The sequence below is a fragment of the Streptomyces sp. NPDC031479 genome (assembly GCF_055581065.1).
This window is the reverse complement of sequence record NZ_JBVIKC010000018.1, coordinates 82,462-139,373: the sequence shown is the minus strand read 5'-3', so window position 1 is coordinate 139,373 and position 56,912 is coordinate 82,462. Positions and strand designations below refer to the sequence as shown.

Here is a 56,912-nt window from a genome sequence, read left to right as displayed (position 1 = left end):
GAGCACCTTCACGCCCGGCGGGACCACCACGTCCACGACGGCCGCCGGGGTGGTGGAGCGGGGGTCGAAGACCCAGGCCGGGCCCTGGTTGCGCACGGCGACCGCGGCCTTGACGGTGGCGCCGGCCTTGCCCTTGACGACGAGGGGCTCGGCCGCGAGGTCGGCGGTGTTCGGGACGGCGAAGTCGAACTCGCGCCGGTTGTCGGCCGGGTTGAGGTCGGGACCCCGCAGCGCCGGGGTGAGGGCCGCGGCCCTCTTCTTGGCGGTGAGCTTGCGGCCGGCGCCCTGACCGGTGCCCGTTGCGGTCCCGGGGGTCTTGCCCGCGGGGTCCTTCGCGCTCTGGTCACCGGGCTTCGCGTCCGCGCCCGTCTGCGCCTGCTCCGTCTTCACCGGGGCCGCGGCCGGGTAGATCCCGTAGCCGAGCAGCTCGGCGCGGGCGTGACCGGTGGCCTTCAGGTGCAGGGGGCTGTCGCCCGCCAGCTCGTAGCTCGCATCGGCCTCGAACTCCCCGTCGACCGTGCAGATCGCGGTGGTGGAGGTGCGCGTGGTGCGGTACTCGCAGTTGTCGTACCGCTCGGCCAGCTCCATCCCGCGGCTGGCCTCCAGCTCCAGGACGACGCCCTTCGCGGACTGCGTGCCCCGGTTGGAGAAGGCCAGGGGCAGCGGCTGGCTCTCGCCCGGCTTCGGGTCCCGCTTGAGCGCCATCTCCCCCATGACCAGGTCGGGACCGCCGACCGTGACGGCGGTGACGGCGGAGCGCACCGTGGCCCCGGAGACCGCGCCGGTGACCCGGATCTCGCCGGAGTCCTTGTTCTTGGCGTCCTTCGCGGCGGTGACCTCCAGGACGACGCCGGGACGGGAGCCGGGGCGCACCCCCTGCTCGGTGCAGACGAGGGTGCTCGCGACGGGCTTGCACTTGGCGGCCCGGCCGGTCCCGCCGGCGGCCGCCTCCCGGACCGAGGCCACGCCCGCGACCTTGGTCAGGTCGACGGTGAAGGTGACCTCGGTGCCGATGCCCTCGGCGGTGCCCGGATAGTCCAGGCGCACGTCCAGGGCGACCGGCTTCGGGGAGCCCGCGGCCGGGTGGAGCGGGAGGGCGAGGGCGGCCGGAGCCGTCAGCGTGAGGACGGGTTCCGCGGCGTACGCGGGGGTGATGGCGGTGGCCAGCCCCGCGGCGACCAGGCCGCAGGCGGCCGGCAGGGAGATGCGCTGTCTCATGCCCCCTGTGACCGCCGGACCCCGGCGACAGTTGCACTCCTGGGCATGTGACCGACACCACACCCCTGCCGGAAGGATTCCGGTACAACCTTCTCCGGCAACCGCCTGTCCACTCTTGTACCGCGGTGAGTACCGCGCTCGGAGGGGGAGCGCGGTACTCATCGCGGTCAGTGCTCGGGTTCCGGTTGCCTCGGGGGCACTGCGGGGACCGCCAGGAAGGGCAGCCGCAACGCACCGAAGGCCTCCTTCGGGACGGCCGGCCGGGCCGGCTCCACCGCCGCGAGACGCACGTACGCCGCGCCCTGCTCGGGCCGCGGGTCCTCCTCGCCGTTGTTCGGCCAGTACGACATCGCCCGCTCGGCCTGCGCCGTGATCGTCAGGGACGGGTTGACCCCGAGGTTCGCGGAGACCGCCGCACCGTCGACGACGGAGATGCCCGGGTGCCCGTAGAGCCGGTGGTACGGGTCCACCACGCCCTCCTCGGGCGAGGCGCCGATCGGGCAGCCGCCGAGGAAGTGCGCGGTGAGCGGGGTGCCCATCAGTTCGCCGACGTTGCTGCCCGGGAAGCCGTTGATCTCCTCGGCCAGCAGGGTCGCGGCCCGGGTGGCCTCCTCGATCTGCACCGGGTTGGGGGCGCCGTGCCCCTGGCGGGCCGTCAGCAGGCCCTTCCCGATGCCGCCGGGCTTGCGGTAGGTCGTCAGCGAGTTGTCGAGGGACTGCATGACCAGACCGATGATGGTCCGCTCCGACCAGCGGCGGTTGGACAGCGAGCGGGCCAGCTGCACGGGGTGCTTCGCGGTGCGGGCGAACCAGGCCCGGACCCGGTGGCGGCCGTAGGGCACCTGGAGGATGGTCAGGAACCCCATGGCGTTGGAGCCCTTGCCGTAGCGGACGGGCTCGATGTGGGTGTCGGCGTCGGGGTGCACGGAGGAGGTGATGGCCACGCCCCGGGTGAAGTCCGCCGTCCGGTCGGCCCCGTGCCGCCTGCGGTAGCGGCGGTCGTCGGTCTGGGCGCCGACCAGGCCCTCGGAGTTGGTGCGGGTGAGGTCGCCGAGCCGGTCCGACAGCCGGGGCAGTTCGCCCCGGTCCTTCATGGTGTGCAGCAGGGTCTGGGTTCCGTAGGTGCCCGCCGCGACGACGACGTAGCGCGCCCGGAGCACCTTGGCCCGGCCCGTGCGGCGGTGGTCGGTGGGCACGGTGCGGACCCGGTAGCCGCCGTCCGGGTGCTCGGCGAGCGCGGTGACGGTGGTCATGGGGTGGATGACGGCCCCCGCCCGCTCGGCCAGGTGCAGGTAGTTCTCGTTCAGGGTGTTCTTGGCCCCGTGCCGGCAGCCCGTCATGCACTCCCCGCACTCGGTGCAGGAGGTGCGGGAAGGCCCGGCGCCGCCGAAGTAGGGGTCGGGCACCCGCTCCCCGGGCCGCACCCGCGCCCCGCCGTCGGCGTCCCGGCCGTCGCCGAAGAACACCCCGACCGGCGCCATGTGGAAGGAGTCCCCCACGCCCATCTTCTCGGCGGCGGCCTTGAGGTGGACGTCGGAGGGGGTGAGCGTCGGGTTGAGGCGCACGCCGAGCATCCGCTTGGCCTGCTCGTAGTACGGGGCGAGCTCCTCGCGCCAGTCGGTGATGGACGCCCACTGCCGGTCCTCGAAGAAGGCGGTGGGCGGCACGTACAGGGTGTTGGCGTAGTTGAGCGAGCCGCCGCCCACCCCGGCGCCCGCGAGCACCATCACGTTGCCGAGGAGGTGGATGCGCTGGATCCCGTACAGCCCGAGGGCCGGCGCCCACAGGTAGTTGCGCAGGTCCCAGCTGTTGCGGGGCAGGCTCTCGCGGGTGAAGCGGCGTCCGGCCTCCAGGACGCCGACCCGGTAGCCCTTCTCGGTGAGCCGCAGCGCCGAGACCGACCCTCCGAAGCCCGATCCGATGACGATGACGTCGTAGTCGTACGACACTGCGTGTGCCTCCCGGGCGATCGTGTCTGAATCGGAGGGTCGGGCGCCGGCGGGCCGGGCGCCGGCGGGCCGGGCCTAGCGGAAGCGGAGGGCCTTCATCACCTTGAGGCTGCGGGTCATGAACTCCGCGTACTTCGCGTCGTCCATGCCCAGCGAGGGCGCCATCGGCAGCAGCCGCTGGTGGGCCACGGTCTGCGCCTCGGTGTACTTGAGGATCCCCTCGGAGCCGTGGCGGCGGCCGAGGCCGGACTCCTTCATGCCGCCCATGGGGGACTGGGCGCTGCCGTAGGCGGGGGCGTAGCCGTCGTTGATGTTGACGGTGCCGGTGCGCAGGCGGGCGGCGACGGCGTGACCGCGGCGGGCGTCCTTGGTCCAGACGCTGGAGTTGAGGCCGTAGGGGGTGGCGTTGGCCTGGGCGACGGCCTCGTCCTCGTCGGTGAACCGGTAGATCGAGACGACCGGGCCGAAGGTCTCCTCGGCGCAGACCGCCATGGGGGCCTCGACCCCGTCGAGGATGGTGGGTTCGTAGAAGAGGGGGCCGATGTCGGGACGGGCGGTACCGCCGGCGACGAGGGCGGCGCCCTTGGCGACGGCCTCGTCCACGTGCCGCTGCACGGTCTCCAGCTGACGCGTCCCGACGAGGGATCCCATGTCGGCCCCGTACGCGAGGGCGTGGCCGAGCCGCATGGCCTTGGTGCGGGCGGCGAAGCGCTCGACGAACGCGTCGGCGATCGAGGCGTGTACGTAGAGCCGCTCGATGGAGATGCAGAGCTGGCCGGCCGAGGAGAAGCAGGCGCGGACGGCTCCCGCGGCGGCCTTCTCCACGTCGGCGTCGGCCAGGACGAGCATGGCGTTCTTGCCGCCGAGCTCCAAGGAGACCCCGACCAGGCGGGCGGCCGCGCCCTGGGCGACCTCGCGGCCGGTACGGGTGGAGCCGGTGAAGGAGACGTAGTCGGCGTGCCGGACCACCTCGGGGCCGACGACCGGGCCCTCGCCGAGGACGACCTGGAAGACCTCGGCGGGCAGCCCGGCCTCGATCAGCAGGTCACGGGCCCACAGGGCGGTCAGCGCGGTCTCGGTGTCCGGCTTCATGACGACGGCGTTGCCCGAGACGAAGGCGGGCAGGGCGTCGCCGACGGACAGTTCGAGGGGGTAGTTCCAGGGGGCGATCTGCCCGACGACCCCGCGCGGCTGGCGCAGCTCGGTGACCTTGGTGAGGGTCGGCATGGCACCCGTGTGGCCCTTGGGGCGCAGGTAGGCGGGCGCCTTGCGGCCGTAGTGGCGGGCGGCGACGGCGACGGCCTGCACCTCCTCGTGGGCGTGCAGGCGCGCCTTGCCGGTCTCCAGCTGGATGAGGTCGAGGACCTCGCTCTGGCGGGCGAGGACCAGGTCGTGGAAGCGCAGCAGCACGGCCGCCCGCCGCCGGACGGGCACCGCGGCCCAGGCGCTCTGGGCGGCGCGGGCCTTCGTGAAGGCGGTGGCCACGTCCTCGGGGGTCGCTTCGGGGAGGTCCGCCAGCTTGTCCCCGGTGAAGGGGGTGTGGTTGGCGGTCCGCCCGGAGCCGATCACTCCGCGGGTCAGCCGGGTGACCAGTTCGGGGGTCACCACGTCGGCGGCGGTGCGGGCGCCGGCCGGGACCGGGGCGACCGGGTTGGTGGGCTGCGGTGCGGTGCGGAGGGGGGCGGCGGGGGCCTGCGAGTCCGTCATGGCGGTGAGCGTATGCCGCCCGCGGGCCTTTGGGTACCCGTGGGTAACCGTATTTTGCCAAGTCTGCCAGTGATCGCTGGCGCGATCGGCGGGGAGTGGCGCGATCACTGCGCCGGGCGGCCCCGCGGGCGGTCCGCCGCCCCCTCGGGCGCGCCCTCCGGCGCACCCTTCGCGGACACCTCCGCCCGGCCCGCCTCAGCCCTTCTTCGCCGGGGGCTGCCAGCCGGTGAGCACCGTGTCGAACTGCTGGCGGATCTTGGCCCACTCGTTCGCCGGACCGGACATGTACACCGCGTACTCGGTGTTGTCCGGGCTGACGTACATCTGCTCGATGGCCCGGCGCGGGCCCGCGTGGGGCGCCTTCTCGGTCCAGGAGAAGTCCCACAGCCCGGCCCGGGTGGTGTCCCGGAAGCTGTTCTGGTCCAGCACCTCGCGCTTGTAGTCCATGCGCTCCTTGAGCTGCTTCTCCATGTCGAGGAGGTGCATGTACGGGTTCGCGTAGTCGGGGGTGGTGTCGATGGCGATCCGGATGAGGTGACGGCCGTTGTCGGGGGTGTAGTCGATCTGGTTGCCGTCCATCTGGCGCTTCCAGCCCACCGGGACGAACAGCGAGAAGCCCGCCGGGTCCTCCACCTTGACGAAACCGGCCGGCGGGGTCGCCACCGCGGCGCCCGCCTTGCCGTCGTCGCCCGGTCCCGAACGGTCCGGGGCGCTCACCGCCTTGTCGGCGGAGCCTTCGTCCTGGACCCCCTCGCCCTGGCCGTCGAGGTACTTGAGCACCCCGAACACCCCGCCGCCGCCGAGCAGCGCCGCCACCAGGGCCACGGCGGCGGCCCGCTTGAGCCGCCCGGACGGACGCCCGGCGGGGGCCCCGGGGGACTCCCGGAGCGCGGTGGTCTGGGCGGGAACGGCCGGCTCCGGCCGCGCGGGCTCGGCGGACCGGGCGGGCGCCCGCTCCTCGGCGGTGACCGCGCGCGTGGGCACGTACGCCTGCGCCGCCTTCGGCTCGCGGCCCTCCATCGCCTCGATCAGCATCCGCTCTGCCTCGGCGGCCGAGGGCCGCTGGGCCGGGTCCTTGCGCAGGAGCGCGGTGATGACCGGGCCGAGGGGGCCGGACTGGCGCGGGACGGGCGGCTCGTCGTTGACGACCGCCTGGAGGCTGGAGATGGGCGAGGTCCGCCGGAACGGCGAGCGGGCCTCGACCGCCGTGTACAGGGTCGCGCCCAGCGACCACAGGTCGGAGGAGGGGTCGGGGGCACCGCCGGTGACCCGCTCCGGAGCCAGGTAGTCGATGGAGCCGACGAGCTCGCCGGTGCGCGTGATCGACGAGTCGCCCTCGATCGCGGCGATCCCGAAGTCGGTCAGCAGCACCCGGCCGTCCTTGGCCAGCAGCACGTTGCCCGGCTTCACGTCGCGGTGCAGCACGCCGACCGCGTGCGCGGCGCGCAGGGCGCCCAGCACGTGCAGGCCGATCCGGGCCGCCTCGCGGGGCTCGATGCGCCCGGCCGCCTTGGCGGCCTCCGCGAGGGAGGGGCCGTCGATGTACTCCATGACGATCCACGGCCGGTCGTCGTGTTCCAGCACGTCGTGGACGGTGACGACCGCCGGGTGCTGGATCCGGGCCGCGGCCCGGGCCTCTTTCTGCGTGCGGGCGTGCAGGACTTCCCGATCGGCCTGGGCCACGTACAGACCCGCCGTCAGTTCCTTGACCGCCACGGTCCTGTGCAGCAGCTCGTCGTGCGCGCGCCACACCTTGCCCATGCCGCCGCTGCCGATGGGATCGACGAGCCTGTACCGGCCCGCGAGCACCGCACCCGCGCCTGTCTGCTGTTCCACGAATTCCCGCCGCTCTGTACTCTCCGGGCCAGATTACGGAGCCTGCGGGCGCTGCCGGAACCGCGCGGGGCCGGTGAGACAGCACTGTGACGCAATCGCCGTACTGACATCCAGTCAGCCACCCGCCTGGTAACTCGCCGTGGCCTTCTCGAAGACGTCGGTGACCTTGTCCTCCTCGTCCTTCGGGCCGGTCACCATGACGACGTGGTAGCTGCCCCCGAGGGCGACGACGAAGTTGCGGGCCAGGACGGACCGGCCCGTCGAGTCGATCCAGGTGTAGCGGCCGGTGACGCGCAACTGACCGGCGACCGTGGTGCTCTTGACGTCCCCCGACTCCGCCCAGGTGGAGTTGCGGTACGGGGACAGCTCCGGCTCCTTGTCCTGCTGGTAGGCCTTCGGGTCCGGGTTGCCCTCGACCCGGTCCCGGCCCGGGACCACGACCAGGGTGAACGCGCCCTGCGTGTAGCGCACCTGGCCGGCCTCGTTGATGCTCCGGCGGGTCCAGCCCTGGGGGACGGCGACCGTGAAGTGCTCCGGGTCCCGCTCCAGGGTGTAGCCCTCGGGGGCGTTCGGCTGCTGGGCGGGCTTGGACTGCGGGGTTCCGGCGGGGGTCCCGGAGGGGCTGCGGCCCGGGGTCGCCGCGCCGGGGGCGGAGCCGGACGGGCTCGGGCGGGCGGGGCTCTGCGCGGCCGTGGGCTGCCGGCCCCGCTGCTCACCGGTACCGGCGGAACGCGGCATGAACAGCATCGCGTAGGCGACGGCGGCGGCCAGCAGGGCCAGTACGCCGACCAGCAGGGTCCGGCCGAGGGAACGCGGCCCCCGGGGGGCGACGGGGTTGCGGTGGCGGCCGTGCAGGTCGCCGCGCCGGCGGACGACGGGCAGCCGGGTGGGATCCGGCTCCGGTACCGGCAGCACCGCCAGGTCCCCGTCGGGCTCCGGGGCGGAGCGCACGAGGGAGCGCAGCCAGCCGCGCAGCTCCTCGAAATCGGGCCGCTCGGTGGGGTCCTGGCGCAGCAGCGACTCCACGACGGGGCGCAGCGGGCCGCACTCCTCGGCGAAGGCGGGCGGCTCCGCGCAGACCATCTCGACCAGTTCGGCGACGCTGTCCTCGGGGTACGGGGCGTGTCCCTGCACCGCGCGGTAGAGCAGGGCGCCGAGGGCCCACAGGTCGGTGGCGGGGCCGACGGGCGCGGCCAGCTGCCAGTGGCCGTGGACGGGACCGGCCTGCTCCGGCGCCCAGCGCTCGGTGACGGGGCCGACGACGGCCATCCGGGTCTGGCGGGCCCGCTCGGCGTCGAGGCCGGTGCGCGGGCCGCCGCCCCAGGCGCCGGCGGCCGCTCCGGCCGGGACGGCCCGCGGGGACGGGAGCGGACGGGGCCGGTCCGGGGTGGCCGGGGGTGGGCCGGGGACGGCGGGCGGTGCGGCGGGGGCGGGGGTAGGGGCTGCGGGCGCGTCGGCCTGGTGGTAGCCCTGCGGGAGGGCGAGCCGGGCGGGCAGGGCGGGGCGGGCCGGCTCGGGCAGCGCGCCGGCCCGTGCTCCGGGCCCCGCGGGCCACTCCGACTGCGGCCGGCCCGCCCACTCCGGCCGCGGCTCCTGATCCGGCTGCGACCCGTACGCCTCCGGCTCGTACGGCTCCTGCCCGTACGGCTCCTGCCCGTACGGCTCCGGCTCATACGGCTCCTGCCCGTACGCCTCCGGCTCGTGCTCCGCCTCCGGCCCGAGCTCCTGCTGCGGCTCCGGTTCGGCGGGGCGGCGGGGGGTGGCGCCGTGCCAGGGCGCCGGGGCGGCGGTGTCCGGCCCGCCGTACGGATACGCGTACTCCTGCGGCAGGTTGGCCCCGGTCGGCGGCAGTTGCGGCACCACCACCGGCCCGCGCTCGCCGCGGTCCCGCTCCACCTTGGCGGCGGCGGCCCGGGTCCCGGCCCGGTAGGCCGCGATGGTTCCGGCGCGGGCGTCGGCTTCCGCGGCGGCCCGGTCCTGCGGGGGCCGCACGGGCTCCGTGACGATGTGGTCGGAGTAGCGCGGTCCGGTGTCGTACCCGGGCGCCACGAGGGGCGCGTACACCGGCTCCCCGGCCGGGGGCGCGGCGGGCGGGGGGCCGTGGGCCGGCGGGGGCGGTAAGGGCGGCGGGGCTCCGCCCCATCCGGGGCCGGTACCGGCGTCCCCGACGTCCCCGGCGTCCGATGCGGGCTCGGGCGCCGGGACCGGGTCGTACCCGCACAGGGCCTCCTCGGCCGCGCCCGCCGCCAGGCCCGTCAGGACGACCCGTCCGTCCTCGCATATCAGCACGGTCCGGACGGTGATGTTGCGGTGCGTCCAGCCGTGCGCGTGCAGCACGCGCAGTGCGGTCAGTACGTCGGAGGCCACTTCGGCCGCCCTGTAGGGACTCAGCGGTTCATCGGCGATCAGCGCGGCCAGCGGCCTGGCGGGGACGAGTTCGCTCACTATCCACAGCGACTCGCCCTCCGCGAACACGTCGAAGACCTGGTCCAGCCGGGGGTGGTCCGGTACGGAGGCGGCGGCCTGGGCGGCGGCGATCGCCCTGCGCACCGCGGGGAGTTCCCCGGCCGCCCCCGGCCGGGCAGGGGTCCCGTCGAGCAGCTCCGCGTCGACGACCTCCGGCAACGGCACCTGGTGTACGAGGACTTCCTGGCCGCTGCGCGTGTCGAAGGCGCGGGTCTCTATCAGCTCGTACTCGTCGGAGGGCGGCAGCGGCAGGCGGTAGCGCTCGGCCAGGATCCGGCCCGCGTACTCCTCCACATCGCCTCCCCCGAGTGCGGGGGCACCTGCCGGCGGCAGCCGGACGAGGGGTCCCCCATGGCCCCGCTGAACACGATACGTCGCCCGGGGCGCCCGCGTCCCGGGCTTGCGGGGCCCGTCAGCCCAAGGACTGGAAGGTCTGGAACGCCGTGTTGCGCAGCTGCGTGCATTCCGGGCCGTCCCACTGGTCGGCGGCGCAGGTGATCATGATCGCGTAGCCGTGCTTCGCGTCCATCCGGAAGCCCCGGTCGAGGACCCGGACCTTGACGCCCTTCTGCTCCCGCTCGAACTCCCAGTCGGCGACGGTCGGATAGCCCCGGTAGTCCACCGTCTCCAGGCGTACGAGGTGGTAGCCCTTGCTGCTGCCGGCCACGCCGGGGGCTATCTCCAGCCAGGCGGCGCGGGCGTCGGAGCCCGGACTGTCGGTGTAGTCGACCTGGATGCGCGGGAACCCGCCGTCGCGGCTGTAGATCGCGCCGGAGTCCTGGCCCGCGGTGTCGGTCTGGTGGAAGCCCTCGGGCATCCCCATCGAGAAGTGGTACCGCAGGTCCGTCACCGTGCCGAAACCGGCCGGGAGGGCGCCGCCGTTGTTGCCGGGACTGGCGCCCTGGCCCTGGCTGCTCTGCGCCTGGCCGGTGTCCTGGCCCTGCCCCTGGCCCTGCCCCTGGCCCGGGTCGCCGCTCGGGCTGCCGCTGGGCGCGGCCGGGCTCGGGCCTGCGGACGGGGAGGAACCGGCCGAGGCTGCGGGGGAAGCCGCGGGCGAGGCGGCGGGGGCCTGGGCGCCCGGGGACTTGGCCCCGGACGCGGCGGGGGTGGGCCCGCCCTTGCCCTCGTTCTTGCGGCCTGAGTCCTTGTCGCCGCCGCTGAGGAGGTAACCGATCAGCGTGCCGAGCACGGCCAGGACGACGACCACGCCGGCCACCGCGAGGACGATGGTGCGGCGCGACATCACGTCGGTGAGCGGCGCCTTCACCGGTGCGGGCCTGGCCGGCGGGGCCGCGGCAGCGGCGGCGGCCGCCTTGCGGGCCGACTTCAGCGCGGCGCGGGTGCGTTCGCGCTGTTCGCGGTCCCGCCGCTCGCGTTCCTTCTTCGCCGCCTTCTCGGCTGCCTTCTCCGCCTCGACGTCCGCCTTGGTGAGGGATATCGCCCGGGTCTCCTCGACCGCCGGGACCGGCTCGGCCACCGGCTCGGGCTCGGGGTCGGGGGCGTTGAGCACCGCCGTGAGCATCGCCCTGGCCGCGTCGTCGTCCAGCCGCCCGGCCGGGTCCTTGACCAGCAGCCCGTAGATGATCTCGGTCAGCGGACCGGCGTTCTTCGGCGGGTCCACCGGCTCGGTCATCACGGCGGTGAGGGTGGCGAGCGCGGAGCCCTTGTCGTACGGGGGCACGCCCTCCACGGCCGCGTACAGGAGTCCTCCGAGGGACCACATGTCGGCGGGCGGGCCGGGCTTCTGGCCGCGGGCGCGTTCCGGGGAGATGTAGGAGGGGGCGCCGACGAGCATGCCGGTGGAGGTGATCGAGGGGTCGCCCTCGACCTGTGCGATGCCGAAGTCGGTGAGCACGACGCGACCGCTCGCGGCGATGAGCACGTTGGACGGCTTCACGTCGCGGTGCAGGATGCCCTGGCCGTGCGCGGCGCGGAGCACGTCGAGGACCGCGAGGCCGACCTCGGCGGCGCGGCGCGGGGTCAGGGGCCCGTTCTCCCGGATGAACTCGGCGAGGGAGGCGCCCTCGACGAGCTCCATGACGATCCAGGGACGGCCGTCCTCGTCGACGACGTCGAAGACGGTGACGGCGCCCTCGCTGCGGATCCGCGCGATCGCCTTGGCCTCGCGGAGGGTACGGGTGATGAGGCGGCGCTTCTCGTCCTCGTCCACGCCGGTGCTGAAGCGGAGTTCCTTGACGGCGACGGTGCGTCCGAGGACCTCGTCCTCGGCCCGCCACACGGTGCCCATGCCGCCCTTGCCGAGCACGGCCCCGAGCCGGTACCGCCGGGCGAGCAGCCGTCCCCGGTCCTTGCCGTCGTCGGCCTTGCCGTCGTCGGCCTTGCCGTCGTCGGCCTTGGCGGCCTCCGGGCCCTCGTCGTCGGCCTTGCCCGCGACGCCGGGAGCACCCGTCCCGGTGCCGTCGGCGGGGGCCGCGCCGGAGGTGGCCTTCGGGCCCGCGGGCTTCGACCCGCCGGGGGCACCGCCCTTCGCGGCCGCGGACTGCGCGTCCGCCTTCGCGGGCTCCGCACGGTCGTCGGCGGCGTCGGCGGCGGGCTCCTCGGTGGCGGGGGCGTCCGCCTTCGGGTCGGCCGCCCCGGAGCCGGACTTCACGAGGGAGGGCTTCACGAGGGGGGCCTTCGCGCCGTCCTCGGCATCCGCCGGCCCGGCATCGGCGGCGGGCTCCGTCTCCGCCGCACCACCCCGGCCGGATCCGGCCTTGACGTCCGCCGCGGCGGACCCGGCGTCAGCCGCGGGGGCGTCGTCCGCCGCGGACTTCGATCCGTCAGCGGTGGTGCCCGGCCCGCGGGAAGCGGCGCGCCCGGCCGGCTCCGCGTCCGGCTCCGCCCCGCCGTCGGCGGGATCCGCGGACTCCCCGGGCCCGTCCGCCGCAACGGCGGCGGACTTACCCGCGGCGGGCTTCCCCGCGGCGGACTTCGCGGCAACGGGCTTCCCGGCAGCGGAGGTCCCGCCGGCGGAACGCGCCTTCGGCACCTTCACGGACCCGGCGCCGGCGCCCCCGGACGCGGTCGCCGCGTCACCGTCCAGCTCCGCCGCAGGCGACCCGGCTGGCGCCCCGGCAGGCGATTCGGTGTGCTCCGGCTTCGACATGCGTCCCCTCTGCGTTCGTGCAGCCTGCCCCGGCTGCCCCGGCAGCCGCCGGGGGGCACGGTAACCCACCCCGGCAGAAACCTCATTGTTGCTCACTCCGCATCGGACGGAAGCCCCGGGTCCGACGGTTCCCCCCGCCGCATCGCGGAGTTACAACGGAACGATGTCCGGCGCCCCCAGCCGCGCCGCGTCCGCCGTCTGGTCGTCCGGCTGGCGCTGGGACTCGCGCTCCGCCTGGACCCTCTTCTCGTAGTGTTCGACCTCCTTCTCGATCTGCTGCTTGTCCCACCCCAGCACCGGAGCCATCAATTCCGCGCACTCGCGGGCCGATCGGGTCCCCCGGTCGAAGGTCTCGATCGAGATCCGGGTGCGCCGCGTCAGGACGTCGTCCAGGTGCCGGGCCCCCTCGTGCGAGGCGGCGTAGACGACCTCGGCCCGCAGGTAGTCGTCCGCCCCGGTCAGCGCCTCGCCCAGCGACGGGTCGGCCGCGATCAGTTCGAGGATCTCCTCCGTCAGGGATCCGTACCGGTTCAACAGGTGTTCCACCCGCACCACATGGAGCCCCGTTCGCGCCGCCGTCCCCGCGCGGGCGTTCCACAGGGCCCGGTACCCCTCGGCCCCCACCAGGGGGACGTCCTCCGTGACGCACTCCGCCACCCGCCGGTCGAGCCCGTGCACCGCCTCGTCGACCGCGTCCTTGGCCATCACCCGGTACGTCGTGTACTTGCCGCCGGCCACCACCACCAGGCCCGGCACCGGATGGGCCACGGTGTGCTCGCGCGAGAGCTTGCTCGTCGCGTCCGACTCCCCGGCCAGCAGTGGCCGCAGGCCCGCGTAGACCCCTTGGACGTCGTCCCGGGTCAGCGGCACCGCCAGCACCGAGTTCACGTGCTCCAGCAGGTAGTCGATGTCCGCGCTCGAAGCGGCCGGGTGGGCCTTGTCCAGGTCCCAGTCGGTGTCGGTGGTGCCCACGATCCAGTGGCGGCCCCACGGGATGACGAACAGCACCGACTTCTCCGTCCGCAGGATCAGCCCGGTGCTCGAATGGATCCGGTCCTTCGGGACGACCAGGTGGATCCCCTTCGACGCCCGTACGTGGAACTGCCCCCGCTCCCCGATGAGCGCCTGGGTGTCGTCGGTCCACACCCCGGTCGCGTTGACCACCTGCTGGGCGCGGATCTCGTACTCCCCGCCACCCTCCACGTCCCGGACCCGGGCCCCCACCACCCGTTCGCCCTCGCGCAGGAAGCCGACCACCCTCGCCCGGTTGGCGCAGTGCGCCCCGTAGGCGGCGGCCGTCCGCACGAGGGTGGCGACGTAGCGGGCGTCGTCCATCTGGGCGTCGTAGTACTGCAGGGCGCCCACCAGCGCGTCCCTGCGCAGGGCCGGCGCGATCCGCAGCGCCCTGCGGCGCGAGAGGTGCCGGTGGGTGGGCAGGCCGCGCCCGTGCCCGCTGGAGAACGACATGGCGTCGTAGAGGGCCACGCCCGAACCGGCGTAGAAACGCTCCCAGGCCTTGTGCTGGAGCGGGTACAGGAACGGCACGGGCTTCACCAGGTGCGGGGCGAGGCGCTCCAACAGCAGGCCGCGCTCCTTCAGCGCCTCCCGTACGAGAGCGAAGTCGAGCATCTCCAGGTACCTGAGCCCGCCGTGGATGAGCTTGCTCGACCGGCTCGACGTGCCCGACGCCCAGTCCCGGGCCTCCACCAGACCCGTCGAAAGGCCCCGGGTGACCGCGTCCAGCGCCGTTCCGGCACCGACCACCCCCGCGCCGACGACCAGCACGTCCAGTTCCCGCTCGGCCATCCGGGCGAGCGCCTCCGCCCGCTGCGCCGGCCCCAGTGTCGCTGTCCTCACGGCTGCCTCCCGTTGGTGCGGGCAGAACCCGCTCGATGCGGGTGATCCCGCTCACATCTCCCGTTTCACGATTCTGACCGGCCGCACCGACATCAGCCACCGGCTGTGGACAACACAACGGTAGCCACCGCCCCGCAATGCGACATATCTGTCATATATACGCCTAGTCTGACATTGCGCCAGCTCCAGGCGGCCTCCGGACCCGTCCGGACCCCCCGCCCCGGGACGCGCGCGCACCGCCCCCTCATGCCAGGGAAGGGAAGGGACGGCCACCCATGCCCGCAGATCTCGCCGTCATCGGACTCGGCCACCTCGGCCTCCCCCTCGCGCAGGCGGCCGTCGCCGCCGGGATCGAGACCATCGGCTACGACAGCGGCCCCGCCACGGACAGCAGCCTCACCGCGGCCGAGGTCCGCCGCATGTCGGCGGCCGGCTTCCGGGTCACCACCAACCCCGCCGACCTCGGCCGGGTCCGCACCGCCGTCGTCTGCGCCCCCACCCAGCTCGGCGCCGACCGGGCGCTGGACCTCTCCGCCGTCGGCGAGGCGGGCCGCGCGCTCGCCGCCAGGCTGCGCCCGCACACCACGGTGATCCTCGAATCCGCCGTCCACCCGGGCGTCACCGAGGACTACCTGCGCCCCATCCTGGAGAGCGGCTCCGGACTGCGCGCCGGGCGCGACTTCCACCTGGCCTACTCCCCCGCCCGCCACGACCCCGGCAACCGCACCCACGGCATCGCCAACACCCCCAAGGTCATCGGCGGCCTCACCCCCGCCTGCACCGAATCCGCGCACGCCTTCTACGCCCGCCTCACCGAGAAGGTGGTGCGCGCCCGCGGCCTGCGCGAGGCCGAGACGGTCCAGCTCCTGGAGACCAACTACCGGCACGTGAACATCGCCCTCATGAACGAGATGGCGGTCCTCTGCCACGACCTCGGCGTCGACCTCTGGGACGTCGTCCGGTGCGCCGAGACGAAGCCGTACGGGTTCCAGGCCTTCCGTCCGGGCCCGGGCGTCGGCGGACACGGCGTCCCCCTCGACCCCAACTACCTCCCGCACACCACCCGCACCCCCGGGCACCCGCTGCGCATGGTCGGCCTGGCGCAGGAGATCAACAACCGGATGCCGCAATACGTCATCCAGCGTTCGGCCACCCTGCTGAACGAGCACGGCAAATCCGCCCGCGGCGCCCGCGTCCTGCTGCTCGGCGTCACCTACAAGCAGGACCTCGCCGACCAGGAGGGCTCCCCGGCCCGCGAGATCGCCAGCCGCCTCCTCGACCTCGGGGCCCTGGTCAGCTACCACGACCCGTACGTCGCGGGCTGGCGGGTGCGCGACCGGCCGGTGCCGCGCGCCGATTCGCTCTACGAGGCCGCCGCGAACGCCGACCTGACGATCCTGCTCCAGCACCACCGCACGTACGACCTCCAGGGGCTCGCGGTGAAGGCCCAGCTGCTCCTCGACACCCGGGGCGCCAGCCCGGCCGGCGCGGCCCACCGCCTCTGACCCCGGGCGGCACCCGGGCGGGGGGGTCCGCGCTCCCGCCCGGGTCACACCCCGGTTCCGGCGCCCGAAAATCCCCCCGCCGGATGTCGGCGCCCCCTGCTAGCCTGCGGCGTCACTTATCTCGTACTTACGACTGACCAACGTACGTACGTGCGTGTTTCGCGATCCCTGGGGGGGATTTCCGATGAGCCAGCACTTCCAGCCGCCCGCGCCCTCGTCCTACACCGAGGCCACGGCTCCCGCGCCCGCCTACAGCAGCCCGGGCATCGGCATCCTCGCCTCCGTCGTCGCCGCGGTCGTGGCGGCCGGCGTCTACGGCGGGATCATCGGCGGCACCCACCACCAGATCGGCTACGCGGCCGTGGGCGTCGGCGCCCTGGTCGGCTTCGCCGCCGGCAAGGCCGGCGGCCGCAGCCCCGCCCTGCCGGCCATCGCCGCACTGCTCGCGCTGGCCGCCGTCCTCGCAGGCCAGATGTTCGGCATCGTCCTGATCTACGCCGACGAGCTCCAGGTCAGCGCCATGGACATCGTCGGCCAGGGCACCTCCCCGCTCATGGAGGCCTGGAAGGCCGAAGCGAACCCGCTGACGTTCCTCTTCCTGGCCATCAGCGCGTACGCCGCGTTCCAGATCTCCCGCAAGGCCGCCGCCTAGACCGTCCGGACGCCGTCGCCGCGGGCCGCTCCGGCGGCCCGCCGCTCGTCCGCGCCGGCCAGCCAGAAGTACAGCGGCGGCAGACCGAGCTCCAGCGCCGCCAGCGGGATCTGGAACCAGTGCGGCCATCCGTGGACCGCCACGGACAGCACCCGCCCCACGCCACCGAGCAGGAAGACCGCCGACAGCCACCGGACGGCACGCGCCGGGATCGGTGTACGCCGGGCGGTCTCGATCCAGGCCAGCCCGAACCCGACGAAGACCGCGTTGTAGAAGCGCTCCCGGCTGTCCACGGTCGCCGTCGCCGGCCCCGCACCCTCGGCGCCGGGCACCGAGACGACGCCCAGCACCAGGTGGTAGAGCCCGATCGCCACGCAGGCCACGCCCATGGCCCAGGCGAGCCCCTTCAGAAGTCCGTGCCTGCTCACGACCCCACCCCCGCTTAGTAGACACACGTCGACTAAGCGGGGAGCGTAGGAGCGTAGTAGACACGCGTCAAGTAACTTGGACGGATGACCACGCGCCGCCGCCTCTCCCCGGACGACCGCCGCGCCCAGCTGCGCGCCGTCGGAGCCGCCCTCTTCGCCGCGAAGCCGTACGAGGACGTCCTCATGGAGGAGGTCGCCGAGCGGGCCGGGGTCTCCCGCGCCCTGCTCTACCGCTACTTCCCCGGCAAGCGCGAGCTGTTCGCCGCCGTCTACCGGGAGGCCTCGGACCGCCTCCTGTCCTCGACCGCGCTCGACCCGGACGTCCCCGCCTCGGCCTGGCTCCGGGCCGGACTCGACACGCACATCGACTACTTCGCCGCGAACCGCAACACCGTCCTCGCCGCCAACCGCACGCTCGCCGGCGACCCGGTGGTGCAGGCGATCATCGACGACGAACTCTCCGGCCTGCGCGCCCACCTGCTGACCGTCACCGCCCCCGCCGAGGAGCAGTACGCCACGGTCGCGGCCGTGGTGACGAGCTGGCTGGTCTTCGTCCGCACGCTGTGCGTGGACTGGCTCCTCGACGGCGCCTACTCCCGCACCGCGCTGGCCGACATCTGCGTCGGCGCCCTCACCGGCGCCCTCGCGACCGTCCCCGGACTGCGTCCGCTGCCGCCCGCCGCGGCCTGCGCCCCCGCACCGGGGCACTGACCGGGCGGAGAACGCCGGAGGGCCGGTACCCCCCACGGGGTACCGGCCCTCCGGCGTACGTACGGCGACCCGGGACCGGGTCAGCGGCGGTGCTGCGAGTCCGCGACCGTGACCTCGACCCGCTGGAACTCCTTGAGCTCGCTGTAGCCCGTGGTGGCCATCGAGCGGCGCAGCGCGCCGAAGATGTTCATCGAGCCGTCGGGGGTGTGCGACGGGCCGGTGAGGATCTCCTCGGTGGTGCCGACCGTACCGAGGTCGACCTTCTTGCCCCGCGGCACGTCCTCGTGGACGGCCTCCATGCCCCAGTGGTTGCCCTTGCCGGGCGCGTCGGTGGCACGGGCCAGCGGGGAGCCCATCATCACGGCGTCGGCGCCGCAGGCGACGGCCTTCGGGATGTCGCCGGACCAGCCCACGCCGCCGTCGGCGATGACATGCACGTAGCGGCCGCCGGACTCGTCCATGTAGTCGCGGCGCGCCGCGGCCACGTCCGCGACGGCGGTGGCCATCGGGACCTGGATGCCCAGCACGTTGCGGGTGGTGTGCGCGGCGCCGCCGCCGAAGCCGACCAGCACGCCCGCCGCGCCGGTGCGCATCAGGTGCAGGGCGGCCGTGTAGGTGGCGCAGCCGCCCACGATGACAGGGACGTCGAGCTCGTAGATGAACTGCTTGAGGTTCAGCGGCTCGGCGGCGCCGGAGACGTGCTCCGCCGACACGGTGGTGCCGCGGATGACGAAGATGTCCACGCCCGCGTCGACGACGGCCTTGGAGAACTCGGCCGTGCGCTGCGGGGAGAGCGCTGCGGCGGTGACGACACCGGAGTCGCGCACCTCCTTGATCCGCTGACGGATCAGGTCCGCCTGGATCGGCGCGGAGTAGATCTCCTGGAGACGGCGGGTCGCGGTCTCCTCGTCCAGCTCCGCGATCTCGTCCAGCAGCGGCTGCGGGTCCTCGTAGCGGGTCCACAGACCTTCGAGGTTCAGCACGCCGAGGCCGCCGAGCTCACCGATGCGGATCGCGGTCTGCGGGGAGACCACCGAGTCCATGGGGGCGGCCAGGAAGGGAAGCTCGAAGCGGTACGCGTCGATCTGCCAGGCGATCGAGACCTCCTTCGGGTCCCGCGTGCGCCGGCTCGGGACGATGGCGATGTCGTCGAAGGCGTACGCCCGGCGGCCGCGCTTGCCGCGCCCGATCTCGATCTCAGTCACGTGTGGTGGCCTTTCCTCTGGGTCTGCCCGTCCAGTATCCCCGACGGGCGGAGGACTGCGTTTCGGTGACCGCTGTACGGACGTACGCGCGCACGGCGAAGGGGCGGACCCGGCGCTTCCGCCGGGTCCGCCCCTCACCTCACGCGCTTCAGCCCTTGCGGCTGTAGTTCGGTGCCTCGACCGTCATCTGGATGTCGTGCGGGTGGCTCTCCTTGAGGCCCGCCGAGGTGATCCGGACGAAGCGGCCCCGGTCCTGCAGCTCGGGAACGGTGCGGCCGCCGACGTAGAACATCGACTGGCGCAGACCGCCGACGAGCTGGTGCACGACCGCGGAGAGCGGGCCGCGGTAGGGGACCTGGCCCTCGATGCCCTCGGGGATCAGCTTGTCGTCACCGCCGACGCCCTCCTGGAAGTAGCGGTCCTTGGAGAAGGACTTGCGGTCGCCGCGGGTCTGCATCGCGCCGAGCGAGCCCATGCCGCGGTACGACTTGAACTGCTTGCCGTTGATGAAGAGCAGCTCGCCCGGGGACTCCTCGCAGCCCGCGAGCAGCGAGCCGAGCATCACCGTGTCGGCGCCCGCGACCAGGGCCTTGGCGATGTCGCCGGAGTACTGCAGGCCGCCGTCGCCGATGACCGGGACGCCCGCGGCCTTGGCGGCCAGCGAGGCCTCGTAGATCGCGGTGACCTGCGGGACGCCGATGCCGGCGACGACGCGGGTGGTGCAGATGGAACCGGGGCCGACGCCGACCTTGATGCCGTCGCAGCCGGCGTCGATCAGCGCCTGGGCGCCGTCGCGGGTGGCCACGTTGCCGCCGATGACGTCCACGCCGGCGTTCGACTTGATCTTGGCGACCATGTCGCCGACCAGGCGGGAGTGGCCGTGGGCGGTGTCGACGACGATGAAGTCGGCGCCCGCCTCGATCAGCGCCTGGGCGCGCTCGTACGCGTCGCCCGCGACACCGACGGCCGCGCCGACGAGCAGCCGGCCGTCCTTGTCCTTGGCGGCGTTCGGGTACTTCTCGGCCTTGACGAAGTCCTTGACCGTGATCAGGCCCTTGAGGATGCCCGCCTCGTCGACCAGCGGAAGCTTCTCGATCTTGTGGCGGCGCAGCAGCTCCATGGCGTCCACGCCGGAGATGCCGACCTTGCCCGTGACCAGCGGCATCGGGGTCATGACCTCGCGCACCTGGCGGCTGCGGTCCGACTCGAAGGCCATGTCGCGGTTGGTGACGATCCCGAGGAGCTTGCCGGCGGGGTCGGTCACCGGGACGCCGGAGATGCGGAACTTCGCGCACAGCTCGTCGGCCTCGCGCAGCGTCGCGTCCGGGTGCACCGTGATCGGGTCGGTGACCATGCCGGACTCGGAACGCTTGACCAGGTCGACCTGATTGGCCTGGTCGGCGATGGAGAGGTTGCGGTGCAGCACGCCGACGCCGCCCTGGCGGGCCATCGCGATGGCCATGCGGGACTCGGTGACCTTGTCCATGGCGGCCGACAGCAGCGGAACGTTCACGCGGACGTTGCGCGAGATGAGGGAAGAGGTGTCGATCGCGTCAGGCGACATGTCCGACGCGCCCGGCAGCAGCAGCACGTCGTCGTAGGTCAGTCCGAGCGTGGCGAATTTGTCGGGCACTCCGTCGGCGGTCATGACACCTTCCCAAATGGTCTTGCTCAGCGCGGATGTCCATGCTAACGGGATACCGACGCGTCTCATTCCACGACCAAGGTCAAGCAGAAGTTTCGTCGTTTCCTACGATGGATCGCGCGGGGAGACCGCGCGGCCCGTCACTGTTCCGCGAGCGCCCGCAGCCGGCTCAGCGCCCGGTGCTGCGCGACCCGCACCGCGCCCGGGGACATCCCGAGCATCTGGCCGGTCTCCTCCGCGGTCAGGCCGACGGCCACCCGCAGCACCAGCAGCTCGCGCTGGTTCTCGGGCAGGTTGGCCAGCAGCTTCTTGGCCCAGGCGGCGTCACTGCTGAGCAGCGCCCGCTCCTCGGGGCCCAGCGAGTCGTCGGGCCGTTCCGGCATCTCGTCGGACGGCACGGCCGTGCTCCCCGGGTGCCGCATGGCGGCCCGCTGCAGGTCGGCGACCTTGTGCGCGGCGATGGCGAAGACGAAGGCCTCGAAGGGCCGACCGGTGTCCCGGTAGCGCGGCAGCGCCATCAGGACGGCGACGCAGACCTCCTGCGCCAGGTCCTCCACGAAGTGACGAGCGTCACCGGGGAGCCGTGAGAGCCGGGTGCGGCAGTAGCGGATGGCGAGGGGGTGCACGAAGGCGAGCAGATCGTGCGTGGCCTGCTCGTCGCCCTCCACCGCACGGCGCACGAGAGCGCTGACGGCCCCGGCACCGCCGCCCTTGGCGGCGCCGGTGGGTGCTGTGGCCGTGGGGGACCCCAGGGCCTCGTCGTCGCGCATCAATCCATGGTGCCTTGGCGCCGGAGCATTCGCGGCACCGTGGTCCGTGTTGTGCATCGAAGCGTTATGAGCGGGTGCGCCGGAACTCATCATGTGCGCCCTCCCCTCCGCTCGGCCCGAATCGTCGCCCCCGGGGCCCCGGGGACTCGACCTCTCCAAGAATGCGGCACACCACCAAGGATGCGGCATCGCGCCCGAAGCGACACGTCCCCCGGATTGTGCACCGCCAATCCCCGGCGGGTCACCGGGTACGACGCGACGTACGGCGGTGTCCGCGCGGCGCCGCCGACGGGGCGGCGGGCGCCTCCCCGCGGGGCCCGGGGCGCGTGCCGCCCCGTCCGCCGACGGCGGACGGGACCGCTCGGGACGGCCGGTCGGGGATCCCGCAGGTCAGCGGACGAGGCCCCAGCGGAAGCCGAGTGCCACGGCGTGCGCCCGGTCCGAGGCGCCGAGCTTCTTGAACAGCCTGCGGGCGTGGGTCTTGACCGTGTCCTCGGAGAGGAAGAGCTCGCGCCCGATCTCCGCGTTGGAACGGCCGTGGCTCATGCCCTCCAGCACCTGGATCTCGCGCGCGGTGAGCGTGGGCGCGGCGCCCATCTCGGCCGAGCGCAGCCGGCGCGGTGCCAGTCGCCAGGTCGGGTCGGCGAGGGCCTGGGTGACCGTGGCCCGCAGTTCGGCGCGCGAGGCGTCCTTGTGCAGGTACCCGCGGGCGCCGGCGGCGACCGCGAGGGCCACCCCGTCCAGGTCCTCGGCGACCGTCAGCATGATGATGCGGGCGCCCGGGTCGGCGGACAGGAGCCGGCGGACCGTCTCGACACCGCCCAGCCCCGGCATCCGTACATCCATCAGAATCAGGTCGGAGCGGTCGGCACCCCAGCGGCGGAGGACTTCCTCGCCGTTGGCAGCCGTCGTCACACGCTCGACGCCGGGCACGGTGGCAACCGCGCGACGGAGCGCCTCTCGGGCAAGCGGGGAGTCGTCGCAGACGAGGACGGAAGTCATGACCGCCCTCCGCAGCTGCTGATGCGCGTCACCTTGAGCCTCCAGGCTGGTACGTATCGTCACCTGTGCGATCGATGCCCTCGGACACCTGTCCGGGAACTTCTCGGTTCAACCGCACTCGCTCTCTCAACGATGGTCACTCGAAAGAGTTACGGGTCGGACGGACACCTTCGGCACTCTACGTGAGGAAGCGATCACGACGCCGGAGCCACGAGCGAGCTGTCCTCCATCTGGAGCTATGCCCTATTTGGCGGCTTTTCTTCCGTTTGGCATGTGTCTGAGGCTAGATTCCCAATGAGTCATATTTACATCTACTACGACAGTAGGTGTGGAGACATGGACCGTATCCGCCTCAGTACCGGCACCAAGAGGGACTACCCATGGCAGATTTCTCCCGCCTCCCCGGACCGAACGCCGACCTCTGGGACTGGCAGCTGCTGGCTGCCTGCCGCGGGGTCGACAGCTCCCTGTTCTTCCACCCGGAGGGCGAGCGGGGCGCGGCCAGGAGTGCGCGCGAGGCCTCCGCTAAAGAGGTCTGCATGAGATGCCCGGTGCGTTCGGAATGCGCCGCGCACGCACTGGCCGTCCGCGAGCCCTACGGGGTGTGGGGCGGCCTCACCGAGGACGAACGCGAGGAGCTGATGGGCCGCGCGCGGCACCGCCTGATCCCCGCGTCGAGCACGATCGGCCCCATCGCCCCCCACTGACCCCCGAGCGGCGGCAGCGACCCCCGAAGGAACGTTTCGCCTGACCTCCCGCCCTCCCCGGCGCCGCGCCGGACGGGGCGGGGGTCAGCGCGCGGCGGCCCGCACCAGTTCGCCCAGGGTCGCCGCCACCGCGGGTACGCGCGCCAGGTCGGGCAGCGTCAGCGCCACGACCTCCCGCTCCACCGCCGGCTCCACGGCCAGGGTGCTCACGCCCTTGGCCCGTACGGACTCCACCGCCAGCTCCGGCAGCACCGCGACCCCGAGCCCCGCCCCGACCAGCCCGACCACGGCGGGGTAGTCGTCGGTGGCGAAGTCGATGCGCGGGGTGAAGCCCGCGCCCTCGCACACCTCCACCAGATGGCGGCGGCAGCGCGGGCAGCCCGCGATCCAGGGCTCCTCGGCCAGTTCGGCCATGCCCACCCGCTCGGCGCCGGCCAGCCGGTGCCCGTCGGGAACCAGCCCGACGAGCCGGTCGGTGAGCAGCGGCGTGACCACCAGGTCCTCCCACTCGGCCGCCGCCCCCGCCGCCCCGCCCCCGTAGCGGAAGGCCAGGGCCAGGTCGCAGTCGCCCTCGCGCAGCATCTCCACCGACCGCGGCGGCTCCGCCTCGACCAGCGAGATGCGGGTGCCGGGGTGCGCGGCGCGCATCGCCGCGAGCGCGGTCGGCACCAGGGTGGAGCTCCCGCTCGGGAAGGAGACGAGCCGGACCCGCCCGGCGCGCAGCCCGGCAATGGCCGCGACCTCCTCCTCGGCCGCGGTCAGCCCGGCCAGGATCCCGGCCGCGTGGCGCACCAGGGCCTCGCCGGCCTGGGTCAGCCGCATCTCGCGGCCCGTGCGGATCAGCAGCGGGGTACCGGCCGACTGTTCGAGGGCCTTCATCTGCTGGGAGACGGCGGGCTGGGTGCAGCCGAGCTCACGGGCGGCGGCGGAGAAGGACCCGGTCCCGGCGACAGCGCGCAGGACCCGGAGATGGCGTGCCTCAATCACGGTTCGATCATAAGCCCGACTTTGACCGCGACGCCAATGCCCTCCCTGACCCTTTGAGCTCGGGGCCCCTTCCGGTGACACCGCGGAGCCGGAAGATCACGAGTGCGTACGCACCCGCCCGCGCAGGCGCTCAGGCCGGGCGGGGCGGCTAGGTTGCGCACATGACGACTGCGTTGATTACGGGATCCACGGCGGGCATCGGCGCCGCCTTCGCCCGCCGCCTGGCCACCCAGGGGCACAACCTCGTGCTGGTGGCCCGCGACACCAAGCGGCTGGCCGAGCAGGCCACCGAGCTGCACGACCGGCACGGCATCGAGGCGGAGGTGCTGACCGCCGACCTCTCCACGGAGCGGGGCATCGCGGCGGTCGAGACCCGCCTCGGGGACCGTACGCACCCCGTGGACCTGCTGGTCAACAACGCGGGCTTCGGCAACAAGGGCCGCTACCTCGACGTCTCGATGGCCGACGAGCTGGCCATGATCAAGGTGCACGTCGAGGCGGTGCTGCGGCTGACCTCGGCGGCGACCGGGTCGATGCGCTCGCGCGGGCGCGGCGGAGTGGTGAACGTGGCCTCGGTGGCGGCCTTCGTGCCGCGCGGCACCTACGGCGCGAGCAAGGCGTGGGTCGTGCAGTTCACCCAGGGGGCGGCACGGGACCTCGCGGGTTCCGGAGTGCGGCTGATGGCCCTGTGCCCCGGATTCGTGCGGACCGAGTTCCACCAGCGGGCGGGCATGGGGACGGACAACATCCCGGGCTGGCTGTGGCTCGACGCCGACAAGCTGGTGGCGGCGGCCCTGGCGGACCTGGCCCGCGGCAAGACCGTGTCGATCCCCGACCCGCGGTACAAGGCGCTGATGGGAGTGGTGAAGCTGACGCCGCGCGGGATCCTCGGCGGCGTGTCCTCCCGCACCGGGCGCAAGTACGGCCCCCAGTAACCGGTGTGACCCACAGGTAAGCCTGGCAAGTGGGTGAAATCTCCCTAAACTGGACGTGTCCCATCCACCACAGGAGGCGACGCGATGACATTCGTACAGGTGATCGATTACGAGACGAAGCGGTTCGACGAGATGAACGCGCTCATCGACCGCTATGCGGAACAGACCAGCGGCAGGCGCACGGTCACCCACACCATGATCGGCCGGGACCGCGACGCGCAGACGCACTACGTGGACCTCGTCGAATTCCCGTCCTACGAGGAGGCCATGAGGAACTCTCACCTCCCGGAGACCGACCGGATGTTCCAGGAGATGGTGGCCCTCTGCGAGGGAATGCCGAAGTTCATGAACCTCGACGTCGTCCGGGACGAGTACCTCAACAAGCTGGTCGCGAACCGGGTCTTCGACGAGATCGCCGTGAAGGGCAACTTCGACGTCATCGAGGAGTGCATCGCGGCCGACTACATCACGCACGACATGATGGACACGGAGGGCCGCGGCAACGGCCGGGACGGGATGCGGCAGACCATCGGCATGTGGCGGGACGCGTTCGACTTCACGTTCGACAAGACGCGCCAGCTCGCCGAAGGGGACTGCGTCACCACGCTGTGGAACTGGAAGGGCACCCACAAGGGCGAGTTCATGGGGGTCGCGCCGACCGGCAAGGAAGTCAGCATGTCGGGATGTATGACCTGCCGGATCGAGAACGGGCAGGTCGCGGAGGACTGGTGGTACTACGACGCCCCCGGTCTGATGCGGCAGCTGGGCATGATGCCCGGCTGACCGGATGCCCGGACGGCGCGGGAGGCGCCGACGGCAAGGAACGCAAGAGGCCCTGGTCACCCCCGCTGGGCAGCGGTGACCAGGGCCTTCTCACGCGTCAGGCGGCGTCAGCCTCAGTGGCTGTGGCCGTGACCGTGGCCGTGACCGGCGTCGGCCTCTTCCTCGGCCGGCTTCTCGACGACCAGGGTCTCGGTCGTGAGCAGCAGGGAGGCGATGGAAGCGGCGTTCTCCAGCGCGGAGCGGGTGACCTTGACCGGGTCGATGACGCCGGCCTTGACCAGGTCGCCGTACTCGCCGGTGGCGGCGTTGAAGCCCTGGCCCTTTTCGAGCTCGGCGACCTTGGAGGTGATGACGTAACCCTCCAGGCCGGCGTTCTCGGCGATCCAGCGCAGCGGCTCGACGGCGGCGCGGCGCACGACGGAGACGCCGGTGCCCTCGTCGCCGGTCAGGCCGAGGTTCCCGTCGAGGACCTTGACGGCGTGGACGAGCGCGGAGCCACCGCCGGAGACGATGCCCTCCTCGACCGCGGCGCGGGTCGCCGAGATGGCGTCCTCAAGGCGGTGCTTCTTCTCCTTGAGCTCCACCTCGGTGGCGGCGCCGACCTTGATGACGCAGACGCCGCCGGCGAGCTTCGCCAGGCGCTCCTGCAGCTTCTCGCGGTCCCAGTCGGAGTCCGTGGACTCGATCTCGGCCTTGATCTGGTTGACGCGGCCCGCGACGTCAGCGGCGTTGCCGCCACCGTCGACGATGGTCGTGTCGTCCTTGGAGATGGTCACGCGGCGCGCGGAGCCGAGGACGTCCAGACCGGCCTGGTCGAGCTTGAGGCCGACCTCCTCGGCGATGACGGTGGCACCGGTGAGGGTGGCCATGTCCTGCAGCATCGCCTTGCGGCGGTCGCCGAAGCCGGGGGCCTTGACCGCGACCGCGTTGAAGGTGCCGCGGATCTTGTTGACGACGAGGGTGGAGAGCGCCTCGCCCTCGACGTCCTCGGCGATGATCAGCAGCGGGCGGGAGCCGCCGGCCTGGATGACCTTCTCCAGCAGCGGCAGGAGGTCCTGGATCGAGGAGATCTTGCCCTGGTTGATCAGGATGTACGGGTCGTCGAGGACGGCCTCCATACGCTCCTGGTCGGTCACCATGTACGGGGAGAGGTAGCCCTTGTCGAAGGCCATGCCCTCGGTGAACTCCAGCTCCAGGCCGAAGGCGTTGGACTCCTCGACGGTGATGACACCGTCCTTGCCGACCTTGTCCATCGCCTCGGCGATGAGCTCGCCGACCTGCTGGTCCTGCGCGGAGAGCGCGGCCACGGCGGCGATGTCGGACTTGTCCTCGATCGGGCGGGCGGTCGCGAGGAGGTCCTCGGACACGGCCTTGACCGCGGCGTCGATGCCCTTCTTCAGGGCGGCCGGGGAGGCGCCGGCGGCGACGTTGCGCAGACCCTCGCGGACCAGCGCCTGGGCCAGCACGGTGGCGGTGGTGGTGCCGTCACCCGCGATGTCGTTGGTCTTGGTCGCCACCTCCTTCACGAGCTGGGCGCCCAGGTTCTCGTACGGGTCGTCCAGCTCGACCTCGCGGGCGATGGTGACACCGTCGTTGGTGATGGTGGGAGCGCCGAACTTCTTGTCGATGACGACGTTGCGGCCCTTGGGGCCGATCGTCACCTTGACCGTGTCGGCAAGCTTGTTGACACCGCGCTCGAGGGCGCGACGGGCGTCCTCGTCAAACTTAAGAATCTTCGGCATGGGAGCGGTCAGCCCTCTCGTTGCGATCCCCGGCCGCTCACCGCGACCGCCTGTCTAGAACGAACTACGCCCCTCGCCGCCCGGCATCAGCAGGGGTGACCAGGGGCGTAGCTCAAGGCAAAACTGGAGAAGCGAATTACTTCTCGACGATCGCGAGCACGTCGCGGGCCGAGAGGACGAGGTACTCCTCGCCGTTGTACTTCACTTCGGTGCCGCCGTACTTGGAGTACAGGACGACGTCGCCGACGGTGACGTCCAGCGGGAGACGCTGGCCGTCCTCGAAGCGGCCCGGGCCCACGGCAAGGACGACGCCCTCCTGGGGCTTCTCCTTCGCGGTGTCCGGGATGACCAGGCCAGAGGCCGTGGTCTGCTCGGCGTCGAGCGGCTGGACCACGATGCGGTCCTCAAGCGGCTTGATGGCAACCTTGGAGCTGGTGGTCGTCACGATCCGACCTCCCCCTTCGGAGATCCGGGGTTAACTGTCTGAGGTGGCGACCAGGTCGATCCGTCGTCGCGGGTGCCGGATCTGCCTGTCGCTGTGTTGGCACTCACCGGGGGCGAGTGCCAGACGCGAGACTATTCCGGCGATTAGCACTCGGTCAAGCGGAGTGCCAATCCAGCTCCCGCGGCGTCGTCATCCGGCCGCCCCTTGGCCGAGAATCCGAAGGCACGTGCGAGGTACCCGTGGGTACGCGTAGGTATCCGTACTCAGGCGGCGGCACCGGCCCGCGGACGAGACTGCCCCCCATGACGAGACCGACACACGGCGAACGCGCACGCACCGGATCCGACTGGGTCGCGGACATCGCGACCGCCCTGCTGCTGACCCTGCTGGAGGCCGCGGCCGTCGCCGTCGGCCTCTACGTGGCGGTCGTCGCCGCCTGGGACGCCCAGGGCACCGGGGGCGACGACCGGACGGTCCTGGTCCTGCTGCTGGGCGGACTCGTCCTGGCGGCCGTGACCGCCGGGGTCGTCTCCGGCCGCGCCTTCCGCCGCCGCGCGCCCGTCACCGGATGCGTCCAGGCACTGGTGTGCGCGGCCCTGCTCGTGGGCACCGCGGCCGTGGCCCACCAGTCCCGCGACCAGCTCCGGTCCGATCCGCCCGCGCCGGCGTCCCCGTACCGGGGCACGTACGGCCAGTGCTTCAGCGGCGGCGACGACCACGAGTGTCCGGGCGGTTGAGACGGCCGGTGTGTGAGAGTGGAAGCCGTGCGCATCCTCGTGGTCGAAGACGAAGAGAACCTGGCCGAATCCCTCCGCCAGGGCCTGTCCGCCGACGGCCACCGCGTGGACGTCGCCCACGACGGCCACCGCGGCCTGGAACTGGCCCTCACCGGCGGCCCGTACGACGCCGTGCTCCTGGACCTGATGCTCCCCGGTCTCGGCGGCGCCGAGATCTGCGCCCGGATGCGCGCCCACGGCGTCCCCACCCCCGTCCTGATGCTGACCGCCAAGGACGGCGAGCACGACGAGGCCGAGGGCCTCGACGCGGGCGCCGACGACTACCTCACCAAACCCTTCTCCTTCGTCGTGCTCGGCGCCCGGCTGCGCGCCCTCGCCCGCCGCGCCGCCGCCCCCGAACCCGCCGTGCTGCGCGCCGGCGACCTGGTCCTCGACCCGCAGGACCGCCGCTGCCGCCGCGGCACGCACGACATCGAACTCACCGCGCGCGAGCTCGGCGTCCTCGCCTGCCTGATGGAGCGCCCCGGCCGGGCCGTCGCCAAACAGGACATCCTCGACGAGGTCTGGGACGCCCCCCACGACATCGACCCGAACATCGTCGAGGTCTACGTCTCCTCCCTGCGCAAGAAGATCGACGCCCCCTTCGGCCGCCGCTCCATCCTCACCGTGCACGGCACCGGCTACCGGATGGCCCCCGACGGTGGTTAGCAGCGTCCGCGCGCGGGCCGCCCTGGCGGCCGCCCTCGCGATGGCCGCCGTCCTGGCCGGCGGCGGACTGTGGCTGTACACCCTCATGCGCGCCAACCTCCTCGACAACACCACCGGCCGCACCGAACTCGCCGCGCGCAAGGTCGCCGCCCAGCTCGACACCCGCACCCTGCCGCCCGGCGGGCGGCTGCCCGCGCCGGAGAGCGGCGTGGACCTGGTCCTCGTACGGGACGCGGCCGGGCGGACGGTCTCCACCAGCGGGGGCCCGCAGGACGTCCCCGGCCTCGCCGCCCTGCGCCCCGCACCGGGCCAGGACTCCCGCTCCGTCGTGCTCGGCCCCGCGCGCCCCGGCGCGGAACGGCGGGTGGCCGTCGTCGTCACCGCCCCCGGCACGGGCGGCGATCCGCACCCCCCTTACACCGTCTACGCGATGACGGTGCTCAGCGACGTCGACGACGCCACCCGCGCCATCGCCCTCGGACTGCTCGCCGGCGCGCCCCCGCTGATCGCCTTCGCGGCGGCCCTGGCGTGGTGGGTCACCGGGCAGGCGCTGCGGCCCGTCACCGCCATCCGTACGGAACTCGCCGCCGTCACCGCCAGCGAGCTCGACCGGCGCGTCCCCGACCCCGGCGGCGCCGACGAGATCGCCCGGCTGGCCCGGACCGTCAACGACACCCTCGACCGGCTGGAACGCTCCGACGCCCGCCAGCGCCAGTTCACCGCCGATGCCTCGCACGAGCTGCGCAACCCCCTGGCCGCCGTCCGCGCCCGGCTGGAAGTCGCCCTGGCCCGGCCGCGTCCCGACCGGGAGTCGGTGTCCGCCGCGCTGGCCGACACCGAACGGCTCCAGCGGATCGCCGCCGACCTGCTGCTGCTGGCCCGCCTCGACGGCGGACCCGCGCCGCGCTCCGAGCCCGTCGACCTCGCGCTGCTCGCCGCCGAGGACGCGGCCCGGCGGCCCGCGCCCCGGGTACCGCTGCGGCTGGCCGCGCCCGCGCCCGTACCGGCGTACGGGGATCCGGCGCGGCTGGAGCGGGCCCTGGCCAACCTGGTGGACAACGCCCTTCGGTACGCCCGCTCCGGGGTCCTGGTCCGGGCCGTCGCCGAGGACGACGGCTGGGCGGTGCTGGAGGTCACCGACGACGGTCCGGGCATCCCGGAGGCGGACCGGGACCGGGTCTTCGAGCGGTTCGTACGCCTCGACGCGGACCGGGGGCGGGCCGGCGGCGGGACCGGGCTGGGCCTGGCCATCGCCCGGGAGATCGCGCGGGCCCACGGGGGCGACGTACGCGCGCTGGCGGCCCGGGAGGGCGCCGCGGGCGCCCGGCTGGAGCTGCGGGTCCCGTCGGGGCCGCGGGGCGGCTGAAGGGGGCGAGGGGCGGCCGAAGGGGGCCAGGAGGGCGTGGCCACCGGACTCAGGATTCCTTCAGGGCCACTGGGCCAGGATCGGCTGGCATGAGTGCGCACCGCAGGAAGACCGCCCGCCGCCGCAGGCGCCCGCCACGGCGGATCGGCCGCAAGCTGCTCGTCGCGGGCTGCGCCCTGACGGTGTTGGCGGGCGGCACGGCCTGGTACCTCTACCGGGACCTCGCGTCGAGCATCGGCAGCTCCCGCGCCCTGGAGGGCGCCGAGAAGTCGGCGCACGGGGACCTGAACATCCTGCTCATCGGCCTGGACAGCCGCCGCGACCAGAATGGCGACGAGCTGCCCGAGGAGGTCCTCGACAAGCTGCACGCGGGCAATTCGGACATCGGCGGCTACAACGCCAACACCATGATCCTGCTGCACGTGCCGGGCGACGGCGGCAAGGCGAAGGCCTTCTCCATACCGCGCGACGACTTCGTGGACATCTCCGGCGTGCCCGGCCACGGGAAAGACAAGATCAAGAAGGCGTACGGGCTGGCGAAGGCGGCGAAGGAGGACCAGCTCTCCGCGCAGGGCGTGAACGACCGGCGACGGCTGGAACGGGAGGGGCGCGAGGCGGGGCGCAAGGCCCAGATCGACACGGTGCGCGCCTTCCTGGGCGTCCCGGTCGATCACTTCGCCGAGCTCAACCTGGCCGGTTTCTACCACCTGGCCGACGCGCTGGACGGCGTACCGGTGTGCCTGAGGAAGCCGGTGAAGGACAAGTACTCGGGCGCCGACTTCCCCGCGGGCCGCCAGACCCTCAACGGCGCCCAGTCCCTCGCCTTCGTACGGCAGCGGCACGGGCTGGAGATGGGCGACCTGGACCGGACGAAGCGGCAGCAGGCGTTCCTGGCGGGCGCCACGCAGAAGCTGAACTCGGCCGGGACCTTCACGGACCCGGTGAAGCTGCTCAAGCTGATCGACACCGCGAAACAGGACGTCGTGACCGACGCGGGCTGGGATCTGCTGGCCTTCGTGAAGCAGGCGAAGAACCTGTCCGGGGGAAAAGTGCAATTTACGACACTCCCCGTGGAGGGGTTCGGAAGGAACCATGGGGAGGACATCAACGTCGTAGATGATATGAAGATAAAGCGCCTCATTGCAGAGCAGATCGGTCCTCAGGCCACTGCGACCCCGAGTGCACCGGGCGCCGCCTCCTCACCTTCCTCCCCGGCCCCTCCCTCCTCTTCGTCCTCCCCCGCCGCGTCACCGCCGGCACCCCCTTCCCCCGCGGAGCAGCCCGGAACCATCGACGGCGGCGGCGTCCCGTGCGTGGACTGAGGCCCCAGACGGTGTCGGGTGCGCGCCGGCGCACCGAAGCACTGCTCCTGCTCCTCGTCATCGGCATCGCCGTCTTCGGCCACGTGAGCGCCGGGCTGGCGATGAACGGGGAGCTGCCGCAGCAGCTCGTCAGCTTCGTCATCAGCCTGACGCTGCTGTCCCTCGTGGGACACCTGGGCATCCGCCGGTTCGCGCCGTACGCCGACCCGCTGATCTTCCCGCTCGCCATGCTGCTGACCGGGCTCGGCCTGGTGCTGATCCACCGCCTCGACCAGGGGTACATCGAGCGGTACGGCTCCGAGGCGAACGCGCCGGGCCAGCTGATGTGGACGGTGGTCGGGGTCGCCGCCTGCATCCTGGTGGTGGCGCTGCTGCGTGACCACCGGCTGCTCCAGCGGTTCATCTACATCACGATGGCCGTCGCACTGGTACTGCTGATCGCGCCGGCGTTCTTCGGCGCGGACACGTACGGCGCGAAACGCTGGATCATCCTCTTCGGCTTCTCGGTCCAGCCCGGCGAATTCGTGAAGATCATGATCGCGATCTTCTTCGCGGGCTACCTGGTCATCCACCGGGATTCCCTGGCCCTGACGGGCCGGAAGTTCCTGGGCATGCGGATGCCCCCGATGCGTCAGCTCGGCCCGATCGTCACGGTGTGGGTCCTGTCCATGCTCGTCCTCGTCTTCGAGCGCGACCTGGGCACCTCGCTGATCTTCTTCGGCGTCTTCGTGGTGATGCTCTACGTGGCCACCGAGCGCACCAGCTGGATCGTGTGCGGTCTGTTCATGGCGGCGGTGGGCGCCTTCGCGGTGGGGGCGACCGAGCCGCACGTGAAGGCCCGCGTGGCGGCGTGGCTGAACCCGCTCTCCTACTACTGGAAGGACCGCCCGCCGGGCGTCACCTCCGACCAGTCGGCACAGGCGCTGTTCAGCTTCGGCACCGGCGGCGTCTCGGGCACCGGCCTGGGGCTGGGCCACCCCGAGCTGATCAAGTTCGCGGGCCGCAGCGACTTCATCCTGACGACGGTCGGCGAGGAACTGGGCCTGGCCGGCGTCATGGCCGTCCTGATCCTCTACGCCCTCCTCGTGCAGCGGGGCCTGCGGATGGCTCTGGCCGCGCGCGACCCGTTCGGCAAGCTCCTGGCGGTCGGCCTGGCCTCGGCGCTCGCGCTCCAGGTCTTCGTGGTGGCGGGCGGCGTCACCGGGCTGATCCCCCTGACCGGCAAGGCCCTGCCCTTCCTGGCGAAGGGCGGCTCCTCCCTCCTGGCCAACTGGATCATGATCGCCCTCCTCCTCCGCATCAGCGACAGCGCGGAACGCCAACGCGAGGCGGACGCCCACGGCCCGGCGGAAACAACGATCACGCCGATGGTGGCGGCGGGGCGGTGAGGGGGGCACCCGTCGGGCCCGCTTTCCCCCCTCGGCCCCGCCCCGCTCCTCGGCGCCTGCCCACCCGCCTCCCGGGTGCGGGCGGTGGCGCTTCGCCGTCGCGCAGACGGCGGGACCACAGGGGCGAGCGGCAACCGGCCGGCCCCACCCCCGACGGGCCAGGAACCCCTGCCGGGGTCCAGGAGCAGCGGGGCCCTGCCGGCCCGGATCAGAGCAGGACTGGGGGCTTCCCGCCAGTCCACTGTCCTTCCGTGCCGGTCCGGTCCCTCAAGGGCGCTCCTTCGTCGCGTCGCTTCGCGATGGCCTTCGGCCACCCTTGACCGACCGGCCCGTCCCGGAATGCCAAAGACCGTCGGGAAGCCCCCAGGGGGATGGTCAGGGGGCAGGAGCAGCAGGGGCGGCCGCATCAGCGAAGCGCCGGGCCGCCTGCGGCCAGGTGCACCCGAGATACGGGCCCACTCGTCGCTCTTTCGGCGCCGGGAGCGGCTTACCCGCACGAAACGGCGACCACATCGCCCTACGGCGCACCCAGCCGCACCAGATCGCTACGCGCTCCTCATCGCTTGGCGTCCGGCGGCCGTCCGGGGCCGCTACCCGCACGCAAGGACGACCAGAAAGACCTGGGAGTCGGTGGGCGCGTCAGATCGCTACGCGCTCCTCACGTCTCGGCGCCGGTCACTGGCCTCCAGGTCGCCGCCCGCCGTGTCGTGTCGCATCGCGACCCGACCGCCGCCCTGGAGCGTCAGTTCGTGTCAGCCTCGGAGGTGAGCGCCTTCAGGGTGGTGTCCAACCAGTGCAGCTCGGTGCGGCTGGTGGCGCGGGCGATGGTCAGCAAGCCCTGACGGAAGGGGTCATCGAACTCCTCCGCACCGAGCGGCCGTTCACCCTCGTAGAAGAAGCTGCTCGGCTCCTGAAGGAAGGTCCGGCGGCGGCGGAGGACCGCCGCTTGCTGGTCGGGATCCTCCAGCTGGCCCAGGAAGGCCAGGACGGTGAACCAGTGGTTCTCGTCGCTGATCTCGACGCCGTCGGCCTCACGCAGGCGTCGGCGCAGGTCGTCCCGGCCCGCGCCGGTCAGGGTGAGGACATGTCGGGGCGCCGCCCGGGTGCCGGGCTCGGTCTGCCGGCTCAGCAGCCCGGCCTTCTCCAGTCGCTTGATGGCCGGATAGAGCGTGCCGTCAGCGATGGGCCGGACATGGCCGGTGAGATGCGCGACGCGCCGCTTCAGCTCGTAGCCGTGCAGCGGCTGCTCGTACAGGAAGCCCAGGATCGCCAGTTCCAACACCACGCCATCATGCCTCAACCCCTCTATATATCGGATCCGATGTATAGTCTCGGCGATGCTTTCGGATGGATGGAGGAGGAGTCGTGCGTGACGCTCAGGTGACCCCCGAAGGGGCGCGAATCCGCTGGGTGGAGCTGCCCGGAGACCCCCGCCGTGCCACCCGCGTCTACCTGCACGGGCTCGGCGCCTCCGCCGCGCCGTACTTCGCGGCCTCCGCCGCGCACCCCGCCCTGGCCGGCCACCGCTCGCTGCTGGTCGACCTGCTGGGCTTCGGCATCAGCGACCGCCCCACCGACTTCGCCTACACCCTGGAGGACCATGCCGACACCGTGGCGGCGGCCCTGGAGGCGGCCGAGGTCCAGACAGCGGACGTCATCGGGCACAGCATGGGCGGCGCGGTGGCCATCGTGCTGGCCGCCCGCCACCCGCACCTGGTCGGCCGACTCGTCCTGGTCGACGCCGCCCTCGACCCGGTGCCCGTAGCTCACGGCCGGCCCGGGGTGAGCGGCATCGCCGCCTATACGGAGGAGGAGTTCCTGGTCTGCGGGTGGCGCCGGGTTCGCGAGGACGCCGGGCCGCACTGGTGGTCCACCATGCGGCTGGCCGGGCGCGAGGCGCTGCACCGCAGCGCGACGCACCGGGCCCTCGGCACCGAGCCCGCCCTACGCGACACGCTGCTGGCCCTGCCGATCCCGCGCGCCTACCTGCGGCCGGAGGCCGACCAGCCGCTTCCCGGCGCGCAGGAACTCGCCGAAGCGGGAGTCGAGGTGGTGTCGATCCCGGACTGCGGGCACAACATCATGCTGGACAACCCGGAAGCCTTCGCGCGGGCCACCGCGCACGCCCTGCGTGAGACCTGAGCGCGCGTTACGGGCAGGAGCACACTCGCCGGGACCGACGCCGGTGCGGCTCCAACCGCTGCGCGATCATCCGCGCCGCGCAGTCGGCCGCGCGGAGGCAAGATCCCGCCTGTCGCCTGCCCGGACCTCTCCGGCCGGTCGTCCTTCCGTGCGGGTATCGGCCCCGGACGGCCAGCGGACGCCAAGCGATGAGGAGCGCGTAGCGATCTGGCGCGTGTGGGTGCTCCGCAGGACGGTCTGGTCGCCGTTTCGTGCAGGCAGGACAACCCCCGGCTCTGATTACGGGACCGACGGGCCCGTATCCGGGACGCACCTGGCCGCAGGCGGCCCGCCGCTTCGCTGATGCGGCGGTTCCTGCCGCGCTTGCCCCCTGACCATCCCCCTGGGGGCTTCCCGACAGTCTTTGGCGTTCCGTGGCGGGACGGTCGGTCAAGGGTGGCCGAAGGCCATCGCGAAGCGACGCGACCGCAGGGAGCGCCCTTGACGGACCGGCACGGCGCGGAAGGACGATGGACTGGCGGGAAGCCCCCAGCCCTGCTGCGATCCCGCCCGGCCGAAGTCCCGCCGCCCCCCGGCCCCCGGCCGGGGGCCCTGCTCCGCCGGGCGCGAGGGGCCACCGCGTCCCGCACGCCGTCGTGGCCCCGGCAGGGCAGGGCAAGCACCCCGGGCCCGCGCCCCGTTACACGTAGTCCTCCAGGCGGGCGATCTTGTAGCCCTGCTGCTGGATGTGCTGGAGCATGCGGGTGGTCATCTGGGTTTCCGTCGTGCCCTTGAGCTCCGACGGGCCGCGGAAGTGGGCCAGGATGATGTCGCCCGGCTTGAAGGCGGAGCCTTCGCTGTACTGGAAGTCGTTGATCTGCATCGACTCACGCCACAGGAAGACCGAGGAGATCCCGCACTCGGAGGCTGCCTTGAGGGTGTCGTCGTTGTAGTTGCCGTACGGCGGCCGGAAGAACGTGGGGCGCTTGCCGAAGCGCTTCTCCAGGCGGTCCTGCTGCCCGCAGATCTCCTTCTTCTGCGCCGCGAAGGGCAGCGTGCGCAGGTTCGGGTGGGTCAGCGTGTGGTTGTTGACCGTGCTGCCCGATCCGTTGTCGCGGAGCTTCTCGAAGTACGAGTAGTCCGCCGACGCGATGTTGTCGGTCAGGAACATGCTGATCGGCAGCTTCAGTTCGGCCGCCATCTTCAGGAACTCGGGGTCCTTCTCCGCGCCGTCGTCGAAGGTCAGGAAGACGACCTTGTCCGTCGCGGGGACGGGTATTCGGTCCAGGACGACCGGCTTCCCCGGTGCGGCCTTGGGGAGTTGGGGCTTCTGCGCGGGCTTGGGGGCGTACTGGAGGGGGGCGGTCAGACCCCACTTCTTGTACGCCTCGTCCGCCGGCGTCCCCGCCGACGCGGAGGCTCCCGGGGCCGCGGAGGGCCGCGCCGACGGGGAGGCCGAGGCCGTCCCCGTCTCCGTCGCGGTCTTGCGGCCCAGTCTCTCGATGGGATCCACACTGTTCCCGCACCCCGTCAGGGACAGCGCGAGCGCGCCGGCCGTCAGCGTCCCGGCTACCAACCGGCGCGCGTACATCAAAGGTAATCCTCCAGGCGGGCCACGGCGTACCCCTTGTCCGTGACGGTCTTCATGACATGACGGATCATGTCAGGCATCGTGCCCTTCCAGTCCTCCCGGCCCCGGAAATGGGACAGGATGATGTCCCCGGGGTGGAGGTCCCGGTCCCATTCGCGGTAGTCCATCCGGTTCACGAAGGCCTCCGCGTTCCACAGCGGTACCGCCTTGATGCCGCAGGACTTGGCCGCGCGCAGGGTGTCCTGGTTGTAGTTGCCGTACGGCGGCCGGAAGAGGGTCGGGCGCTTGCCGAACTGCTTCTGGATGGTGTCCTGTTGGCCGCAGATCTCCTCGCGCTGCTTCTCGTAGGAGAGCGCGGGCATGTAGCGGTGGTTCAGCGTGTGGTTGTTGAGGGTGACCCCCGCGTCCTGCATCCCCTTGAAGTACGGGTAGTTGTCGCGGACGAGGTAGTCGCTGAGGAACGCCGTGTACGGGATCTTCAGTTCCTGCATCATCTTGACGAACTCGGGGTCCTTCTCCGCGCCGTCGTCGATGGTCAGGAAGACGACCTTGTCCTCCGTCGGGACGGTGGTGAAGACCGGCGGGTATTCGTCCTGGTCCTCGACCTCGAAGCCCTCACGGGTGGTGATCTCGTGCTTCGTCTTCGGTGCGGGCGGGGCCAGCAGCGGCGTCTTGAGGAGGCCCCACTTCTTCGCGGCGGCGATCCGGGCCTGCTGGGCGGCCTTGGCCTGCTCGGCGGCGTTGGCGAGGGCGCCGGCCGCTCCGGGGCCCGCTTCGCCGGCCTTGGGCTTGGCCGGTGCCGCCCGGTCCGCGGCCCCGCAGCCCGTGCCCAGGGCGGCGACGAGCAGCGCGGCCACTGCCACCCCGTACCGGCCGCGCGGGCGGGGCGCGAACCGGTGACCATACTGCGCAGTATTTCCCTTTTGTCGTACTAGCTGCATAGCAGCGGATCCTTACACCGCGCACCGCCCCTCGGCAGCCGACACCACGGCCGGAGGCCGCCCTTCCCCCGGCTGGCCGACAATGGGACGGTGACCCCCGAAGACTTCGCCGCACTGCTCGCCCCCGAGGGCCGCGCGCTCCTCGACTCCCTCCGCGACTACGACCCCGGCCAGGAGCTCGCCGTCGCCACCCGGCTGCGCCGCGAACACCCCGCCCCGCTGGTGTCGGCGGCGCTCGGGCAGGCCCGCCTGCGGCAGCGGGCGGTGGCGAAGTTCGGGGCCGAGGACGCGTTCCGGATGTACTTCACGCCCGGCGGCGGCGAGATGGCCACCCGCGCGTCGGTGGCCTCGTACCGCGCCGGGCGGCTCGCGGCGCTGGGCGTACGGAGCGTCGCGGACCTGTGCTGCGGGATCGGCGGGGACGCCCTGGCGCTGGCCCGGCTCGGGATCCGGGTGCTGGCGGTGGACCTCGACCCGCTGACGGTGGCCGTCGCCCGGGCCAACGCCGAGGCGCTGGGACTGGCGGACCTGATCGAGGTCCGCGAGGCGGACGTGACGGAGGTGGACGTGTCCTCGTACGAGGCCGTCTTCATCGACCCGGCCCGGCGCGGCGGGCGCGGCCGGATCTTCGACCCGGAGTCGTACTCGCCCCCGCTGTCCTGGGCCGTGGAGACCGCCCGGGGCGCGAAGCACGCCGCCATCAAGATCGCCCCCGGGATCCCGCACGAGGCGGTCCCGGCGGAGGCCGAGGCCGAGTGGATCTCCGACCACGGGGACGTGAAGGAGGCCGTGCTGTGGTTCGGCACCGCCCCGGGCACGGTCCGCGCCACCCTGCTGCCCGGGCCCCGCGAGCTGCTGACCGCCGATCCGCTGCCGGATCCGGAGGCGGGCCCGGTGGGCCGCTACCTCTACGAGCCCGACGGGGCCGTGATCCGCGCGCACCTCGTCGCCGAGGTGGCCGCGGAGCTGGACGGCCGGCTCGTCGACCCGACCATCGCCTACGTCACCGCCGACGAGCTGCGCCCGACGCCGTACGCGACCGCGTACGAGATCACCGACGTGCTGCCCTTCGGGCTGAAGAAGCTGAGGGCGCTGCTGCGCGAGCGCGGGGTCGGGATCCTGACGGTGAAGAAGCGCGGCTCGGCGATCGAGCCGGAGGAGCTCCGCAAGAAGGTGAAGCCCCAGGGGCCGAACGCGGCGACGGTCTTCCTCACCCGGGTGGGCGGCGCTCCGTCGATGCTGATCGGATCACCGGCCGGCCAGGAGACGGGGACGGGGACGGGGACGGTCTAACCCGCCACGTCCGACAGGACCGACCCGCGGCGGGCGGCCGCCGCCGGGGCGGGGCGGCCGGCGCGGGCCGCCCAGCGGCGGTGGGTGACGGCCTTGGCCGCGCCCAGCAGCCCGGTGATCCACAGGATCATGCCGAGCCCCACGAAGCCGACGACCTCCCCGTACGCCGTGGCGCCGGGCCGCGCCCCGGCCGCCGCCGCGAAGGCGGTCCAGAGCCCGCAGGCGCCCAGGGCCAGGGAGGCGGCCAGCCACACCAGGCTCCGTACCGGTGCCCGCAGCGCGGGGTCGACGACGGGCTCCCGGCCGGCCTCGATCCAGTCGCACAGCAGCTCGTGCTCGCGCCGCTCCCACCGGGCACCCCGTACGAACCAGATCCCGGCGGGCACCAGCACGCCCACCGCGGTCGCGACGAAGACGGCCCCGAACAGGGACTCCACGGGGTCGGCGGCCTCGAAGGAGGTCACGGCCAGGCCGACGAACGCCCAGCCGAGCGCGAAGGCCGCCGCCACCGCCCAGAGCAGGGCCAGCCGCCCCGGGGCCAGGCCGCGCCGGCTCAGGTCGGCGAGGAAGCGCGCGCGGTCGGCCCGTACGACGGTCTCGTCCAGCCACTCGCGCAGGTGCGCGGGCGGCGGCGGGGGCGGGAGCTCACGGCTAGGCATGGGCATGACCGTAGACCCGGCCGCTCCAGCCCCGCTCGACGCCCGCCTCAGCCGCCGCTGACCTCGACCGACTCGAACCGCCAGCGGTGCACGGCCCGGGTGATCAGGTCCGCGGCCGGCTCGGGCAGTTCGGGCAGCTCCGCCGCGACCCCCTCGGGGGCCTCCCACCAGGTGATGACGAGGACCCGGTCCTGGGGGGCCCGCAGGATCTCGCGGCGCACCGGTTCCCGGGCCAGGACCTGCGCGCGGGCCCACTCCAGCAGCTCGTTGCCGCGGCCGGTGGCGGCCCGCGCCTCCCACATCAGGGCGACGGTGCTCACGAGTACAGGTTGTCCTTGCTCAGCTCGTGCACGTGGTCGTGATCGTGGCCGTGTCCGCCCTCGTGGCCGTGTCCATGGCCGCCCTCGTGCTCGTGTCCGTGTCCGCCCCCGTGCTCGTGGGACGTCCCCGGCACGTGCGGGTCCGTCACCGGCAGGGAGGAGTCGGCGGACAGGTCCCAGTCGGAGGCCGGCCGGTTCCGCTTGACCATCTCCGCGCCCAGCGCCGCGACCATCGCGCCGTTGTCCGTGCACAGCTTCGGCCGCGGCACCCGCAGGATGATCCCGGCGTCGTCGCAGCGCTCCTGGGCGAGCGAGCGCAGCCGCGAGTTGGCGGCCACGCCGCCGCCGATCATCAGGTGGTCCACGCCCTCGTCCTTGCACGCGCGGATCGCCTTGCGCGTCAGCACGTCCACCACGGCCTCCTGGAAGGACGCCGCGACGTCGCGCACCGGGACCTCCTCGCCCGCCTTGCGCTTGGCCTCGATCCAGCGGGCCACCGCCGTCTTGAGGCCGGAGAAGGAGAAGTCGTACGCCGCGTCGCGCGGCCCCGTCAGCCCGCGCGGGAAGTTGATCGCCTTGGGGTCGCCCTCGCGCGCGAGCCGGTCGATGACCGGACCGCCGGGGAAGCCCAGCTGGAGCACCCGGGCGATCTTGTCGAAGGCCTCGCCCGCCGCGTCGTCGATGGTCGCGCCGAGCGGCCGGACGTCACTGGTGATGTCGGGGGCGAGCAGCAGCGAGGAGTGCCCGCCGGACACCAGCAGGGCCATGGTCGGCTCCGGCAGCGGCCCGTGTTCCAGCTGGTCGACGCAGATGTGCGAGGCCAGGTGGTTGACCCCGTAGAGCGGCTTGCCCAGCGCGTACGCGTACGCCTTCGCCGCCGAGACGCCCACCAGGAGTGCCCCCGCGAGGCCCGGACCGGCCGTGACGGCGATGCCGTCGAGGTCGCGGGCGCTGACCCCGGCCTCCTTCAGGGCGCGTTCGATGGTCGGGACCATCGCCTCCAGGTGGGCCCGGGAGGCCACCTCGGGCACGACCCCGCCGAAGCGGGCGTGCTCGTCGACGCTCGACGCGATCGCGTCCGCGAGCAGGGTGGTGCCGCGGACGACGCCGACGCCGGTCTCGTCGCAAGAGGTCTCGATGCCGAGGACGAGCGGTTCGTCAGCCATGGGTCTCACTGCTCTCAGGGTGCTCAGGTTGCTGAGGGTCGGTCTTCGTCTGTGCGGGGTCGGTCAGGCGCATCACGAGCGCGTCGACGTTGCCCGGCTGGTAGTAGCCGCGCCGGAATCCGATCGGCTCGAAGCCGAAGCGTTCGTAGAGCCGCTGGGCGCGGGTGTTGTCCACCCGGACCTCCAGCAGCACCTCGGCGCACTCGAAGTCGGTGGCGGCGCGCAGCAGTTCGGTCAGCAGCCGGGCGCCGAGCCCGGTGCCCCACTGGTCGCGGGCGGCCGCGATGGTCTGTACGTCGCCCAGGTCTCCGGCGGCGGCGAGCCCCGCGTAGCCGACGAGGCGGCCGTCGGCGGGGTCTTCGGCGACGACGTAGCGGCGGGTGGCCCGCGGTCCGCGCGCGTGGGTGAGCTCGGACCAGAACATCCCGGCGGACCAGGCGTCATCGGGGAACAGCTCGTGCTCCAGCTCCAGCACGGGCTCGATGTCCCACCAGCGCATCTCCCGGAGCACCGCGGTCACGGCCGTCACTGCGGGGTGACCACCTTGTAGTTCTTGGGGACCTGCGCGTCGGGCCGGCGCAGGTAGAGGGGCGTCGGCGGCAGGAACGTCCCGCCCTGCGCGAGCCGCTCCGCCGCGAGGCCCGCCAGGGCGGCCGCCGACTGGTGTACGGGGCCGCGCGCGTCGGTGAACACCTCGGGGTAGAGCTGCGCGCCCTGGCCGACGGCCGGCAGGCCGGCCACGCGCTCGGCGATGTCGGCGGGGCGGTCGACGGCGGGCTCGCCGGTCCGGGTGCGCGGGTCCTCGTAGCGCGCCCAGTAGACCTCCTTGCGCCGCGCGTCGGTGGCGACGGTGAAGGGGCCTTCGACCCCGGCGGCGCCGGCGGCGTAGGCGAGCCCGTCGAGGGTGCACACGCCGTGCACGGGGACGCCGAGGACGGAGGCGAAGGTGGAGGCGGTGACCAGGCCGACGCGCAGTCCCGTGTAGGGGCCGGGGCCGACGCCGACGACGATGCCGGTGACGGCTTCGAGCTTCACCCCGGCCTCGGCGAGGACCGCGTCGACGGAGGGGAGCAGGAGCTCCCCGTGGCGGCGGGCGTCGACCTGGTTCGACTCGGCGAGGACGGCCTCCCCGTCGTGCAGGGCGACGGTGACGGCGGGCGTGGCGGTATCTACGGCAAGCAAGAGCACGCGAACAGCCTACGACTCCCGGGCCCCGGGGCCTTGCGGCCGGTCACGGCGGAGCCCGGCTGCTACCTTTCGACCGGGGATACGACCGGGGGCCCACTCCCGGGTCGACGGCGCAGGCGCAAAGAGGTGGAGCAAGGTGGCACGCAGCAGCTCGGGAATCGTGGCCGGGCTCACCGTCGCGGCGCTCGCCGCGATCGGCTTCCTCGGCTGGCAGGCCTCGGCGACCGCTCCGGCGCACCCCGTGAAGGCGGCTCCGCAGGCCCCCGCGGCGCATCAGGACCAGCCCCCGGCCAAGCAGGACACGGCGAAGCCCGCCGCGCTGCCCGCCGATTCCGGGACCGGGATGCGGGTCGTGTACTCGGTGTCCCAGAAGCGGGTGTGGCTGGTCGCGGAGGACGGCCGGGACCCCAAGTCCTTCACGGTGACGCCGAGCACGGTGCACCCGGCGCCCGGCAGCTACGCGGTCGGCTCGCGCTCGGGCACGGTCACGGGTACGGACGGGGTGCCGATCGAGCACGTCGTCCGGTTCGCCAGCACGGACGGCATCGCGATCGGCTTCAGCGCGCGCGTGGACGGCTCGATGCCGGCGCCGGACCCCGCGAAGAAGGCCGGCGGCATCCGGATGACCCGCGCCGACGGTGACGCGATGTGGGCGTTCGCGACGATCAACTCGAAGGTCGTCGTCGTTCCCTGACGCCGCGCACCACGCCCCGCCCACCCCGCCGCGGGATTCACCCGAACGGGGTCTTCAGGCCGCTTCCGACTCCGGGGCGGCCTGTGGTGCGTGCGGGTCGGCGGGGGCCGCCCCGCCCTGCGGCGCGGGGTCCCGGTCCGCCCTCCCGGGCGGCGTCGACACCGCCGTGGCGGCCGCGCCCGCCGCGAGCAGGGCCCGCATGGACACGACGGGCGCTCGCTCTGCTCCTGCTGCCGACATGGCTGCCTCCTGAGACCCCGGGACGCTGTACTTAGGTAGACCTAACCAACGCTCGGTACCATGTCATCACGCGGCCCCACACCTGCGCAATATCTTCCCGACGGCCTGTCGGTACGTTGTGGGCGCACCAGCCGCCCCAAGGGGGCGCACGGGAGGGCGTACGGCGCGGGCGAGGGCGTAGGGCTCGCGCGTCAGGAGGCTCACGGCGTGCGCGGGAGGGCGCGGGGCGCCGCGCCTACCGTCCGGCCGCCCCGGTGAGTTCCGCGAGCTCCGCACCGGCCCAGCGCGCGCCGACGCCGCGCAGCGCGACCTCGCGCACGTCGTCCAGGACCTCCTCGTGGCCCACGGCCCGGCCGATCACCACATGGAGCCGGTCGTCGGAGAGCTCCTCCACCTTGCCGTCGCCCCACTCCACGACGACCACGGACTCGGGCAGCGAGACGTCGAGGTCCAGGTCCTCCATCTCGTCCAGCCCGCCGCCGAGGCGGTACGCGTCCACGTGCACCAGCGGCGGCCCGTCGCCCAGGGACGGGTGCACCCGGGCGATCACGAAGGTCGGCGAGGTCACGGCCCCGCGCACGCCCAGCCCCTCCCCCAGGCCGCGGGTCAGGGTGGTCTTGCCCGCGCCGAGTTCCCCGGTCAGCAGGACGAGGTCGCCGGGGCGCAGCAGCCCCGCGATCCGGCGGCCCAGTTCCTGCATCGAAGCGGGCGAGTCGACGGTGACGATGGTTTCGGCGGCGGCCTCGGCCAGGGCCTCAGCCGCCGGGCTGCGCGGTGCTTCCCGCGGTACTTCTTCCATGCGCCCCAACGTTAGTCGGTGCGGGGACGGCTCCGGTGCGCGCCAGGAGGTCGGTCAGCAGCGCAGTCACGATGTCCGGGCGCTCCAGCATCATCAGGTGCCCGGTGTTCTCCAGCACGACCAGGTCGGCCGCCGGCAGCGCTTCCTTGATCGACACGCTGTGCTCGGCCGGGATGATCATGTCCCGGTCCCCGGCGATGACGGTGACGGGGATGTCCGCGAACCGCTGGAGGGCGGCGGTCTTGTCGTGGGCCTGGAAGGCCGGGTAGAACTCGGCGACCACGTCGATCGGGGTCGCCTCGATCAGCCGCTCGGCGAAGCGGGCGACGCCCGGATCCACGTCCCGGGAGCCGAACGAGTACAGCTTGATCATCCCGGCGAAGAGGTCGGCGGTCGCCCGGCGGCCCTTCTCCACCAGCTCCACCTGGGAGCCGAGCGCCCTGAGCACGCCGGGCAGGATCCTGCGCACCGCGCCCTGTCCCACGGAGGGCAGCCCGTACGTCACCTGGTCGAGCCGCCCGCTGGAGGTGCCCACCAGGGCCACCCCGATCACCCGGTCGCGCACCAGCTCCGGGAACTGCTCGGCGAGGGCCATGACGGTCATCCCGCCCATGGAGTGGCCGACGAGGACCAGCGGGCCCTCGGGCGCGGTGGCGTCGATGACGGCCTTGAGGTCGCGGCCGAGCTGCTCGATGGTCACCGGCTCGCCGTCGGCCTGGGCCAGGCCCCGGGCGCTGCGGCCGTGGCTGCGCTGGTCCCAGTAGACGGCCCGGAGGACTCCGCGCAGCGCGGCGCGCTGGAAGTGCCAGGAGTCCTGGCCGAGGCAGTAGCCGTGGCAGAAGACGACGGTGGTCCCGGCGGCCGGGGACGAGCGGCGCAGGCGGCGCTTCTTGCCGGGGGGCGCGGGCGGCAGCTCGTCGGTCTCGTAGTAGAGCTCGGTGCCGTCCTCGGCCCGGCAGGAGCCCTCGGTCCCGCGCAGGGAGCCGTAGTCCCCGGCGGCGTCGAGCGCCAGGCGGGCCTTCATGCGGATGCCGCGTCCCACGGTGATCCTTTCGACCGCGACACCGGCCGCGGCGCCCGCCGCTATGACACCGATGGCGGCGCCGGCCCAGCCGGCCTTGCGCCAGTTTTCGCTCACGACGTCGCCGTCCTCACTCAGCCGCCCAGGTACACCCGGGGCACCCGACCTCCGATACGGGTGACGATCTCATACGCGATCGTGTGTGCCGCTTGAGCCCAGTCCTCGGCGGTGGGTTCGCCGCGTTCCGCGTCGCCGAAGACGACGGCCTCGTCGCCGACTCGGGCGAGGTCCTCGCCGAGGTCGACGACGAACTGGTCCATGGCGATCCGGCCCGCGGCCCGCCGGATCCGGCCGCCGACGAGCACCGGCCCGCGGCCGGAGGCGCTGCGCGGCAGGCCGTCGGCGTAACCGGCGGGGACCAGCGCGAGGTGGGTCTCGGACCCGGTGACGTAGTGGTGGCCGTAGCTCACCCCGTGCCCGGCGGGGACGGACTTGACCAGGGCCAGCGAGGCCTTGAGCCGCATGGCGGGGCGCAGGCCGAGCTGGGCGGGGGTGCCGAGCTCGGGGGCGGGCGAGACGCCGTAGACGGCCAGGCCGGTGCGGACGAGGTCGTAGTGGCTCTCGGGGAGGGTGAGGGTCGCGGGCGAGTTGGCGATGTGCCGGACCTCGGGGTCGACCCCCTCCTTCTCCGCGTAGGCGAGCATGTCGCGGAAGGCGTCGAGCTGCAGCCGGATGGAGGGGTGGCCGGGCTCGTCGGCGCAGGCGAAGTGCGACCAGACGCCGGTGACCTGGACGGTTCCCTCCGCCTGCGCGGCGACGGCCGCGCCGACGAGCTCCGCCCAGTCGGCGGGCTGGCAGCCGTTGCGGCCGAGGCCGGTGTCGGCCTTGAGCTGGATCCTGGCGGTGCGACCGGCCGCGCGGGCGGCCTCCCGCACCTCGTCCAGGGCCCACAGGCCGCTGACCGACACGTCGATGTCGGCCTCGACGGCCTCCCGCCAGGGCCCGCCGGGGGTCCAGAGCCAGCACATGACGCGCCCCTCGATGCCGGCGGCGCGCAGGGCGAGCGCCTCCTCGGGGGTGGCGGTACCGAGCCAGGTGGCGCCGGCCTCCTGGGCGGCACGGGCGCAGGGGACGGCCCCGTGCCCGTAGGCGTTCGCCTTGACGACGGCCATGAGCTGGGCCCGGGGCGCCCGCGCGCGCAGGGCGCGCACGTTCTCCCGTACTGCGTCAAGATCGATCTCGGCGTACACGCGCGTCGGTGTCTCGTTCATCGCCCACAGTCTCTCAGAACCCCCGCCCCGCCCCGTCTCTACCCGCCCGGCCGCGCCGAACCGGCCCCGGCGCGACCCGGTTCCCGGGGTCAGGACGTGACGTCGCGCCACGCCGCCGGAAGGGCGGCCGCCACCTCCTGCGCCACCACCGGAGCCCCGTCGGCGGCCAGCCTCCCGGCCAGCCCGTGGAGGTACGCCGCCACCGACCCGGCGTCGACCCCCGGCAGCCCGCCCGCCAGCAGCGCCCCGGCCAGCCCCGACAGCACGTCCCCGCTCCCGGCGGTGGCCAGCCACGGGGTCCCGGTCGGGTTCACCCGGACCGGGCCCGGCCCGGCGGGGGCGACCAGCGTCGTCGCCCCCTTCAGCAGCACGGCCGCCCCGTACCGCCCCGCCAGCTCCCGTGCGGCGGCCAGCCGCCCGGCCTCCACCGACTCCCTCGGCACCCCCAGCAGCGCCGCCGCCTCCCCCGCGTGCGGGGTCAGCAGGGTCGCGGCCCGGCGCCCCCGCACCACGTCGGGGTCCAGTCCCCGCAGCCCGTCCGCGTCCACCAGCACCGGCACGTCCCGGTCGGCCAGCGCCCGCGCGACCTCCGCGCTCCGCCCGGCCCCGATCCCCGGTCCGACCACCCAGGCCTGCACCCGGCCCCGCCCGACCAGCACCTCCGGGTGGCGCGCGAGCACGGCGTCGGCCGCCGGCCCCACGTACCGCACCGCGCCCGCGCCGCCCCGCAGCGCCCCCTCGACGGCCAGCACCGCGGCGCCCGGGTACTGCTCGGACCCGGCGACGACCCCGACCACGCCCCGCCGGTACTTGTCGCTCGACGCCGTCGGCACCGGCAGCAGCCCCGCCACGTCGGCGTGCTGGAGGGCTTCCAGCACGGGCTCCACGGGCTCCGCGAGGTCCAGTCCGATGTCGACCAGCCGCACCGCGCCCACCCGCGAGGCCCCGGGGTCGATCAGCAGCCCCGGCTTGTACGCGCCGAAGGTCACCGTCACGTCGGCCGCCACGGCCGGGCCCGCCACCTCCCCGGTGTCCGCGTCGACCCCGCTCGGCAGGTCCACGGCGACCACGAGCGCGCCCGCCGGGATCCGCTGCGCCAGCGCGGCGGCGGCCGGCCGCAGCCCGCCCCGGCCGCCGATCCCGAGCAGCCCGTCCAGGACGAGGTCCGCCCGCTCCGGGACGGACCGCTCGACGCGGCCCCCGGCGGCCCGCAGCGCGGCGAGCCCGCCCGGGTGCATCCGCGCCGGATCCATCGGCACCGCCGTCACCCGGGCCCCGCGCCGCGCCAGCCGCGCACCCGCGTACAGGGCGTCGCCGCCGTTGTCCCCCGGGCCGGCCAGCACCACGACGCGGGAGCCGTACACCCGCCCCAACAGCCCCGCGCACACGGCGGCCAGCCCGGCCGCGGCCCGCGCCATCAGGGCGCCTTCCGGCAGCCGGGCCATCAGCTCGCGCTCGGCGGCCCGTACGGTCTCCACGCTGTAAGCAGTACGCATGGCACCAGCGTGCCCGAAGGCCGGGCCCGGAGGCCGCAGGCCGGGGCCCCGGCCTGAGCCCGTACCCGGACCGGACCCCGTACCCGGACCGGACCCCGTACCCGGACCGGACCCCTACCTCTCCGCGATCACCACGGCGGACGCGACCCCGGCGTCATGGCTCAGCGAGATGTGCCAGGACGTCACACCGAGCGCCTTCGCCCGCGCCTCGACCGTCCCGGACACCCGCAGCCGGGGCTGCCCGGACTCCTCCACGTACACCTCGGCGTCGGTCCACAGCAGCCCGCCGGGCGCGCCGAGCGCCTTGGCCAGGGCCTCCTTGGCCGCGAACCGGGCGGCGAGCGAGGCGGTCCCGCGCCGCTCGCCGCCCGGCAGCGTCAGCTCGGAGTCGAGGAAGAGCCGCCGCGCCAGGTTCGGCGTCCGCTCCAGCGCGGCCCCGAACCGCTCGATCTCCGCAACGTCAATCCCCACACCGACGATCACAACAACCCCAACTACTCCACGGTCACGGACTTGGCGAGGTTACGCGGCTGGTCCACCTCGTTGCCCCGCGCCGTCGCCAGCTCGCACGCGAACACCTGCAGCGGCACCGTCGCCACCAGCGGCTGGAGCAGCGTCGGGGTCGCCGGGATGCGGATCAGGTGGTCGGCGTACGGGACCACCGCCTCGTCGCCCTCCTCCGCGATCACGATGGTCCGCGCCCCGCGCGCCCGGATCTCCTGGATGTTCGAGACGATCTTGTCGTGCAGGACCGAGCGCCCGCGCGGGGACGGTACGACCACCACCACCGGGAGGTCCTCCTCGATCAGCGCGATCGGACCGTGCTTGAGCTCGCCCGCCGCGAAGCCCTCGGCGTGCATGTACGCCAGCTCCTTGAGCTTGAGCGCGCCCTCCAGCGCCACCGGGTACCCGACGTGCCGCCCGAGGAACAGCACGGTGTCCTTGTCGGCCAGCGAGCGCGCGAGGCGCCGTACCGGCTCCATCGTCTCCAGCACGGTGTCGACCGCGCCGGCGATGTCCGACAGCTCCCGGATCACGGCCTCGATCTCGTCGCCCCACTTGGTGCCCCGCACCTGCCCGAGGTACAGCGCGACCAGGTAGCAGGCGACCAGCTGCGTCAGGAACGCCTTGGTGGAGGCGACGGCCACCTCGGGACCGGCGTGCGTGTACAGCACGGCGTCCGACTCGCGCGGGATCGTCGATCCGTTGGTGTTGCAGACGGCCAGCACCCTGGCCCCCTGCTCGCGGGCGTGGCGCAGCGCCATCAGGGTGTCCATGGTCTCGCCGGACTGCGAGATCGCGATCACCAGCGTCCGCCGGTCGAGGATCGGGTCGCGGTAGCGGAACTCGCTGGCGAGCTCCGTCTCGCAGGGGATGCGGGTCCAGTGCTCGATGGCCAGCTTCGCGATCATGCCCGCGTGGTACGCCGTACCGCACGCCACGATCACGACCTTGTCGACCTCGCGGAGCACCGCGGCGGGGATGCGCACCTCGTCCAGGGTCAGCAGGCCGCTCGCGTCGATCCGGCCGAGGAGGGTGTCGGCGACGGCCTTGGGCTGCTCGGCGATCTCCTTGAGCATGAAGTAGTCGTAGCCCCCCTTCTCGGCCGCCGACGCGTCCCAGTCCACGTGGTACGCGCGCACGTCCGCGGGCGCCCCGTGGAAGTCCGTCACCGTGACCTCGTCGCGGCGCAGTTCGACGACCTGGTCCTGTCCCAGTTCGATCGCGGATCGGGTGTGGGCGATGAAGGCCGCCACGTCCGAGGCGAGGAAGTTCTCGCCCTCCCCCACGCCGACCACCAGGGGGGAGTTGCGGCGGGCGCCGACCACCACGTCCGGCTCGTCGGCGTGCACCGCGACGAGGGTGAAGGCGCCCTCCAGGCGCCGGCACACCTGCCGCATCGCCTCGGCCAGGCCGCCCCCGGTGGCCGAGAACCGCTCGGCGAGCAGGTGCGCGACCACCTCGGTGTCCGTATCGGACTCCAGCCGGTGCCCGCGCTCGGCCAGTTCGGCGCGCAGCGCGGCGAAGTTCTCGATGATGCCGTTGTGCACGACGGCCACCCGGCCGGAGTTGTCCAGGTGGGGATGGGCGTTGACGTCGGTGGGCCCGCCGTGGGTCGCCCACCGGGTGTGCCCGAGTCCGGTGGAACCGGCCGGCAGCGGGTGCCCGACGAGCTCCTTCTCCAGGTTGACCAGTTTCCCGGCCTTCTTGACGTTGGCGAGTTCGCCGTCGGCGAGGACCGCGATGCCGGCCGAGTCGTAGCCGCGGTACTCCAGCCGCTTCAGTCCGGCGATGACCACATCGAGCGCAGACTGCGCTCCCACGTAACCCACAATTCCGCACATAGGCCGCAGCGTACGCGCTGGTCGGCCGTCTGCCCCGTACCCGAACAAGACGAAAACCCGCCCGGCGAATCGCCGGGCGGGGTTGACGTGCGGGCGCGTGGGGTCAGCCGAGCTTCTTGACCTGAGCGTCGATCAGGGCCGTCGGGGAGTCGGCCTTGCCCAGGAGGCTGATCGAGCTGAAGGAGGCCACCGTGCCGCCCTTGCGCGCCATGACGAGGAGCAGGGTGCCCTTGTCGCCGCCCTCCATGTCGATGGTGAGGGCCAGGCTGACGGCCTCGTCGCCGGCGGTGACGGCCGGGCCCGCGGCCACGCCCTCGTACTTGGTGGTGTCGCCCTCCGAGGTGGAGGAGAACCCGCCCGCGCAGATCTGCCCGGCGGTCTTGAAGGCCGCGAGGGTCTCCGCCGCGCCCTGGCCCTCGTAGGAGGACAGGCCGGTCAGGGTCGCCGTGGTGCCGAGGGCGTTCTTGACCGCTTCCAGCTTCTCCTCGGGCGAGGCGCCGGCCGCCGGGTCCTTCGGCTTGGCTCCCAGCGCGGTACGGGCGACACCGGACGGCTTGCCGACCTTCTGGAGGGCCTGGGTCTGCACCAGGACCTTGCAGGCGGGCTTGTCGGTGGTGACCTGGGTCTCGTCGACCTTGGACAGCTTGGCGGCGGCCTGGGCGTTGATCACGTAGTCCGGGACGTCCGCCTGCGTGACCAGCAGACCGGCCAGCTCCGCGTCCGTCTTGCCCTTCGCGGCGGGAGCGGCCGACGGCGCGGACGGCCGCGGGTCGGGCTTGGCGTCGCCCCCGGTGTCGGCCTTGTCGGAGCCACAGGCGGTGGCAAGCAGGGCCAGGGACACCGCGGAGGCGGTCAGGACGGTACGACGGACAAGGGTGCTGCGCACGAAGGATCCCCCAGGGAAAAAGACACCGCACGCACACGGAACGGCGTAGCGGTAGCGATCAATGTACGACCCCTCCGAACGTCCGGCCGGAGTTCCCGCCGCCGGAGGCCAATCGTGATCGGCATGAGACGGGACGGGGTTCCGATCGATACCCACACCCGTACAACCCCACCACCTGCGCCTTCGACGGGACCGTCGGCCACGTGACCGAACCCACCACCCACGACCGGCCCCGAGCCCCGACAATGGCCCTGTGATCACTTCGCCGCCACGAAGCACGCCGGACAGCGCAACGGAGCGCTCCCTCGGATCGGAGCACCCCACGCACCCCGAGCCCGCCGCGCACCCCACGCGCCGCCGGGGCCACGAGGCCTCCCCCTACGTCGACCTCACCCGCGCGGAGTGGAGCGCCCTGCGGGAGCGCACGCCACTGCCCCTGACGGCGGAGGAGGTCGAGCGGCTGCGCGGTCTCGGCGACGTCATCGACCTCGACGAGGTGCGCGACGTCTACCTCCCGCTCTCCCGCCTGCTCAACCTCTACGTCGGCGCCACCAGCAACCTGCGCGGCACGCTGAACACCTTCCTCGGCGACGCCGGCAACGGGCACGGCGCCCAGCAGGGCACCCCCTTCGTCATAGGTGTCGCCGGCTCGGTCGCGGTGGGCAAGTCGACGGTGGCCCGCCTGCTCCAGGCCCTCCTCGCGCGCTGGCCCGAGCACCCCCGCGTCGAGCTGGTCACCACGGACGGGTTCCTGTACCCGATGAAGGAGCTCCAGCGGCGCGGCCTGACCGCCCGCAAGGGCTTCCCGGAGTCCTACGACCGCCGGGCGCTGACCCGTTTCGTCGCCGACATCAAGGCGGGCAAGGACGAGGTCACGGCCCCGGTCTACTCGCACCTGATCTACGACATCGTCCCGGACGAGCGGCTCGTCGTGCGCCGCCCCGACATCCTGATCGTCGAGGGGCTGAACGTCCTCCAGCCGGCCCTGCCCGGCAAGGACGGCCGCACCCGCGTCGGCCTGGCCGACTACTTCGACTTCAGCGTGTACGTGGACGCGCGGCCCGAGGACATCGAGCGCTGGTACCTCAACCGCTTCCGGAAGCTGCGCGAGACGGCGTTCCAGAACCCCTTCTCCTACTTCCGCAAGTACACCCAGGTCTCCGAGGAGGAGGCCCTGGAGTACGCCCAGACGATGTGGCGGACCATCAACAAGCCCAACCTGCTGGAGAACGTGGCGCCCACCCGCGGGCGCGCCACCCTCGTCGTGCGCAAGGGCCCCGACCACAAGGTCCAGAAGCTGAGCCTGCGCAAACTCTGAGCCGGCCCCGGACGGTTAGGGTGCGGGCATGCTGCATCTGAGGATGATCACCCCGCACGCCCTGACGGAGCAGGTCGTGGAGCTGATCGACCGGACGGTCGGCACCACGCACCTGGTCGTGCTGACCGGCGCCGCCCGCGACCCCGCGGGCGACGTGGTGATGTGCGACGTGGCCCGCGAGGCGGCCGACGAGCTGCTGCAGGAGATGCGCGCGCTCCGCCTCGACGAATCGGGGTCGATCGCCGTCGAGCACATCGACCTGTCGATCTCGCGACGCGCCGATATGGCGGAGGAGGAGGCTCCGGGCGAGGCCGCGGACGCGGTGATCTGGGAACAGCTCGCCGAGTCCACCCACGAGGAGTCCACCCTCACGATCACCTACAGCGTGTTCATGATCGTTGCCACGATGATCGCGGCCTGCGGCGTGGTCCTGGACAACGCGGTCCTGATCGTCGGCGCGATGGCCGTCGGTCCGGAGTTCGGCCCGCTCGCCGGGATCTGTACGGGCCTGGTGCAGCGCGCCCCGAGGCTGACCGCGCGCTCCGCGGTCGCCCTGTCGGTCGGCTTCGCCGCCGCGATCGTGGGGACGACCGTGTTCAGCCTGGCGATGGACGCGCTCGGGCTCTTCCACGAGAGCATGCTGGACGACCCCCGGCCCAACACCAGTTTCATCTGGCAGCCCGACCCGTTCTCCTTCGTCGTGGCCCTGCTCGCCGGCGTGGTCGGCATGCTCTCGCTGACCTCGGCGAAGTCCGGCGCCCTGGTCGGCGTGGCCATCTCGGTCACCACCGTCCCCGCCGCCGCCAACGCCGCCGTGGCCCTGTCCTACGGGGACCTCGGCCAGATGTGGGGCTCGGCCATACAGCTGTCGCTGAACCTGCTGGGCATCGTCCTGTCCGGGAGCCTGACCCTCATCGCCTGGAAACTGCTGTGGCGCACCCAGCAGGGCCGGATGATCCGCCCGCCGGGTGCGCCACGGCGCACCTCGAAGTAGCCGGGGCTAGCCGAGCGCCGACTTCACCGCGTCCGCCAGCCGCCCGGCGACCGCGCGGGCCTGCTCGATGTCGGCGGCCTCCACCATCACCCGCACGAGGGGCTCGGTGCCGGAGGGGCGCAGCAGCACCCGGCCGGTGGTGCCCAGCTCGCGCTCGGCGTCGGCGACGGCCGCGGCCAGCTCGCCGGAGGTCGCGACCCGGGACTTGTCCACGTCCGGGACGTTGATCAGGATCTGCGGCAGCCGCGTCATGACCCCGGCCAGATCGGCCAGCCCCCGCCCGGTGGCGGCGACGCGCGCCGCCAGCATCAGGCCGGTCAGCGTGCCGTCGCCGGTGGTCGCGTGGTCGAGGATGATCACGTGGCCGGACTGCTCGCCGCCCAGCGCGTAGCCGTGCTCCTTCATCGACTCCAGCACGTAGCGGTCACCGACCCCGGTCTGCACGACCTGGATGCCCTCGGCCTCCATCGCCAGCTTGAAGCCCAGGTTGGACATGACGGTGCCGACCACGGTGTTCTCGCGCAGCTGGCCCGCCTCGCGCATGGCCAGGGCCAGCACGGCGAGGATCTGGTCGCCGTCGACCTCGGCGCCGGTGTGGTCCACGGCCAGGCAGCGGTCGGCGTCGCCGTCGTGCGCGATGCCGAGGTCGGCGCCGTGCTCGACGACGGCCGCCTTGAGCAGTCCCAGGTGGGTGGAGCCGCAGCCGTCGTTGATGTTGAGGCCGTCGGGCTCGGCGCCGATCGTGACGATCTCCGCGCCCGCGCGGGTGAAGGCCTCGGGCGAGACGTAGGCGGCCGCGCCGTGGGCCTCGTCGAGGACGACCTTCAGGCCGTCGAGCCGGTTCGGCAGGACCCCGATGAGGTGGGCGACGTACTTGTCGAAGCCCTCGGTGTAGTCCGAGACGCGGCCGACGCCGTCACCGGTGGGGCGGTCCCAGGGAGCGCCCGTGCGGTGCTCCTCGTAGACCGACTCGATCCGGTCCTCCAGGTCGTCGGCGAGCTTGTGGCCGCCGCGCGCGAAGAACTTGATGCCGTTGTCGGGCATGGCGTTGTGGCTGGCGGAGAGCATCACGCCGAGGTCGGCGCCCAGCGCACCGGTGAGATACGCCACCGCCGGGGTGGGCAGCACACCGACGCGCAGGACGTCCACGCCGGCGCTGGCGAGGCCCGCGACCACCGCGGCCTCCAGGAACTCGCCCGACGCGCGGGGATCGCGGCCGACGACCGCCGTGGCCCGGTGGCCCGCGAAGGTGCCCGCCTCGGCCAGTACGTGTGCGGCCGCCACGGAGAGGCCGAGCGCGAGCTCGGCCGTCAGATCCGCATTGGCGACGCCTCGTACACCGTCCGTCCCGAAGAGTCGTCCCACAGTTGTCCTCCCGAGTTCACGCTTCGCTTTGTGACCGCTTGTGACAGGTATTGCCGCTTGTGGCGGTAAACGAACCGCCCCGACAGCACGGAGAGTGCTGCCGGGGCGGTTTCGTTGCAGAACAGCAGGCGCAGATTAACGCTTGCTGTACTGCGGAGCCTTACGGGCCTTCTTGAGACCGGCCTTCTTGCGCTCGACCGCACGGTCGTCGCGGGAAAGGAAGCCGGCCTTCTTCAGCGCCGGGCGGTTGTTGTCCACGTCCGCCTCGTTCAGCGCACGGGCAACGCCGAGGCGCAGGGCACCGGCCTGACCGGAGACGCCGCCACCCGCGATGCGGGCGATGACGTCGTAACGGCCGTCGAGCTCCAGGAGCTTGAAGGGCTCGTTGACTTCCTGCTGGTGCACCTTGTTGGGGAAGTAGTCCTCAAGGGTGCGACCGTTGATCTTCCACTTGCCGGTGCCCGGAACGATCCGGACGCGGGCGATGGCGTTCTTGCGACGGCCCAGGCCGGCGGCCGGCTGGGGGTCACCGAAGCGACCGGCAAGCGACTCGGAGGTGTAGTCGCCCTCGACGACGACCTCGGACTCGGTGGTGTACTCCTCGACGCCCTCGAACTCTTCGACGGGGGTCTCGGCGGTGGTCTCGGCCACGATGCTCCTCAGAATTTTCTACGTCTTAGGGGGTGGCCGGAACTACTGCGCGACCTGGGTGATCTCGAACGGCACCGGCTGCTGGGCAGCGTGGGGGTGCTGGTCGCCCGAGTAGACCTTCAGCTTCGAGAGCATCTGACGGCCCAGGGTGTTCTTGGGGAGCATGCCCTTGATGGCCTTCTCGACGGCCTTCTCCGGGTTGTTCGCCAGGAGGTCGTCGTAGCGGACCGAACGCAGACCACCCGGGAAGCCGGAGTGGCGGTACGCCATCTTCTGGGTCGCCTTGTTGCCGGACAGGTGAACCTTGTCGGCGTTGACGATGATGACGAAGTCGCCCATGTCCATGTGGGGGGCGTAGGTCGGCTTGTGCTTACCCCGCAGGAGGGCAGCGGCCTGGGTCGCCAGACGGCCGAGGACAACGTCCTGGGCGTCGATGACGAGCCACTGGCGCGAGATGTCGCCGGGCTTGGGGCTGAACGTACGCACGCGTATGCCTTCGCTTCTTCAGTGGTGGGTCATCCCATAGGGCACGAGCCCCGCGGGAAGGGTCCTGACAGGGTCACCACGGACGATCACGACAGCCGCTTGTCCACATCGGGGACGCAACCCGTGTGAACCGCTGGTCATCGGCCCGGTGGACCGGCGTAAGGCCCTTTCACGTGAGAATGAGAAAGCCAATACGCATAACAAACCAGCAGAGTACCCAAGAAGACCCGTACGGGTCAAAACGCGGTCCGCGATGCCGATGCTGCTGACGTCGCGGCGCACTCCGGTTCGGTCCTGGATGGGGACCCCGCAGTTGTTACGGGTCCCAGAGTAACCCGACCGGAGCGCAGCACACGACGCAGCAGCAGACCCGTGAGCCCGCACAGGGCCACCATGTCTCTGAACGCGCGACGCTTGTGGGCCAGCTCGGAGGGCCACGGGACGAGGGCCGCCTGGGGCATCAGGGCCAGCCAGAACCAGGGCGTACGCGGCATCGACCCCTCCCGCACCCCCGACGCCAGCAGCGGCGGCAGCACCACCAGCAGGTAGTGGTCGAAGGACGGCCGCGACACCAGGAATGCGGCGAGCATCACCATGCACGACGTCTCCGTCAGCCGCAGCGCACCCCCGTCGGCCTCCCCCTCCGAACGCCGCCACCGCACGCGCACCGCCCACAGCCCGGCCAGCGCCCCCGCGCCCGCCACCGCCACCGCCACCGCCTCCGGCAGCCCCAGCCGCGGCAGCACCGCGATCGGCGAGGCGTCCCAGGGCAGCGCGTAGGCGTCCTGCCCCTTGAAGAGGAACGGCAGGGTCTTGGTGAAGAACAGCGTCGGGCTCGGCATCAGCAGGGCCCCCACCAGCGACAGCCCCACCGGCACCAGCACCGC

At 72.9% G+C, this 56,912-nt stretch carries 51 protein-coding genes (2 of these 51 only partly in view); 16 read left to right on the top strand and 35 right to left on the bottom strand.

The features are described 5' to 3' along the window. The 7 genes from ACZ5D2_RS21755 to ACZ5D2_RS21725 all read right to left on the bottom strand — a co-directional run. Positions 1 to 1,218: the 5' portion of a peptidase gene (locus ACZ5D2_RS21755; protein ID WP_371677080.1), read on the bottom strand. Its footprint begins 486 nt before the window's first position; only the first 1,218 of its 1,704 coding nucleotides appear in the window; it begins with the start codon at positions 1,216 to 1,218; the stop codon falls past the left edge of the window. A gap of 167 nt (positions 1,219 to 1,385) precedes the next feature. Further along, positions 1,386 to 3,188, bottom strand: a complete 1,803-nt coding sequence (locus tag ACZ5D2_RS21750; RefSeq protein WP_468931228.1) for a GMC oxidoreductase — start codon at positions 3,186 to 3,188, stop codon at positions 1,386 to 1,388. A 54-nt stretch (positions 3,189 to 3,242) separates the two neighbouring features. Further along, positions 3,243 to 4,874 (bottom strand): succinic semialdehyde dehydrogenase, encoded by a 1,632-nt coding sequence (locus tag ACZ5D2_RS21745; RefSeq protein WP_371677082.1) that lies wholly within the window; start codon positions 4,872 to 4,874, stop codon positions 3,243 to 3,245. 195 nt (positions 4,875 to 5,069) lie between these two features. Further along, the gene (locus ACZ5D2_RS21740; RefSeq protein WP_371677083.1) at positions 5,070 to 6,710 is read right to left on the bottom strand and encodes a serine/threonine-protein kinase; all 1,641 of its coding nucleotides are present in this window, start codon (positions 6,708 to 6,710) and stop codon (positions 5,070 to 5,072) included. 114 nt (positions 6,711 to 6,824) lie between these two features. Next, the gene (locus ACZ5D2_RS21735) at positions 6,825 to 9,470 is read right to left on the bottom strand and encodes a protein kinase (protein WP_468931191.1); all 2,646 of its coding nucleotides are present in this window, start codon (positions 9,468 to 9,470) and stop codon (positions 6,825 to 6,827) included. A 118-nt stretch (positions 9,471 to 9,588) separates the two neighbouring features. Beyond that, a complete protein-coding gene (locus ACZ5D2_RS21730) occupies positions 9,589 to 12,285 on the bottom strand; it encodes a serine/threonine-protein kinase (protein WP_371677085.1) in 2,697 nt (898 codons plus the stop codon). A 150-nt stretch (positions 12,286 to 12,435) separates the two neighbouring features. After that, positions 12,436 to 14,142, bottom strand: a complete 1,707-nt coding sequence (locus tag ACZ5D2_RS21725) for a glycerol-3-phosphate dehydrogenase/oxidase (protein WP_371677086.1) — start codon at positions 14,140 to 14,142, stop codon at positions 12,436 to 12,438. Positions 14,143 to 14,417: 275 nt separating this feature from the next. Here ACZ5D2_RS21725 and ACZ5D2_RS21720 point away from each other — a divergent pair, with 275 nt between their 5' ends. Together ACZ5D2_RS21720 and ACZ5D2_RS21715 are read left to right on the top strand one after the other, a co-directional pair. Then, the gene (locus tag ACZ5D2_RS21720) at positions 14,418 to 15,647 is read left to right on the top strand and encodes a nucleotide sugar dehydrogenase (RefSeq protein WP_371677087.1); all 1,230 of its coding nucleotides are present in this window, start codon (positions 14,418 to 14,420) and stop codon (positions 15,645 to 15,647) included. Positions 15,648 to 15,831: 184 nt separating this feature from the next. After that, positions 15,832 to 16,299 (top strand): hypothetical protein, encoded by a 468-nt coding sequence (locus ACZ5D2_RS21715; protein WP_371677088.1) that lies wholly within the window; start codon positions 15,832 to 15,834, stop codon positions 16,297 to 16,299. Here the strand turns inward: ACZ5D2_RS21715 and ACZ5D2_RS21710 are convergent. Then, positions 16,296 to 16,727, bottom strand: a complete 432-nt coding sequence (locus ACZ5D2_RS21710; RefSeq protein ID WP_371677089.1) for a DUF4345 domain-containing protein — start codon at positions 16,725 to 16,727, stop codon at positions 16,296 to 16,298. The genes ACZ5D2_RS21715 and ACZ5D2_RS21710 overlap by 4 nt on opposite strands. Positions 16,728 to 16,811: 84 nt before the next feature. Between ACZ5D2_RS21710 and ACZ5D2_RS21705 the strand changes: the two genes are divergently transcribed. Continuing rightward, a complete protein-coding gene (locus ACZ5D2_RS21705) occupies positions 16,812 to 17,438 on the top strand; it encodes a TetR/AcrR family transcriptional regulator (protein ID WP_371677090.1) in 627 nt (208 codons plus the stop codon). Positions 17,439 to 17,518: 80 nt separating this feature from the next. Here the strand turns inward: ACZ5D2_RS21705 and ACZ5D2_RS21700 are convergent, their stop codons facing one another. The 4 genes from ACZ5D2_RS21700 to ACZ5D2_RS21685 form a co-directional block, all read right to left on the bottom strand. Further along, positions 17,519 to 18,643, bottom strand: a complete 1,125-nt coding sequence (locus ACZ5D2_RS21700; protein WP_285535322.1) for a GuaB3 family IMP dehydrogenase-related protein — start codon at positions 18,641 to 18,643, stop codon at positions 17,519 to 17,521. 148 nt (positions 18,644 to 18,791) lie between these two features. Then, the gene (gene guaB / locus ACZ5D2_RS21695) at positions 18,792 to 20,291 is read right to left on the bottom strand and encodes an IMP dehydrogenase (RefSeq protein ID WP_371677091.1); all 1,500 of its coding nucleotides are present in this window, start codon (positions 20,289 to 20,291) and stop codon (positions 18,792 to 18,794) included. Positions 20,292 to 20,428: 137 nt separating this feature from the next. Then, positions 20,429 to 21,058 carry a sigma-70 family RNA polymerase sigma factor gene (locus ACZ5D2_RS21690; RefSeq protein ID WP_356215140.1) on the bottom strand — a complete coding sequence of 210 codons (630 nt, stop codon included), beginning with the start codon at positions 21,056 to 21,058 and terminating at the stop codon, positions 20,429 to 20,431. Positions 21,059 to 21,448: 390 nt separating this feature from the next. Continuing rightward, a complete protein-coding gene (locus tag ACZ5D2_RS21685; RefSeq protein ID WP_003948568.1) occupies positions 21,449 to 22,060 on the bottom strand; it encodes a response regulator transcription factor in 612 nt (203 codons plus the stop codon). Positions 22,061 to 22,440: 380 nt separating this feature from the next. Between ACZ5D2_RS21685 and ACZ5D2_RS21680 the strand changes: the two genes are divergently transcribed. Beyond that, positions 22,441 to 22,767, top strand: coding sequence for a WhiB family transcriptional regulator (locus ACZ5D2_RS21680; RefSeq protein WP_030230767.1), 327 nt, complete (start codon positions 22,441 to 22,443; stop codon positions 22,765 to 22,767). Positions 22,768 to 22,851: 84 nt separating this feature from the next. On the opposite strand, the gene ACZ5D2_RS21675 is transcribed toward ACZ5D2_RS21680, so the two are convergent. Beyond that, positions 22,852 to 23,754 carry a LysR family transcriptional regulator gene (locus ACZ5D2_RS21675; RefSeq protein WP_371677092.1) on the bottom strand — a complete coding sequence of 301 codons (903 nt, stop codon included), beginning with the start codon at positions 23,752 to 23,754 and terminating at the stop codon, positions 22,852 to 22,854. Positions 23,755 to 23,915: 161 nt separating this feature from the next. Here ACZ5D2_RS21675 and ACZ5D2_RS21670 point away from each other — a divergent pair, with 161 nt between their 5' ends. Beyond that, positions 23,916 to 24,689 (top strand): SDR family NAD(P)-dependent oxidoreductase, encoded by a 774-nt coding sequence (locus ACZ5D2_RS21670; RefSeq protein WP_371677093.1) that lies wholly within the window; start codon positions 23,916 to 23,918, stop codon positions 24,687 to 24,689. An 84-nt stretch (positions 24,690 to 24,773) separates the two neighbouring features. Beyond that, positions 24,774 to 25,472 (top strand): ester cyclase, encoded by a 699-nt coding sequence (locus ACZ5D2_RS21665; RefSeq protein ID WP_371677094.1) that lies wholly within the window; start codon positions 24,774 to 24,776, stop codon positions 25,470 to 25,472. Between the two features lie 113 nt (positions 25,473 to 25,585). Here ACZ5D2_RS21665 and groL read toward each other — a convergent pair whose 3' ends face one another. Together groL and groES are read right to left on the bottom strand one after the other, a co-directional pair. Next, a complete protein-coding gene (groL, locus tag ACZ5D2_RS21660; RefSeq protein ID WP_371677095.1) occupies positions 25,586 to 27,214 on the bottom strand; it encodes a chaperonin GroEL in 1,629 nt (542 codons plus the stop codon). A gap of 136 nt (positions 27,215 to 27,350) precedes the next feature. Next, positions 27,351 to 27,659: a co-chaperone GroES gene (groES, locus tag ACZ5D2_RS21655; RefSeq protein ID WP_008739621.1), complete on the bottom strand. Its 309-nt coding sequence runs from the start codon at positions 27,657 to 27,659 to the stop codon at positions 27,351 to 27,353. Positions 27,660 to 27,961: 302 nt separating this feature from the next. Between groES and ACZ5D2_RS21650 the strand changes: the two genes are divergently transcribed. The 5 genes from ACZ5D2_RS21650 to ACZ5D2_RS21630 all read left to right on the top strand — a co-directional run bounded on the left by ACZ5D2_RS21650 (position 27,962) and on the right by ACZ5D2_RS21630 (position 33,180). Next, positions 27,962 to 28,396 carry a DUF6234 family protein gene (locus tag ACZ5D2_RS21650; RefSeq protein ID WP_371677096.1) on the top strand — a complete coding sequence of 145 codons (435 nt, stop codon included), beginning with the start codon at positions 27,962 to 27,964 and terminating at the stop codon, positions 28,394 to 28,396. A 27-nt stretch (positions 28,397 to 28,423) separates the two neighbouring features. Further along, entirely contained in the window at positions 28,424 to 29,104 is a 681-nt protein-coding gene (locus tag ACZ5D2_RS21645) for a response regulator transcription factor (protein ID WP_468931176.1), read from the top strand. Further along, positions 29,097 to 30,470, top strand: a complete 1,374-nt coding sequence (locus ACZ5D2_RS21640) for a sensor histidine kinase (RefSeq protein WP_468931173.1) — start codon at positions 29,097 to 29,099, stop codon at positions 30,468 to 30,470. The genes ACZ5D2_RS21645 and ACZ5D2_RS21640 overlap by 8 nt, the downstream gene beginning before the upstream one ends. Before the next feature lie 89 nt (positions 30,471 to 30,559). Next, positions 30,560 to 31,792 (top strand): LCP family protein, encoded by a 1,233-nt coding sequence (locus ACZ5D2_RS21635; RefSeq protein ID WP_371677099.1) that lies wholly within the window; start codon positions 30,560 to 30,562, stop codon positions 31,790 to 31,792. Next, positions 31,780 to 33,180: an FtsW/RodA/SpoVE family cell cycle protein gene (locus ACZ5D2_RS21630; protein ID WP_371677100.1), complete on the top strand. Its 1,401-nt coding sequence runs from the start codon at positions 31,780 to 31,782 to the stop codon at positions 33,178 to 33,180. The genes ACZ5D2_RS21635 and ACZ5D2_RS21630 overlap by 13 nt, the downstream gene beginning before the upstream one ends. 742 nt (positions 33,181 to 33,922) lie before the next feature. Here ACZ5D2_RS21630 and ACZ5D2_RS21625 read toward each other — a convergent pair. Then, positions 33,923 to 34,462 carry a PadR family transcriptional regulator gene (locus ACZ5D2_RS21625; protein WP_371677101.1) on the bottom strand — a complete coding sequence of 180 codons (540 nt, stop codon included), beginning with the start codon at positions 34,460 to 34,462 and terminating at the stop codon, positions 33,923 to 33,925. 83 nt (positions 34,463 to 34,545) lie between these two features. Between ACZ5D2_RS21625 and ACZ5D2_RS21620 the strand changes: the two genes are divergently transcribed. Beyond that, positions 34,546 to 35,322, top strand: coding sequence for an alpha/beta fold hydrolase (locus ACZ5D2_RS21620; protein ID WP_371677102.1), 777 nt, complete (start codon positions 34,546 to 34,548; stop codon positions 35,320 to 35,322). A 679-nt stretch (positions 35,323 to 36,001) separates the two neighbouring features. Here ACZ5D2_RS21620 and ACZ5D2_RS21615 read toward each other — a convergent pair. Together ACZ5D2_RS21615 and ACZ5D2_RS21610 are read right to left on the bottom strand one after the other, a co-directional pair. After that, positions 36,002 to 36,892, bottom strand: a complete 891-nt coding sequence (locus ACZ5D2_RS21615) for a polysaccharide deacetylase family protein (protein WP_371677103.1) — start codon at positions 36,890 to 36,892, stop codon at positions 36,002 to 36,004. Continuing rightward, entirely contained in the window at positions 36,892 to 37,833 is a 942-nt protein-coding gene (locus ACZ5D2_RS21610) for a polysaccharide deacetylase family protein (RefSeq protein ID WP_468931166.1), read from the bottom strand. The genes ACZ5D2_RS21615 and ACZ5D2_RS21610 overlap by 1 nt, the downstream gene beginning before the upstream one ends. A 90-nt stretch (positions 37,834 to 37,923) precedes the next feature. Between ACZ5D2_RS21610 and ACZ5D2_RS21605 the strand changes: the two genes are divergently transcribed. Then, positions 37,924 to 39,126 carry a THUMP-like domain-containing protein gene (locus ACZ5D2_RS21605; RefSeq protein WP_468931163.1) on the top strand — a complete coding sequence of 401 codons (1,203 nt, stop codon included), beginning with the start codon at positions 37,924 to 37,926 and terminating at the stop codon, positions 39,124 to 39,126. Here the strand turns inward: ACZ5D2_RS21605 and ACZ5D2_RS21600 are convergent. From ACZ5D2_RS21600 to tsaB, 5 genes are read right to left on the bottom strand one after another with little or no spacing between them, the layout of a single operon-like run. Beyond that, complete coding sequence (locus tag ACZ5D2_RS21600; protein WP_468931160.1) at positions 39,123 to 39,785, bottom strand: hypothetical protein; 663 nt, start codon at positions 39,783 to 39,785, stop codon at positions 39,123 to 39,125. The two genes, ACZ5D2_RS21605 and ACZ5D2_RS21600, sit on opposite strands and share 4 nt — an antisense overlap. A 47-nt stretch (positions 39,786 to 39,832) precedes the next feature. Continuing rightward, positions 39,833 to 40,105: a hypothetical protein gene (locus ACZ5D2_RS21595; protein ID WP_371677107.1), complete on the bottom strand. Its 273-nt coding sequence runs from the start codon at positions 40,103 to 40,105 to the stop codon at positions 39,833 to 39,835. Next, positions 40,102 to 41,271: a tRNA (adenosine(37)-N6)-threonylcarbamoyltransferase complex transferase subunit TsaD gene (tsaD, locus tag ACZ5D2_RS21590; protein WP_468931156.1), complete on the bottom strand. Its 1,170-nt coding sequence runs from the start codon at positions 41,269 to 41,271 to the stop codon at positions 40,102 to 40,104. Before tsaD ends, ACZ5D2_RS21595 begins: the two co-directional genes overlap by 4 nt. Beyond that, entirely contained in the window at positions 41,264 to 41,800 is a 537-nt protein-coding gene (gene rimI, locus ACZ5D2_RS21585) for a ribosomal protein S18-alanine N-acetyltransferase (protein WP_371677109.1), read from the bottom strand. Before rimI ends, tsaD begins: the two co-directional genes overlap by 8 nt. After that, entirely contained in the window at positions 41,797 to 42,459 is a 663-nt protein-coding gene (tsaB, locus tag ACZ5D2_RS21580; protein WP_468931152.1) for a tRNA (adenosine(37)-N6)-threonylcarbamoyltransferase complex dimerization subunit type 1 TsaB, read from the bottom strand. The genes rimI and tsaB overlap by 4 nt, the downstream gene beginning before the upstream one ends. A gap of 136 nt (positions 42,460 to 42,595) precedes the next feature. On the opposite strand from tsaB, the gene ACZ5D2_RS21575 reads away from it, so the two are divergent. Then, on the top strand, positions 42,596 to 43,153 hold the full coding sequence (locus ACZ5D2_RS21575) for a hypothetical protein (RefSeq protein ID WP_468931149.1): 558 nt from the start codon (positions 42,596 to 42,598) through the stop codon (positions 43,151 to 43,153). A gap of 54 nt (positions 43,154 to 43,207) precedes the next feature. Here ACZ5D2_RS21575 and ACZ5D2_RS21570 read toward each other — a convergent pair whose 3' ends face one another. The 8 genes from ACZ5D2_RS21570 to ACZ5D2_RS21535 form a co-directional block, all read right to left on the bottom strand. Next, entirely contained in the window at positions 43,208 to 43,393 is a 186-nt protein-coding gene (locus tag ACZ5D2_RS21570) for a hypothetical protein (RefSeq protein ID WP_371677112.1), read from the bottom strand. A gap of 235 nt (positions 43,394 to 43,628) precedes the next feature. Beyond that, positions 43,629 to 44,192, bottom strand: a complete 564-nt coding sequence (gene tsaE, locus ACZ5D2_RS21565; RefSeq protein ID WP_371677113.1) for a tRNA (adenosine(37)-N6)-threonylcarbamoyltransferase complex ATPase subunit type 1 TsaE — start codon at positions 44,190 to 44,192, stop codon at positions 43,629 to 43,631. Continuing rightward, positions 44,149 to 45,330 (bottom strand): alpha/beta fold hydrolase, encoded by a 1,182-nt coding sequence (locus ACZ5D2_RS21560; protein ID WP_468931144.1) that lies wholly within the window; start codon positions 45,328 to 45,330, stop codon positions 44,149 to 44,151. The genes tsaE and ACZ5D2_RS21560 overlap by 44 nt, the downstream gene beginning before the upstream one ends. A gap of 17 nt (positions 45,331 to 45,347) precedes the next feature. Continuing rightward, complete coding sequence (gene alr, locus ACZ5D2_RS21555; RefSeq protein WP_371677115.1) at positions 45,348 to 46,484, bottom strand: alanine racemase; 1,137 nt, start codon at positions 46,482 to 46,484, stop codon at positions 45,348 to 45,350. Positions 46,485 to 46,573: 89 nt separating this feature from the next. Continuing rightward, on the bottom strand, positions 46,574 to 47,980 hold the full coding sequence (locus tag ACZ5D2_RS21550) for an NAD(P)H-hydrate dehydratase (protein WP_468931141.1): 1,407 nt from the start codon (positions 47,978 to 47,980) through the stop codon (positions 46,574 to 46,576). Between the two features lie 114 nt (positions 47,981 to 48,094). Then, complete coding sequence (locus ACZ5D2_RS21545; protein WP_371677117.1) at positions 48,095 to 48,463, bottom strand: holo-ACP synthase; 369 nt, start codon at positions 48,461 to 48,463, stop codon at positions 48,095 to 48,097. Between the two features lie 11 nt (positions 48,464 to 48,474). Continuing rightward, a complete protein-coding gene (gene glmS, locus ACZ5D2_RS21540; protein WP_371677118.1) occupies positions 48,475 to 50,325 on the bottom strand; it encodes a glutamine--fructose-6-phosphate transaminase (isomerizing) in 1,851 nt (616 codons plus the stop codon). A 103-nt stretch (positions 50,326 to 50,428) separates the two neighbouring features. Then, positions 50,429 to 51,211: a hypothetical protein gene (locus tag ACZ5D2_RS21535; protein WP_371677119.1), complete on the bottom strand. Its 783-nt coding sequence runs from the start codon at positions 51,209 to 51,211 to the stop codon at positions 50,429 to 50,431. A gap of 253 nt (positions 51,212 to 51,464) precedes the next feature. On the opposite strand from ACZ5D2_RS21535, the gene coaA reads away from it, so the two are divergent. Then, the gene (coaA, locus tag ACZ5D2_RS21530; RefSeq protein WP_371677120.1) at positions 51,465 to 52,529 is read left to right on the top strand and encodes a type I pantothenate kinase; all 1,065 of its coding nucleotides are present in this window, start codon (positions 51,465 to 51,467) and stop codon (positions 52,527 to 52,529) included. Between the two features lie 28 nt (positions 52,530 to 52,557). Then, positions 52,558 to 53,523 (top strand): DUF389 domain-containing protein, encoded by a 966-nt coding sequence (locus ACZ5D2_RS21525; RefSeq protein WP_371677121.1) that lies wholly within the window; start codon positions 52,558 to 52,560, stop codon positions 53,521 to 53,523. 6 nt (positions 53,524 to 53,529) lie between these two features. Here ACZ5D2_RS21525 and glmM read toward each other — a convergent pair whose 3' ends face one another. The 4 genes from glmM to ACZ5D2_RS21505 form a co-directional block, all read right to left on the bottom strand. After that, positions 53,530 to 54,888, bottom strand: coding sequence for a phosphoglucosamine mutase (gene glmM, locus ACZ5D2_RS21520; protein ID WP_371677122.1), 1,359 nt, complete (start codon positions 54,886 to 54,888; stop codon positions 53,530 to 53,532). Positions 54,889 to 55,023: 135 nt separating this feature from the next. Then, complete coding sequence (rpsI, locus tag ACZ5D2_RS21515) at positions 55,024 to 55,539, bottom strand: 30S ribosomal protein S9 (protein ID WP_030230680.1); 516 nt, start codon at positions 55,537 to 55,539, stop codon at positions 55,024 to 55,026. 42 nt (positions 55,540 to 55,581) lie between these two features. Continuing rightward, the gene (gene rplM / locus ACZ5D2_RS21510; protein ID WP_030230678.1) at positions 55,582 to 56,025 is read right to left on the bottom strand and encodes a 50S ribosomal protein L13; all 444 of its coding nucleotides are present in this window, start codon (positions 56,023 to 56,025) and stop codon (positions 55,582 to 55,584) included. 236 nt (positions 56,026 to 56,261) lie between these two features. Further along, positions 56,262 to 56,912 carry the 3' portion of a glycosyltransferase family 87 protein gene (locus ACZ5D2_RS21505; protein ID WP_468931132.1) on the bottom strand. Its footprint extends 606 nt past the window's final position, so 651 of the gene's 1,257 nt are visible here — the last part of the coding sequence; its start codon lies beyond the right edge, outside the window — the gene reads right to left on this strand; its stop codon occupies positions 56,262 to 56,264.

What these genes read in the sequence shown, in the direction of transcription:
- ACZ5D2_RS21745 (WP_371677082.1), bottom strand. Translation starts at nt 4,874, where the DNA reads ATGACGGACTCGCAGGCCCCCGCCGCCCCCCTCCGCACCGCACCGCAG.
- ACZ5D2_RS21730 (WP_371677085.1), bottom strand. Translation starts at nt 12,285, where the DNA reads ATGTCGAAGCCGGAGCACACCGAATCGCCTGCCGGGGCGCCAGCCGGG.
- ACZ5D2_RS21720 (WP_371677087.1), top strand. Translation starts at nt 14,418, where the DNA reads ATGCCCGCAGATCTCGCCGTCATCGGACTCGGCCACCTCGGCCTCCCC.
- ACZ5D2_RS21715 (WP_371677088.1), top strand. Translation starts at nt 15,832, where the DNA reads ATGAGCCAGCACTTCCAGCCGCCCGCGCCCTCGTCCTACACCGAGGCC.
- ACZ5D2_RS21705 (WP_371677090.1), top strand. Translation starts at nt 16,812, where the DNA reads ATGACCACGCGCCGCCGCCTCTCCCCGGACGACCGCCGCGCCCAGCTG.
- guaB (WP_371677091.1), bottom strand. Translation starts at nt 20,291, where the DNA reads ATGACCGCCGACGGAGTGCCCGACAAATTCGCCACGCTCGGACTGACC.
- ACZ5D2_RS21690 (WP_356215140.1), bottom strand. Translation starts at nt 21,058, where the DNA reads ATGCGCGACGACGAGGCCCTGGGGTCCCCCACGGCCACAGCACCCACC.
- ACZ5D2_RS21685 (WP_003948568.1), bottom strand. Translation starts at nt 22,060, where the DNA reads ATGACTTCCGTCCTCGTCTGCGACGACTCCCCGCTTGCCCGAGAGGCG.
- ACZ5D2_RS21680 (WP_030230767.1), top strand. Translation starts at nt 22,441, where the DNA reads ATGGCAGATTTCTCCCGCCTCCCCGGACCGAACGCCGACCTCTGGGAC.
- ACZ5D2_RS21670 (WP_371677093.1), top strand. Translation starts at nt 23,916, where the DNA reads ATGACGACTGCGTTGATTACGGGATCCACGGCGGGCATCGGCGCCGCC.
- ACZ5D2_RS21665 (WP_371677094.1), top strand. Translation starts at nt 24,774, where the DNA reads ATGACATTCGTACAGGTGATCGATTACGAGACGAAGCGGTTCGACGAG.
- groL (WP_371677095.1), bottom strand. Translation starts at nt 27,214, where the DNA reads ATGCCGAAGATTCTTAAGTTTGACGAGGACGCCCGTCGCGCCCTCGAG.
- ACZ5D2_RS21650 (WP_371677096.1), top strand. Translation starts at nt 27,962, where the DNA reads ATGACGAGACCGACACACGGCGAACGCGCACGCACCGGATCCGACTGG.
- ACZ5D2_RS21635 (WP_371677099.1), top strand. Translation starts at nt 30,560, where the DNA reads ATGAGTGCGCACCGCAGGAAGACCGCCCGCCGCCGCAGGCGCCCGCCA.
- ACZ5D2_RS21615 (WP_371677103.1), bottom strand. Translation starts at nt 36,892, where the DNA reads ATGTACGCGCGCCGGTTGGTAGCCGGGACGCTGACGGCCGGCGCGCTC.
- ACZ5D2_RS21610 (WP_468931166.1), bottom strand. Translation starts at nt 37,833, where the DNA reads ATGCAGCTAGTACGACAAAAGGGAAATACTGCGCAGTATGGTCACCGG.
- ACZ5D2_RS21600 (WP_468931160.1), bottom strand. Translation starts at nt 39,785, where the DNA reads ATGCCTAGCCGTGAGCTCCCGCCCCCGCCGCCGCCCGCGCACCTGCGC.
- tsaD (WP_468931156.1), bottom strand. Translation starts at nt 41,271, where the DNA reads ATGGCTGACGAACCGCTCGTCCTCGGCATCGAGACCTCTTGCGACGAG.
- ACZ5D2_RS21570 (WP_371677112.1), bottom strand. Translation starts at nt 43,393, where the DNA reads ATGTCGGCAGCAGGAGCAGAGCGAGCGCCCGTCGTGTCCATGCGGGCC.
- tsaE (WP_371677113.1), bottom strand. Translation starts at nt 44,192, where the DNA reads ATGGAAGAAGTACCGCGGGAAGCACCGCGCAGCCCGGCGGCTGAGGCC.
- alr (WP_371677115.1), bottom strand. Translation starts at nt 46,484, where the DNA reads ATGAACGAGACACCGACGCGCGTGTACGCCGAGATCGATCTTGACGCA.
- ACZ5D2_RS21550 (WP_468931141.1), bottom strand. Translation starts at nt 47,980, where the DNA reads ATGCGTACTGCTTACAGCGTGGAGACCGTACGGGCCGCCGAGCGCGAG.
- glmS (WP_371677118.1), bottom strand. Translation starts at nt 50,325, where the DNA reads ATGTGCGGAATTGTGGGTTACGTGGGAGCGCAGTCTGCGCTCGATGTG.
- ACZ5D2_RS21525 (WP_371677121.1), top strand. Translation starts at nt 52,558, where the DNA reads ATGCTGCATCTGAGGATGATCACCCCGCACGCCCTGACGGAGCAGGTC.